The 55925-nt window shown below is 70.8% G+C and carries 52 protein-coding genes, 1 tRNA gene and 1 pseudogene (1 of these 54 running past the window's edge); 23 read left to right on the forward strand and 31 right to left on the reverse strand.

Annotated features, from left to right (window positions below; genetic code table 11):
- The first annotated feature begins 163 nt into the window (after positions 1-163).
- A pseudogene (locus tag ACIRFH_RS17495) lies at positions 164-1179 on the forward strand (IS5 family transposase).
- A gap of 19 nt (positions 1180-1198) precedes the next feature.
- Here the strand turns inward: ACIRFH_RS17495 and ACIRFH_RS17500 are convergent.
- The 10 genes from ACIRFH_RS17500 to ACIRFH_RS17545 form a co-directional block, all read right to left on the reverse strand.
- On the reverse strand, positions 1199-2233 hold the full coding sequence (locus ACIRFH_RS17500) for a glycosyltransferase (RefSeq protein ID WP_403521436.1): 1035 nt from the start codon (positions 2231-2233) through the stop codon (positions 1199-1201).
- 7 nt (positions 2234-2240) lie between these two features.
- Complete coding sequence (locus tag ACIRFH_RS17505; RefSeq protein ID WP_403521438.1) at positions 2241-2855, reverse strand: hypothetical protein; 615 nt, start codon at positions 2853-2855, stop codon at positions 2241-2243.
- Positions 2852-3730 (reverse strand): PIG-L deacetylase family protein, encoded by an 879-nt coding sequence (locus tag ACIRFH_RS17510; RefSeq protein ID WP_403521440.1) that lies wholly within the window; start codon positions 3728-3730, stop codon positions 2852-2854. The genes ACIRFH_RS17505 and ACIRFH_RS17510 overlap by 4 nt, the downstream gene beginning before the upstream one ends.
- Positions 3731-3744: 14 nt before the next feature.
- Complete coding sequence (locus ACIRFH_RS17515) at positions 3745-4476, reverse strand: glycosyltransferase (RefSeq protein ID WP_403521442.1); 732 nt, start codon at positions 4474-4476, stop codon at positions 3745-3747.
- A complete protein-coding gene (locus ACIRFH_RS17520; protein ID WP_403521444.1) occupies positions 4473-5354 on the reverse strand; it encodes a phosphotransferase family protein in 882 nt (293 codons plus the stop codon). The genes ACIRFH_RS17515 and ACIRFH_RS17520 overlap by 4 nt, the downstream gene beginning before the upstream one ends.
- Positions 5351-6238 carry a glycosyltransferase family 8 protein gene (locus tag ACIRFH_RS17525; protein WP_403521446.1) on the reverse strand — a complete coding sequence of 296 codons (888 nt, stop codon included), beginning with the start codon at positions 6236-6238 and terminating at the stop codon, positions 5351-5353. Before ACIRFH_RS17525 ends, ACIRFH_RS17520 begins: the two co-directional genes overlap by 4 nt.
- Positions 6239-6364: 126 nt before the next feature.
- The gene (locus tag ACIRFH_RS17530) at positions 6365-6571 is read right to left on the reverse strand and encodes a hypothetical protein (protein ID WP_019983969.1); all 207 of its coding nucleotides are present in this window, start codon (positions 6569-6571) and stop codon (positions 6365-6367) included.
- Positions 6568-7011, reverse strand: coding sequence for a hypothetical protein (locus ACIRFH_RS17535; RefSeq protein ID WP_403521448.1), 444 nt, complete (start codon positions 7009-7011; stop codon positions 6568-6570). Before ACIRFH_RS17535 ends, ACIRFH_RS17530 begins: the two co-directional genes overlap by 4 nt.
- A 188-nt stretch (positions 7012-7199) precedes the next feature.
- Positions 7200-8402 (reverse strand): helix-turn-helix domain-containing protein, encoded by a 1203-nt coding sequence (locus ACIRFH_RS17540; protein ID WP_403521450.1) that lies wholly within the window; start codon positions 8400-8402, stop codon positions 7200-7202.
- 100 nt (positions 8403-8502) lie between these two features.
- Positions 8503-9171: an HAD-IA family hydrolase gene (locus ACIRFH_RS17545; RefSeq protein WP_403521452.1), complete on the reverse strand. Its 669-nt coding sequence runs from the start codon at positions 9169-9171 to the stop codon at positions 8503-8505.
- Between the two features lie 288 nt (positions 9172-9459).
- On the opposite strand from ACIRFH_RS17545, the gene ACIRFH_RS17550 reads away from it, so the two are divergent.
- The gene (locus ACIRFH_RS17550; protein ID WP_403521454.1) at positions 9460-10149 is read left to right on the forward strand and encodes a YdcF family protein; all 690 of its coding nucleotides are present in this window, start codon (positions 9460-9462) and stop codon (positions 10147-10149) included.
- On the opposite strand, the gene ACIRFH_RS17555 is transcribed toward ACIRFH_RS17550, so the two are convergent.
- From ACIRFH_RS17555 to ACIRFH_RS17570, 4 genes are all read right to left on the reverse strand, one after another.
- Positions 10139-11908, reverse strand: a complete 1770-nt coding sequence (locus ACIRFH_RS17555; RefSeq protein WP_403521456.1) for a relaxase/mobilization nuclease domain-containing protein — start codon at positions 11906-11908, stop codon at positions 10139-10141. The genes ACIRFH_RS17550 and ACIRFH_RS17555 overlap by 11 nt on opposite strands.
- Before the next feature lie 58 nt (positions 11909-11966).
- Entirely contained in the window at positions 11967-12362 is a 396-nt protein-coding gene (locus ACIRFH_RS17560) for a plasmid mobilization protein (protein WP_403521458.1), read from the reverse strand.
- Positions 12363-13336: 974 nt separating this feature from the next.
- Positions 13337-14032, reverse strand: a complete 696-nt coding sequence (locus tag ACIRFH_RS17565; RefSeq protein WP_403521692.1) for an ATP-binding protein — start codon at positions 14030-14032, stop codon at positions 13337-13339.
- A complete protein-coding gene (locus ACIRFH_RS17570; RefSeq protein ID WP_403521460.1) occupies positions 14029-14937 on the reverse strand; it encodes a hypothetical protein in 909 nt (302 codons plus the stop codon). The genes ACIRFH_RS17565 and ACIRFH_RS17570 overlap by 4 nt, the downstream gene beginning before the upstream one ends.
- A 501-nt stretch (positions 14938-15438) precedes the next feature.
- Between ACIRFH_RS17570 and ACIRFH_RS17575 the strand changes: the two genes are divergently transcribed.
- From ACIRFH_RS17575 to ACIRFH_RS17585, 3 genes are all read left to right on the forward strand, one after another.
- Positions 15439-15696, forward strand: a complete 258-nt coding sequence (locus ACIRFH_RS17575; RefSeq protein ID WP_387880084.1) for a helix-turn-helix domain-containing protein — start codon at positions 15439-15441, stop codon at positions 15694-15696.
- Between the two features lie 70 nt (positions 15697-15766).
- Positions 15767-16144, forward strand: coding sequence for a helix-turn-helix domain-containing protein (locus ACIRFH_RS17580; protein ID WP_403521694.1), 378 nt, complete (start codon positions 15767-15769; stop codon positions 16142-16144).
- A gap of 39 nt (positions 16145-16183) precedes the next feature.
- On the forward strand, positions 16184-17704 hold the full coding sequence (locus ACIRFH_RS17585) for a LacI family DNA-binding transcriptional regulator (RefSeq protein WP_403521462.1): 1521 nt from the start codon (positions 16184-16186) through the stop codon (positions 17702-17704).
- Positions 17705-18030: 326 nt separating this feature from the next.
- Here ACIRFH_RS17585 and ACIRFH_RS17590 read toward each other — a convergent pair whose 3' ends face one another.
- Entirely contained in the window at positions 18031-18537 is a 507-nt protein-coding gene (locus ACIRFH_RS17590) for a hypothetical protein (RefSeq protein WP_403521464.1), read from the reverse strand.
- A 471-nt stretch (positions 18538-19008) separates the two neighbouring features.
- A complete protein-coding gene (locus ACIRFH_RS17595; protein ID WP_403521466.1) occupies positions 19009-20034 on the reverse strand; it encodes a hypothetical protein in 1026 nt (341 codons plus the stop codon).
- 368 nt (positions 20035-20402) lie between these two features.
- On the opposite strand from ACIRFH_RS17595, the gene ACIRFH_RS17600 reads away from it, so the two are divergent.
- Positions 20403-20774: a helix-turn-helix domain-containing protein gene (locus tag ACIRFH_RS17600; RefSeq protein WP_403521468.1), complete on the forward strand. Its 372-nt coding sequence runs from the start codon at positions 20403-20405 to the stop codon at positions 20772-20774.
- A gap of 11 nt (positions 20775-20785) precedes the next feature.
- Positions 20786-21340 (forward strand): ImmA/IrrE family metallo-endopeptidase, encoded by a 555-nt coding sequence (locus tag ACIRFH_RS17605; RefSeq protein ID WP_403521470.1) that lies wholly within the window; start codon positions 20786-20788, stop codon positions 21338-21340.
- Positions 21341-21605: 265 nt separating this feature from the next.
- Here the strand turns inward: ACIRFH_RS17605 and ACIRFH_RS17610 are convergent.
- The 3 genes from ACIRFH_RS17610 to ACIRFH_RS17620 all read right to left on the reverse strand — a co-directional run bounded on the left by ACIRFH_RS17610 (position 21606) and on the right by ACIRFH_RS17620 (position 23460).
- Positions 21606-21679: transfer RNA gene (locus ACIRFH_RS17610), tRNA-Pro, on the reverse strand.
- 67 nt (positions 21680-21746) lie between these two features.
- Complete coding sequence (locus ACIRFH_RS17615) at positions 21747-22460, reverse strand: Pr6Pr family membrane protein (RefSeq protein ID WP_403521472.1); 714 nt, start codon at positions 22458-22460, stop codon at positions 21747-21749.
- Between the two features lie 64 nt (positions 22461-22524).
- Positions 22525-23460, reverse strand: coding sequence for a metallophosphoesterase (locus ACIRFH_RS17620; protein ID WP_403521474.1), 936 nt, complete (start codon positions 23458-23460; stop codon positions 22525-22527).
- A gap of 109 nt (positions 23461-23569) precedes the next feature.
- Between ACIRFH_RS17620 and ACIRFH_RS17625 the strand changes: the two genes are divergently transcribed.
- Positions 23570-24034, forward strand: coding sequence for a GatB/YqeY domain-containing protein (locus tag ACIRFH_RS17625; RefSeq protein WP_189229972.1), 465 nt, complete (start codon positions 23570-23572; stop codon positions 24032-24034).
- A 74-nt stretch (positions 24035-24108) separates the two neighbouring features.
- Here the strand turns inward: ACIRFH_RS17625 and ACIRFH_RS17630 are convergent, their stop codons facing one another.
- Complete coding sequence (locus ACIRFH_RS17630) at positions 24109-26412, reverse strand: transglycosylase domain-containing protein (protein WP_403521476.1); 2304 nt, start codon at positions 26410-26412, stop codon at positions 24109-24111.
- Between the two features lie 460 nt (positions 26413-26872).
- Here ACIRFH_RS17630 and wblA point away from each other — a divergent pair, with 460 nt between their 5' ends.
- On the forward strand, positions 26873-27211 hold the full coding sequence (gene wblA, locus ACIRFH_RS17635) for a transcriptional regulator WblA (protein WP_188185285.1): 339 nt from the start codon (positions 26873-26875) through the stop codon (positions 27209-27211).
- Positions 27212-27325: 114 nt separating this feature from the next.
- Here the strand turns inward: wblA and ACIRFH_RS17640 are convergent, their stop codons facing one another.
- Both ACIRFH_RS17640 and ACIRFH_RS17645 read right to left on the reverse strand, forming a co-directional pair.
- Entirely contained in the window at positions 27326-28720 is a 1395-nt protein-coding gene (locus tag ACIRFH_RS17640; RefSeq protein WP_403521478.1) for an ArsA family ATPase, read from the reverse strand.
- Complete coding sequence (locus tag ACIRFH_RS17645; protein WP_403521480.1) at positions 28717-29694, reverse strand: ArsA family ATPase; 978 nt, start codon at positions 29692-29694, stop codon at positions 28717-28719. Before ACIRFH_RS17645 ends, ACIRFH_RS17640 begins: the two co-directional genes overlap by 4 nt.
- Positions 29695-29800: 106 nt before the next feature.
- On the opposite strand from ACIRFH_RS17645, the gene ACIRFH_RS17650 reads away from it, so the two are divergent.
- The 5 genes from ACIRFH_RS17650 (at position 29801) to ACIRFH_RS17670 (ending at position 33704) form a co-directional block, all read left to right on the forward strand.
- Positions 29801-29962: a DUF4177 domain-containing protein gene (locus ACIRFH_RS17650; protein WP_003975360.1), complete on the forward strand. Its 162-nt coding sequence runs from the start codon at positions 29801-29803 to the stop codon at positions 29960-29962.
- Positions 29959-30426, forward strand: a complete 468-nt coding sequence (locus tag ACIRFH_RS17655) for a RidA family protein (protein ID WP_403521482.1) — start codon at positions 29959-29961, stop codon at positions 30424-30426. Before ACIRFH_RS17650 ends, ACIRFH_RS17655 begins: the two co-directional genes overlap by 4 nt.
- Before the next feature lie 418 nt (positions 30427-30844).
- Positions 30845-31855, forward strand: coding sequence for an alpha/beta fold hydrolase (locus ACIRFH_RS17660; RefSeq protein WP_403521484.1), 1011 nt, complete (start codon positions 30845-30847; stop codon positions 31853-31855).
- 59 nt (positions 31856-31914) lie between these two features.
- Positions 31915-32859 (forward strand): NUDIX hydrolase, encoded by a 945-nt coding sequence (locus ACIRFH_RS17665; RefSeq protein ID WP_403521486.1) that lies wholly within the window; start codon positions 31915-31917, stop codon positions 32857-32859.
- Positions 32856-33704, forward strand: a complete 849-nt coding sequence (locus ACIRFH_RS17670) for an MBL fold metallo-hydrolase (protein ID WP_403521488.1) — start codon at positions 32856-32858, stop codon at positions 33702-33704. The genes ACIRFH_RS17665 and ACIRFH_RS17670 overlap by 4 nt, the downstream gene beginning before the upstream one ends.
- A gap of 5 nt (positions 33705-33709) precedes the next feature.
- Here the strand turns inward: ACIRFH_RS17670 and ACIRFH_RS17675 are convergent, their stop codons facing one another.
- Entirely contained in the window at positions 33710-34384 is a 675-nt protein-coding gene (locus tag ACIRFH_RS17675; RefSeq protein ID WP_356203042.1) for a Crp/Fnr family transcriptional regulator, read from the reverse strand.
- A gap of 369 nt (positions 34385-34753) precedes the next feature.
- Here ACIRFH_RS17675 and nth point away from each other — a divergent pair, with 369 nt between their 5' ends.
- From nth to ACIRFH_RS17690, 3 genes are read left to right on the forward strand one after another with little or no spacing between them, the layout of a single operon-like run.
- On the forward strand, positions 34754-35863 hold the full coding sequence (nth, locus tag ACIRFH_RS17680; RefSeq protein ID WP_403521490.1) for an endonuclease III: 1110 nt from the start codon (positions 34754-34756) through the stop codon (positions 35861-35863).
- A 52-nt stretch (positions 35864-35915) separates the two neighbouring features.
- Positions 35916-36623: an NUDIX hydrolase gene (locus tag ACIRFH_RS17685; RefSeq protein WP_403521696.1), complete on the forward strand. Its 708-nt coding sequence runs from the start codon at positions 35916-35918 to the stop codon at positions 36621-36623.
- A 47-nt stretch (positions 36624-36670) separates the two neighbouring features.
- The gene (locus ACIRFH_RS17690; protein WP_403521492.1) at positions 36671-37870 is read left to right on the forward strand and encodes a MarP family serine protease; all 1200 of its coding nucleotides are present in this window, start codon (positions 36671-36673) and stop codon (positions 37868-37870) included.
- Between the two features lie 36 nt (positions 37871-37906).
- Here ACIRFH_RS17690 and ACIRFH_RS17695 read toward each other — a convergent pair whose 3' ends face one another.
- From ACIRFH_RS17695 to ACIRFH_RS17720, 6 genes are all read right to left on the reverse strand, one after another.
- Positions 37907-38089, reverse strand: coding sequence for a hypothetical protein (locus tag ACIRFH_RS17695; protein ID WP_403521494.1), 183 nt, complete (start codon positions 38087-38089; stop codon positions 37907-37909).
- 127 nt (positions 38090-38216) lie between these two features.
- Positions 38217-39167 (reverse strand): alpha/beta fold hydrolase, encoded by a 951-nt coding sequence (locus ACIRFH_RS17700; protein ID WP_403521496.1) that lies wholly within the window; start codon positions 39165-39167, stop codon positions 38217-38219.
- Positions 39164-39652: a phage holin family protein gene (locus ACIRFH_RS17705; protein ID WP_403521498.1), complete on the reverse strand. Its 489-nt coding sequence runs from the start codon at positions 39650-39652 to the stop codon at positions 39164-39166. Before ACIRFH_RS17705 ends, ACIRFH_RS17700 begins: the two co-directional genes overlap by 4 nt.
- A 102-nt stretch (positions 39653-39754) precedes the next feature.
- Complete coding sequence (gene nhaA, locus ACIRFH_RS17710) at positions 39755-41179, reverse strand: Na+/H+ antiporter NhaA (protein ID WP_403521500.1); 1425 nt, start codon at positions 41177-41179, stop codon at positions 39755-39757.
- 325 nt (positions 41180-41504) lie between these two features.
- Positions 41505-43460: an acetate--CoA ligase gene (gene acs, locus ACIRFH_RS17715; protein ID WP_403521502.1), complete on the reverse strand. Its 1956-nt coding sequence runs from the start codon at positions 43458-43460 to the stop codon at positions 41505-41507.
- Positions 43461-43690: 230 nt separating this feature from the next.
- Positions 43691-46207, reverse strand: coding sequence for a bifunctional SulP family inorganic anion transporter/carbonic anhydrase (locus tag ACIRFH_RS17720; RefSeq protein WP_403521504.1), 2517 nt, complete (start codon positions 46205-46207; stop codon positions 43691-43693).
- Between the two features lie 363 nt (positions 46208-46570).
- Between ACIRFH_RS17720 and ACIRFH_RS17725 the strand changes: the two genes are divergently transcribed.
- A complete protein-coding gene (locus ACIRFH_RS17725) occupies positions 46571-47854 on the forward strand; it encodes a hypothetical protein (protein WP_403521506.1) in 1284 nt (427 codons plus the stop codon).
- Positions 47855-47894: 40 nt separating this feature from the next.
- On the opposite strand, the gene ACIRFH_RS17730 is transcribed toward ACIRFH_RS17725, so the two are convergent.
- Positions 47895-48875 carry an ATP-binding protein gene (locus ACIRFH_RS17730; RefSeq protein ID WP_403521508.1) on the reverse strand — a complete coding sequence of 327 codons (981 nt, stop codon included), beginning with the start codon at positions 48873-48875 and terminating at the stop codon, positions 47895-47897.
- A gap of 111 nt (positions 48876-48986) precedes the next feature.
- On the opposite strand from ACIRFH_RS17730, the gene ACIRFH_RS17735 reads away from it, so the two are divergent.
- On the forward strand, positions 48987-49811 hold the full coding sequence (locus ACIRFH_RS17735) for an oxidoreductase (RefSeq protein WP_403521510.1): 825 nt from the start codon (positions 48987-48989) through the stop codon (positions 49809-49811).
- A 334-nt stretch (positions 49812-50145) separates the two neighbouring features.
- On the opposite strand, the gene ACIRFH_RS17740 is transcribed toward ACIRFH_RS17735, so the two are convergent.
- Complete coding sequence (locus ACIRFH_RS17740) at positions 50146-50979, reverse strand: HAD family hydrolase (protein WP_403521512.1); 834 nt, start codon at positions 50977-50979, stop codon at positions 50146-50148.
- Positions 50980-51647: 668 nt separating this feature from the next.
- Here ACIRFH_RS17740 and ssd point away from each other — a divergent pair.
- The 4 genes from ssd to ACIRFH_RS17760 all read left to right on the forward strand — a co-directional run.
- Positions 51648-52775: a septum site-determining protein Ssd gene (gene ssd / locus ACIRFH_RS17745; RefSeq protein WP_403521514.1), complete on the forward strand. Its 1128-nt coding sequence runs from the start codon at positions 51648-51650 to the stop codon at positions 52773-52775.
- 620 nt (positions 52776-53395) lie between these two features.
- Positions 53396-54577, forward strand: a complete 1182-nt coding sequence (locus ACIRFH_RS17750; protein ID WP_403521698.1) for a TadA family conjugal transfer-associated ATPase — start codon at positions 53396-53398, stop codon at positions 54575-54577.
- Positions 54564-55433 (forward strand): type II secretion system F family protein, encoded by an 870-nt coding sequence (locus ACIRFH_RS17755; RefSeq protein WP_403521516.1) that lies wholly within the window; start codon positions 54564-54566, stop codon positions 55431-55433. Before ACIRFH_RS17750 ends, ACIRFH_RS17755 begins: the two co-directional genes overlap by 14 nt.
- A protein-coding gene (locus ACIRFH_RS17760; RefSeq protein WP_403521518.1) for a type II secretion system F family protein crosses the window boundary here: on the forward strand, positions 55430-55925 show its 5' portion. It continues 299 nt past the right edge of the window; 496 of the gene's 795 nt are visible here — the first part of the coding sequence; its start codon is at positions 55430-55432; its stop codon lies off the right edge, out of view. Before ACIRFH_RS17755 ends, ACIRFH_RS17760 begins: the two co-directional genes overlap by 4 nt.

The following is a 55925-nucleotide window of genomic DNA, read 5'->3' on the forward strand; positions in this document are numbered from 1 at the left end:
CTCCCCGGCCCATTCCCCCATCACCACACCAAAGAGTCTGGCCCTGCCGCTCACGCGGCAGGGCCAGAACCCCAAGATCTTCATGAGTCTTCTAGGGGCTGTTTGAAGTTTGGATCTTTTCGAGGCTCGGTGATCGGTCGGTCCGGGCTGGTAGTACTCGCATGTGGCGCGTTTCGATGTGACGGATGCTGAGTGGGAGTTGATCGAGGGATGTCTGCCGGTGGCGGCGACGGGTCCGCTGCCTCGGCGGGTGCGGGACCAGTTCAACGGCGTGCTGTGGAGGTTTCGCACCGGCAGTGGCTGGCGTGATGTCCCGGAGCGCTACGGCCCCTGGTCCACGGTGTACTCGCGGTTCAGAGCCTGGTCGAAGGCCGGGGTGTTCCAGGCGCTGATGGACGGTCTGATCGCCGAGGCTGCTGCGCGCGGGCAGGTCGGGCTGGAACTGGTCAGTGTGGACTCCACGGTCGTGCGGGCCCATCACGAATCGGCAGGTCTGGCGGTCGCCGGGGAGACCCTGGACGCTCTCGAACAGGCACTGACCGAGGAAAAGGGGGTTCCGCTGCCGGAACAGGGACCGGTCCTGCGGGTGATGCGCCGCCGCCGGTACCCGGCGCGGGCGACTCGCAGGAGGACCGGGAGCGGTCCGCGGCACGGCGCCGTCGCCGGGCACGGGCGAAGGCGGCCGGGCTCGGCAGGTCCAGAGGCGGGCTGAGCAGCAAGGTCCACGCAGCGGTCGACGCGGCGGGACTGCCGCTGGTGCTCGTGGTGACCCCGGGCCAGGCGGCGGACTGCCCGCAGTTCCAGGTGGTGCTCGGCCGGGTACGCGTCGCAGGACCCAGGGGCCGCCCGCGCACCCGTCCCGGGGCGGTGGCCGCCGACAAGGCCTACTCGTCCAAGGCCAACCGCGCCTACCTGCGCAGACGCGGCATCACCGCAGTGATCCCGGAAAAGGACGACCAGGCTGCCAATCGCCGGAAGAAGGGCTCGGCCGGCGGCCGGCCACCAGCCTTCGACGCGCACCGCTACAAGCAGCGCAATACTGTGGAGCGCTGCTTCCAGAAGATCAAGACCTGGCGCGGGCTCGCCACCCGCTACGACAAGTCACCCGAGAGCTACGAGGCAGGACTTCACCTCCGGGGATCGCTCATGTGGCTGAAGCACCTCACCTCAACCGCATGATCCGAACCCCAAACACCCCCTAGATCCCGAGGCGTTCGAGGTCCGGCAGACGGGGGCGGGTGAAGGCGGTCGCACGTTGCCGGGCCTGTTCGCCCAGGGTGTGGTGGTCGGCGGTGCGGATGGTCTCCGCCCACCCTTCCGCGCCGGCCGCGGTGGGAAGAACGATGCCTGCGTTGCCTATGGCTTCGGGGATGCCGCCCCGGTCGGTGCCGATGCTCGGGGTCCCGTGCAGTGCGGCTTCGATGATCACGCGGGGGAAGGCGTCCTCCACCGTGGACGGCACGAGCAGGAGGCGGTGGCTGCGGTAGAGGGGGCTCATGTCGTAGACCCGCGGCACCCAGGTGACGTTGGGGTAGCCGGCGAACTCCTCCGCGGTGTTCCACCAGCCTTCCACCAGGGTGAAGCGCTGTTCGGGCATGCGGCGGATGAGCTGGTGCAGCAGCTCGGAGCCTTTCGCCGGGATGGGATTGACCATGAGCACGGCCCTGGTCCGCTCGCTGCGGTGTTGCTCCGGCTTCGGTGGGGTGAAGGACGGATACAGGACGGACAGCCGGGTGCCATCGGTCCGGGGCGCCCGTCGGATGACGAACTCGGACACGGCCAGTCCATGGTGCGGACGACCGTCGAGGACGCCCAGTCCCGTCCTGGACACCGAGTGCAGGATGCCTGCGACGAGAGAGGTGGGCCGGGCTCGGGCGGCAATGTCGGCCGCACCTTCCTGGGAAGTGAACACCACGTCCGGCCGCACGTGGGACAGCACGTTCCGCAGGGCTGACGTGATCCGCTGCTGCGGTACTGCTATGCAGTCCACTCCATTCCACCTGTAGCGCAGATCCTCCTCGGTCTCCTCGTACTCGGTGTCGTTTGCGCCGAGGTAGGTCCGCATCTGGATGACCTGTGTGGACTGGTCCCAGGGTGCTTGGTGGGAGCCGAGGTAGACGGTGTGCCATCCGGCTGCCGCGAGTTCCTCGGCGAGGAGTTGCTGGGTGATCTCCGCACCGCCGATGAGGAACGGAGGCGGGGTACGCCGCCAGGCGAAGAGGGCTGTGGGCATCGGTCGGTCACCTGGTCCAGTACGTGACGAGGGCCTCCACCGCGTGCGCGACCGCGTCCGGGCCGGTGTCGGCGGGGATGACGGTCACCTCCCGTGACACGGGCGGCTGCGCCGCGGAGACGAAATAGTCCCGCGCGTGTGCCAGGAACGTCGGCTCGTGGAGGAAGTACCCGGACTCGGCCGCCGTGTGCCCGGCCGCCTTGCGGCGCAGGGCCAGCTCCTCGGTCGGCACGTCCAGGTAGAGGGTGTGGTGGGGGCGCAGGAACGGCAGCTCCTGGAGGCGGTCGCGCAGGCGGTGGTGGACGTCGTAGCCGAACAGGGCGTCGAGCGCGTGGGCGTGGGCCAGGAGGGTGTCCACCGAGCGGTCCAGGAGTACGACGGGCTTGGCGCTGACAAGCGCCCGGCGCACGCGAGTGCCTTCGATGGCCATGAACGTCTCGAACGCGGCGATCTGTTCGGCGGCGGACGCGGTCAGGACGGGCGGGATGTCGGTGCGACGGGCGATGTGCTGGACGTAGCAGTCCGAGACGAAGGCCCGCTTCTCGATGCCGCGCGTGCGCAGGTGGTGAATCGCGGTGGACTTGCCGGCGTACGAGGGCCCTTCGAGCGCGATGATCTTCACGGCGACTCCGTCCGGTAGAAGCGCTCGGCAAAGGCTCCCGTGCGGCTCAGGAGGCCGTCCGCTGTCGTCCACGCGTACCGGATCGGCCGGTACATCTTGCGGACCGGGTGCATCTGCGAGCCGTGCATGTGCAGCACCGTGACCTTGTCGAGCACGACGTCGGTGATGTCGGTCGGCTCGGCTACCAGGGCGTGGCCAGCGCGTGCTCGGAAGAGGTGTTGGTCGCAGCCGGCCAGGGCGTAGGTGGGCCAGAAGGCGAGGTCTTCCCAGAACCAGCGGCATCCGAGTCGTACTGCTGCCCTGTGTACGAGGAGGTGGTCGGGGTGGCGGGTAACGGCGGCCGGGGCAAGGAGTTCGGCGTCGGGATGGGCTTCGGCGATCTCTCGGAGCTCGTCCGTGATCCGGTCCAGGCGTTGTGGATCGAAGGGTCGGTACGGGGGTGCTGCGTCCTGGTGGCCGAGGGCGATCCGATCGGCGACGAAGGCAGCCAGCGCGGCAGCGCCTTCTCGGCTGCGCAGGTCGGATACGGCGGCTTCGGTGACGTAAGTGTTTTCCAGGGCCGGGTGGACGCTGGTGGAGCGGGTGAACACCGTGGCCACGGTGAGTGGCCGGAGATGGGCCAGGAAGGTGCCGGAGGCGGACAGGGCGAAGTCGTCGTGGTGGGGTTCGATGGCGAGCACCGGGCGGCCGGCTGGGCACCGTTTCTCGATGAAGTAGAGATCTCCGCTGTGTGGGGCCCTGAGTGCGATCACCCGGTGGTCGTGAGCCCGGTGGCGCTCGGCCAAGTGCTTGGTCCACCGCTGGTGGGCGTGCATGAGGTCGTCGGGGAAGGTGTAGATCCCTTCCGCGTCCGGCACGGGCAGCGTCATGGTCATGGTGGGCTCCGGGATCATCGGACGGTGCTCTGGTACCAGTGGCGCCACATGCGAGCGGAGCTGAGCCGCAACCGTGCGGTGACGGGGTTCTGCCACCACAGCATCCGGAGGCTGGACCACTGGTCGTAGCGGCGGGTGGAGGGGCGTACGCGCAGCTCGTCGAGGATCACGACCGGGGCGTTCACGCTGCGGCCGTGGGTTGCCAGGCGGTGGAAGAACTCCACGTCCTCGCTCATGAACAGGTCGTCGCGGTATCCGCCGATCTCCTGGAAGGCGACCGCGGTGGCGAACTGGGCGACGCCTTGGGCGCCGCCGCGCGTGTCTCGGTGGTGGTCCCAGTACGCGCAGAGCAGCCGTGCGCCGAGCCGCTTGGGGGTGTACAGGGGCGGGATGGCGCCACCGACAGCGCCGCCGTCCATGGCGGTGGCCGCGGCAGTGATCGCCTCCATGGGCAGGGCGACGTCGGCGTCCGTGAAGAACAGCCTGCGACCGTGGGCGGCAGCCGCTCCGGTGTTGCGGACCCGGCCGATGTTGCGGACGGTCTCGCTGATCACTCGGACGCCGAAGGAGGCAGCCATGTCGGTGGTGGCGTCGGTGGAGGCGTTGTCCACCACGATCACCTCTCCTCGCTCGCCGCTCGTCTCCTGCCACCGTTCGAGGGAGGCGAGGACAGTGGGGAGGTAACGGGGCAGGTATGCCGCTTCATTGTGGGCTGGAATGACCACCGTCAGTCCAGTGCTGGTCATCGGGGAGTCCCTTCCCTTCGGGGCGTACGGAAGAGGTGCGGTGTCTGGCGGGCCAGGTCGTCCAGGCGGCCCGACCACAGGGAGCGGCTCGAACCAGGCGAGGCGTGGACCCAGCAGCGGACGGTGTGGAGGACCACCCAGGCCGACAGCCGTGAATCGTCCAGGGGATGCCGGTAGGCGCCGATCAGCGTGCGCCGGTCCCACGGCGTGTGCGCCGCGGTCATGACGAGGGCGTGAGCGACGTCCGCCTCCCGTCGGCCCGGCGCGGCATCCGTGAAGTCGACCAGGTAGCGCCTGCCGCGCGGGTCGGAGAGTACGACGTTGTCGAAGTGGATGTCGCCGTGGCACCACACGCTGGGTGCCCGGTCCGGTGTGCCGGCGATGATGGCGAGGGCGGGGCCGATCCGGCTCAGCAGCTCGGGTGGGCAACGGCTCACCAGGGAGGAGACCGAGTCGAAGAACGGGCGGCGCGGCACCACGTGCTCGACCGGTGCCCCGTGCAGACGCCCGAGGAGGCAGCCGAGGTCCCGGAGAGCCTGGGCATGCGGAATGTGGCCGGACCGCACGAAGGCCCCCAGCGTCTGCCCACCGAGGTCACGGGTGATGAGCGCGGTGGCCCCCTCTCCGGAGATCACACCGCTGCCGAGCACCTGCGGGACCGGTACAACGAAGCCAGCAGCGCGGATGGCGGTGGCCTCGGTCAGCGCGTTGCGGCGGGCGGTGTGGTCGTACAGCTTCACGATCACGCTCCGACCGTCACGGAGGCCCGCCCGGAACACCGCCGTCCGGGAGCCCGACGACAGGCGCTCCGCGGTCCGGGCGGGCGCCCCGAGGAGAACGCTGCACGCATGCGAGACCACGGCGGGCGGCGTGGTCATCGAAGCCCCGCCGGCTCGGGATGGGCGGCGCCCAGCGCGCGGACATGCCGAAGGGTCCGCTTCAGCAGAGCGCGGTACTCCAGTACGTCGGCCGTACCCGGGCAGTCTGCCTGCCATGGCTTCTCCGGGCCCACGAAGTGGACGAGACGGGCGGCCGGGTCGGGCCGCAGAGGGCGGCTGACGACGCGACGTACCCAATCGCCACGTTCGAGATACCGACCCACCTCGAACCGGTTGTACGCGGCGCCGACCGGCCGCACGCGGCCGGTGCGGAGGAACCACAGGTTCAGGGCGTCCTGGTCGTTGTGGAGGATGTGCCGGCGGTGTCTGGCCAGGGCCTGCTCGATGCCACGGTGGACGCGCGGCAGATCACCGGTGTGAGTCCACAGAAGACCGGCGTTGTAGTAAGGGCGGTTTCTCAGATGCGGCCAGCGGTCCACGACGCCCGGCAGGGCGGGGCATCCGCCGACGGACGGGTTGAACTCGTCGCGTACGGCACCTACCTCGCCCGGGCGAAGAGCATGGAGCGGGGTGGTCAGGTCACCGCGGACCAGGACGTCGGCGTCCACGTAGACCAGGTAGGGGCGGCGGACGAAGGCGGGCGTGAACTCGAACCGCAGATACGTGGTGACGGTGATGTACGAGGTGTCCGCCATCCGCGCGGAGCGCAGTGGGGAACGGCGGGCCAGGGCGAATGAGCCGAAGCCGACTCGCTTGGCGAGGTGAGCCAGCAGCAGTGCCTGGGGTGGTCCGAGGTCGAAGCTGAGTAAGCGCACCGCCGCGGCCTTGCGGGCGCGAGGGCTGAGGCTGTCGGCCAGCGAGGCGATCGTGGCGAGGCCGGGGGTGAGGTAGTGCCGGTCGATGCAGATGCCGAATGCGTACACGGCGGGTCCACCTTCCGGGCGTGTCTGGGGGAGTGTTCTGGCGATGAGTGGTGAGTCGTGGGCGCGCATGCGATGTTGCTGGCCCGGTGGTGCCGGCTCCGCCATGGGCCTCATGGCGGCAGGGCATCAAGCGGTGCTCTCTCGGTGCACGCGTTCCTCGCGCGTCTCGATGACGTGGAGGCTGTCGGGCTCGTCCGTCTCCCACTGATTCGTCGTGCCGCCCGACACCGGACGCAGGACCCACACAGCACCCTGCTTGATGTCGGTGACGATGGCGTGGCGTCCGCCGGTGTCCTCGACCAGATCACCGACTCCTGCCCGTGCCCGGGTCACGAGGCGGCTCCCGGAGCGAGGTCTTGCCACAGCCACCAGCCCGAGGAGGCTTCGAGCAGAACGCGCCGGCGTTCCTGCCGTCCGGCGGTCTGGCGGGGTGGCGGGGACGTCGCCTCGGCGAGGAAACCGCCTCGGTCACGGATGAGCACACCGAGCGCGGCGAACTGCGCGGCATCGTCCGCGAGGTGGGAGATTCCGGCGACGATGATGCCGCGGACCAGGCCGGAGGACAGCGTGCTCGTGACAGCCGCCCAAGCCGGGCGGAGGTCCAACGGCACACATGGGTTGTCGTCGGACCAGGCGCCGGCCACGTGCCAGTGCCGGGCGTCGGCGTAGCGGCGTGCGCGGTGTTCGGCCTCGCGGACAGCGGCCGACTCGAACGCGCAGGAGTAGATGGCGACCGGCACGTGTCCGATGCCGCCGGGTGAGTATTTCGGCATGCGATCAGCGTGCTGCCCGCCCTGTCCGTGGGACAGGCACGGTCCATGGCGGTGCCAGGAACTCGTGACTCGATGGCCTGACACGACCCGTGTTGCTGCGCTCTCGTCCTCCAGCAGAAGTGCAACGGGACGTGACAGTCGGACTGGTGGCGGCCGTGGGAGCTGCTACGGCACGTGGCGGTGGCCGGTCAGCGTACGGCGAGGGGCACACCAGCCGCGCGGGCGAGCCCGCGGAGCCGCGCGACGGACACACCGGCGAGGCGGGAGATGATCACTCCGGGCAGCATCTGGTGCCGCACCCAGGCTGGCGCCATGCCACAAACCCTTTCCAGGGTGTCGGCAGCCTGGTCCCATCGGCGGCACTCCACGTGCGTCAAGGCGACGTCGAGACCGTACCGGGCCCGAGTGGCGAGGGGCACCGTGTCGTCCAGCCGGACCGTGTCCATGAGTCGCAGCGCACCGCCGGTGTCGCCGAGGGCGACGGCGATGCTCATGGCCTGCGTGCCGGCGTACAGAGGCCCGAACGGCTGGGCATGTCGGCCACGGGCATGTTCCACACCTAGGCGGGCGCCGACCGCGTGGGCCTGGGAGAGGTACTCCCGGGCGGTGTCCGGCGAGGAGCCACCCCGGGACGCGGCCACAGCCGCGTTCGTGACGAGCTGCCCGTACACCGACAACCGGTCCGGGTCGTGCTCGGACATCTTCGGCTCGATCCGGTCGGCCTGAGCCGCGGCGAGGGCGAAACCCTGTGCGGTCCGCCCGTCGCGGAGATTCACCCACGCCGTGGTGGCGGCCAGGTGGGCATCTCGCAGGTCGTCACCGGCCTGCACGGCGATCTGCCGGCCATAGGTGAGCGCCGCGTAGGCCAGGTCCCGTGAACCCCACACGTTCGCGGCCATCCCGGCGGTCTGGAAGACATCGGCCAGGACGCCGGCCGCGGCCTCCCGCTCGTCGGCGTCCGCCATGTCGTACCGGGCGCGAGCTTCGGGGAGCAAGGCACCGAGCAACGCGCCGAGTTCGGTGTAGCGCCCCGCCCAGTAGGCGGCGTCAGCGCGCCGGACGACATCACGGAGCTCTTCGACGGTGCCCGGCTCGGTGTCGGTGGGGATGCCGATGGCGGCATCGTGTGTGGCAGCGGACAGCGCCCGCAATGCCGCACGCTCGTCGCGGTCCATGGAGCGACGGGGTGCCTGCTGGCCGAGGAGCACGGCGATGTCGGTGCCGAGGGCGGAGGCGATGGACAGAAGCGACGGCAAGGAAGCGGTGCCACCCCGTTCCAACTTCCGTACGACGCCCACGGAGACGTTGGCTGCTTCCGCCAACCGCTCCTGGGTCATGCCCCCGCGCAGCGTCTTGAGCCGTTCAGCGGTGCTGTACTCGGACCATTGCATGCCAGCAGCTCCTCCCCGTTCGGCCAGGCACGGACCGTACCCACTGCTTTACGACCAGCAACAGCCACAGGCACGAGGGCAGTGGCGAGTTGGCTGGAAGTCACCGCTGGACGGAGAGCGCGGCGCTCACACCGAGCAGCCCTTCCAGTTCAGCCACTGTGGACGCTTCGTCCGTCGCGAGGACGGTGGTGATGCCCAGGGCCTCCGCCGGTGGGAGGTTCCGAGGGTGGTCGTCAACGAACACGCACGCCCGTCCAGGAAGCCCGAGGTGTTCCAGCGTCAGCTCGTAGATGGCAGGGTCGGGCTTCGCCATGCCGACCTGCTCGGAAATGACGTGCACGTCGAAGAGGTCCCAAACGCCGGCGTCCTCGTACGGGTTGAAGGGGTCCATGCCGAAGCTGTTCGACAAGAGAGCGAGACGGTATCCCGCATCCTTGGCGGCACGCGCGAGCGCGGCCATACGCCGCGCCGCGGGCACTGCGGACCAGGCCCGACCCATCAGGTTCTCCGGTGCGACATGGTCACCGAGAAGGGCCGCAGTGCGCTTGTTCCACTCCTCCTGGTCGATTTCGCCGACCTCCAGCGCCGCGTACAGCCGCCGGCCTTCAGGGTCATCGTTGAGCGTGGCACGCCACGCTTCCGGGCGAAGCCCCTCAGACTCGCACCAGGCTCGGTGCACGGACCGCGGATCGGCGGTCAACACCCCGGCGAAGTCGAGGATGAGCCCCTGCTTGACTGGCTGATCCGTGGCACCCATGGGTCGCGGCATGCTGGTTGCTTCCTCTCCCTTGCCCTTACAAAAAGCTACCGCGCACCGACGGAGTGGATACCTGCAAGCCTTGCGCTTCGTCCGGTGCCTGTCACTCTCCCCAGCGCTGTACTGCACTGCCTACGAATACGCGTCCCGAGGCATGGCGTTTGCGGTCCGCACCTTCGGTACCTGGGTGTCCCGGGATGATGGGCTCGCCGTCCTCGTTCAGGCGGCGCGGGTGACTTGGCGCTACGGGCTGGGCCACCATCTGCGCAACTTCGAGGGCATCCGGAAATGTCGGCAGGGATGAGCCAGGGAGTGCCAGTGCCGCAGCACGAGGAGCGCCAGATCACCGACGAGCAGTTCCACGACGCGACGCTGATCTGGAACTACCACCAGATGGGCCACGAACAGCGGCCCTGCTCGGCGGCGATCGGCTTGGGAAGCCACGATCTCGGAGTGGCGACCACGGCCGCCGATCTCTACCGCGTCGGCCTGTTCCCGGTCCTGGTCTTCAGCGGCGGCAACAGCCCCACGACCCGTGCCCGCTTCCCACGCGGCGAAGCCGTCCACTACCGCGAGCACGCGCTGAACCTGGGCGTGCCGGACGAGGTGATCCTGGTCGAGCCGAAGGCCGCGAACACCGGGCAGAACATCACCTTCTCGCGGGAGCTGCTGGCCGAGGCCGGCATCGCGGTCGAGTCGCTGCTGCTGATCTCCAAGCCGTACATGGAGCGGCGTTCGTACGCCACCTGCCGCGCGCTCTGGCCCGAGGTGGAGGTCGTGTGCGCTTCCGAGCCGCTGGAGCTGGACGACTACATCAAGTCCATCGGTGACGAGAAGCTGGTCGTGGACATGCTCGTAGGCGATCTGCAGCGGGTGATCGAGTACCCGAAGCTCGGCTTCGCCGTCGAGCAGGAGGTACCGGGGGATGTGTGTGACGCCTATGAGCGCCTCCTCGGCGCCGGCTTCGTCAGCCGTCTCATCAGCGCCTGAACTGCTGGGTGCCGGTTTGGTGGGCGGGCGCTGCGCGATCCACCAGCCGAACCCGTTCCCCTGGCTGGCCACGCAGCACCGCTGGGTTGGCCGGGCGTCCCGCCGTGTGGCTGCCAGCGTCCGCGTGGCTGCTGTCGGCGGCGGGTAGGCCGGCGGTGCGGCGCAGACGCCACACCAGTACGTCGCTGACGGACTGCGCCGTGTCGAGTTCCCGTCGTTCTGCGGCGCTGGTCAGGAGGGCTGCGGGGTCGTGGCCGGCGGCCTCGGCGTCGGTGATGGTGGCGGCGAGCGCGTACCAGCCGGGTTCGCTGAGGATCTGCTCGGCCAGCTCCGGCACGGCTTTGCGCAGCATGGCCGTGTGCCGTTGGAGGAGTGGTCGGCTCAGGCGCCGGCCGCGCTGGTAGAGGGCGCCGAGGGGTTGGGCAGCGGCGGCCTGGTATGCGGCGTGCAGGTGTTCGGCCGCCTGGCGGGTGGCGGCTGCCTGTTGGGCGTGGCCCTTCTTCGCGTGCCAGTGGGTGGCGGCGGTGACGAGGAAGAACAGCATGTCGATCACCATGGCGGTGGTCGCTCCGTCCTCCCCGCGGCCGAGGGCCGGTCCGCTGCGGACGAGGTCGCGGGCGGCTTGCCGTAGTGCCTGGTCATTCCCGTGCTGCGAGCGGATGTGGGAGCGTGTGGCGCGCTCGAACGCGAAGGCGGCTTCGCGTAGTTCGCGCCGGGTGTGGGCGGCTGAGGTGGCCGCGAGAGCGTCCAGGACCTCGCCCGCGGCAGCGATATGCGCGGCCACCGTCGCCTCTTCGTCGTGATCGATGACCAGGATCGTCTGCCATGCCGTCGTGGCCGCCCGACGTCGTGCTGCCGCCGGGCCACTGAGCGTCGTGTTCGTGGCCGGCTCCGACGGCTTGTCGCTGTGCTGGTCCGTGGTGGGGCCGGGCCAGCGTTTGCGGATGCGGGGCAGGGACAGATCGGGTGCCAGACGCGAGCCGGAGTAGAACACGGGCTCGCCGTCTTTGTTGCGGTCGAAGGGCAGGGCGACCTTGTAGCCGAGGAGATCGCCCGACGGCGCGATGCGCTTGTGGACGATCAGGCCGGCGGCGGCCAGCCGGTCGAAGAACTCCTCCTCGCCGACCGTGCCGGCCACCGCCCGCCGTACGGTCTCGCGTAGTTCCTCCCGGACGGTGCGCTCGCGGCCCTGCCGGTCGGCCTTGTGGCGTTCGGCGCTGGTGGGCCGCTGGGCGGCGGTGCCGTCGCCCTTGTTGAGGCGGCGCAGGCCAAGCTCGACCTCCAGGGTGCGGGCCTGGGCCTGGACGCGGGCGGCGTCTCGGCCGAGGTCGGGCTTGTAGCCGTCCTCGCGGACGAGGGTGGCGACGATGTGGATGTGGTCGTCGGCATGCCGGACGGCCACCCACCGGCAGCCCGCGTCCTGGTCGGGGTCGTCGATGCCGGCGGCGGCGACCATCCGGCGGGCCACCTCGCCCCACTCCTCGTCGGTCAGGAGCCGGTCCTCGGCGGCGTTGCGGACGGACAGGTGCCACACGTGCTTTCGCGGCCGTTCAGCCTGGTCGAGGGCGTCGACGGGCTGGTCCAGGAGCTGCTGGAGCTGCTTGAGGGTGGCGGAGGGGTCGCGGCCGGGGTCGGGTGCGTTGTGGTCCCAGGAGGCGACCAGGTGCGGGTCGTCGTGTTCTTCGTGCTTGCCGGGACCGTACAGGTAGGCCAGGAGGCCGATGGTGCGCTGCCCGCGCTTCTGTATCCGGGGGATCATCTGCTGTCCGAGGTCGTTGCTTGGGGTGGTGGGGGCGGGGCGTCGTCCGGGTGCCGGGTCAGCGCTGTTCCAGCAGCCGGTCGGTGGCTGCCTGTACGCGGCTCACGGCGCGCTGGACCGCCGCGACGACCGTGTCGAGTTCGGCGGGGTGAGCACCGGTGTTGAGGGCGCGGGCGATCTGGTTGAGGTTGTTGCCGACCTGCCCGAGGTGCCGGCGCGCGGCGAACAGTTCGGTGACCAGCTCACGGTGGCCGGCGATGGCGGCGGCGGTGCTGTCGAGGTCCTGGGCGGCGGCGAGGCCGCTGCGGGCGAGGAAGGCGGGCAGGCTCATACGGGTCGCGCGAGCGGCGGCGGCGAGCTGGGTCTTCTCGTCATCGTTCAGGCGGACGCTGCATACGTAGTCGCGCTTGTGCGCGGTCGGTTTCGGCGAGCGCTTACGCGAGGTCTTCTTCATAGCGCGGGGCTTGCGCGGTGACGGCTTCTCCTCCGGCTGCGATCCGCCCTCGGTCGCTGCCTGACGGTCCAGCGCCTCCTGGTGCCGGCCCGCTCCCGCCACCCCCGGGGCGGGCTCCGGCCAGGACGCCTTCCCCGGCGGGGAAGAGTGTCTTGGCCGATAACTTGCTCCGCCTGGGGCCAGGGTGGTGGCGTCCCGACGGGGGCTGGGGGGCGATTCGTGGTTTGCCTGGTGCACGGAAGTCTCTCTCGGCCAGCTGAGGCATGGCCTGTCGTGTGGTGTTGTGTGACTCGCGGGGAGGGAGGGCCCGGACGGCTGGGAGGTGGGGGTGGGGCTGTTCTCGGACCGAGCCGAGAGTGGGACCGGTCCCCACTACTTCTGGGCGCTGACGTGCGGGGACCGGGCATGGGTCATCGGCGGATGCCGGTCCCGGAAGTGCGGGGACCGGCGGCCGCGGTCCCCGCATCCGATTAGCCCGTTGGGTCCCGGTCCCCGGGTTCGGTCCCGGTCCCCGGTCCCCTGGGATCGGTCCCCGGCCCCCGTCCACGGTCCCCTGGGGTTGGTCGCGGTCCCCGGTCTCCGTCCCGACGCTGACGTCGGTCCCGTCGCACTCCACTTTTCATGCAGACATAGGCCGCGTGACCTGCTGCTTCGCCGGGACCGGTCCCCGGGACCGATGGGTGCGCTGGGGACCGGTCCCCGGTCCCCGATCGAATTCCGGTCCCCGGTCCCCAAATTCGGTCCCCGGTCCCCAGGTGCGGTCCCCGAGTCGGGCCTCGGTCCCCGACGGGTTGTCGTTGCGTTGGTCCCCGGATGGTCCCCACAGCTTGGGGACCGGTCCCTGCCCTCGGTCCCCGCCTCCTCGGTCCCCGGAGTCGGTCATGTGCCCCCGCGTTCGGTCCCGGCACCACTGCGGTCCCCGGATGAAAGCCCCTTGGAAGTCCGCCCCCCGTGGCCGGCGGGCCGCTGCCGGTTCAGGTGGGCCGGTGGCGTCGTCGGTCGGGGCCGTCGAGGATGACGCGTTCGGTCATCTCGGCGAGGCGGGAGGCGACGCGGTCGCCGAGGGTGGTGCGGAGTTCGGCGGTGGGGAGGTTGGTGGTGATGAGGGTGGGGAGCATGTGCTCGTACCGGTGGTTGATGAGCCGGTAGGTCAGTTCCTCGGTCCATTCGCTGGTCCTGGCCGCGCCGAGGTCGTCCAGGAGCAGCAGCGGGCTGCGTGCCAGGGTCTGCAGGTCGCGTTCGGTGTCGTGGCCGGCGCGGGGGCGCAGGCGGGCGTGGAGGTCGGCGGTGGTGGTGGCTTCCCAGCGCAGGCGGACCCCGCGGGCGAGGAGGGTGCGGATGGCGCCGTACGCCTGGTGGGTCTTGCCGGTGCCGGTGGGGCCGGCGATCAGCAGCGACGGGCCTTCGGCGATACCGGGTCCGCCGGGGCCGGGGCGTCCGGCTCGGGCGATCTCGTCGGCCCAGGCGGTGATCTGCGGGTGGCCGGCCAAGGCGCGGCGGTAGCGGGCGGGGATGCGGGCGTCGGTCAGTTCCAGGGCGGTGACCGGCTCGGCCGGGGATTCCCCGGCAGTCGCTGCGGCGGGGTCGATGCCCCGCCTGGCCAGGATGCCGTTGAGGCGGGCGGCGATGGGGCCGACCTGCTGGGATTCGCGGGTGAGGGTGGCGGTCAGAGCTGGTCTCCATAGGCGGCGGCGACATCGGCGGGGTTCGTCCACGACCTGTGGACAACCTGCCTGGCGGGGGTGGCGTTCATGGCCTCGTGCACGAGGCTCGGCAAGGTGCGGGGGTGCAGGCCCTTGGCGCGGTGCAGCGCGAGGCCGGCCCGGACGTGTGCGGGGTCGATCCCCTCGTCGAGCAGCTTGCGTACCTCGCGACCGAGATGGTCCAGGACGTCCTTGGGCGGGCGGTGGGTGCAGGCGGCGGCGTATTGGGCGATGAGGTGCTTGGCCGAGACGGTGTCGGGCGCGGGGGCGCTTGCGCCCCCCGAAGGGGTACTTCCTAGGTCCATGTTCCTAGGTCCTAGATCCGGACCCTGAGGACTCACTGACTGCTCCGTGAGCGGGTCGTGAGCCTTCACGGAAGGCTTCGTGGAACCGTTCTGACCTGCGCTTTCGCTGTCGTCTCCGGTATTCACGGCCGTCTCCTGCTGCTGGCGGGAGCCCTCACGGAGGGTTCCGTGAGGTAGCGGTGCGGCCTCGGTGAGGCCGGCTCGTGCGGCGCCGCCGACGGTGTCGTGGTGGGGGCATGCGGGGAGCCGGCTCTTGCTGGGCCGGTTGATCTTCTGGTGCTGGTGCCAGGTGACGACGTGCAGGTAGCGCTTGTCGTCCGGGCCGGTGTAGCGGCAGATGAGGCCGGCGTCGGCGAGCTGGGCGAGGTCCTTCTCGACGTCGGCGGGGGTGTGTTCGGGGCGCAGGACCCACAGCTGCCCGGCGATGATCGCGGCGTGGTCGCGGTGGCGGCCCTGGTCGTCGGCCTGGGTGAGCAGACCGAAGAAGGTGCGCTCGGCGGTCAGGGAGACGGCGGCCAGGGACTCGGAGACGAAGGCTTCGGGCTTGATGGTGCGGATTCGTGCCAAGAGCGGGGCGGTCCTCACTCGGTGGCCAGGGGGCGGGCACCCATGGCTCACCGTCGACGGGGGCGGTGGGGGCGTCAGGAGTGGGGGAGTTGCCGACCGGCTGCCGCGCGGCTCGCTGAGCCGACCACGGCTTTTCCGGGGCTGTCGTCAACATAGCCACACCCAGTGCGGACAAGTCCAGCCCCAAACGGCCAGATCTCTGACGGCAGAAAGGCGGTCGGAAAACAGGTCGGAGAGGGCGGTGGGAAAACGGTAGGGCACGATCGGCCGCTGACCAAATAGTTGCCCCGAAACCCGAGCCAGAAGGATCACATCGGCAAACCGTTGACGTCTGCGGGCGGCGAAGCTACAACACAACACCCCACGTCAGACACGCTGTCGACGGTGCTCGACACGCGGGCTGACGAGAGGGACGTACCCCCGCGTGCCGTGTGCGCGGGGCGCAACATAGCCGACGATCGCCGGTTAACCAAACCGGCGAGTGCACGCTACAACGGAGCCATGGCAGCACGTTCACTGGAAATCGGCCCAGCCGGAATAAGGGCCGCCCGGAACATCGAAATTCTCCGCACCGAGCGCGGGCTCCCGCAGCGGGAGCTTGCCGCTCGTGTCACCGCTCTCGGCCGGCCGATGTCCAACACGATGCTGTCCCGCATCGAACGCGCCCAGCGCCGCTGCGACATCGACGATCTCGCCGCGATAGCCGAAGCCCTGCACGTCTCCCCACTCGCTCTGCTGCAGGACTCAAACAGCACCTGAGGCCACCTCGCAGCAAGGACGACCGAGCATCCCCCCCCGTAAGGACACACCCTTCTTGCCTCCACTCTCGATCCCCCCTGCCCTCGTGGGCCTTCCACACCGAACAGAAGGCGAAGCTGCCCAGCCCCGCCTCTACCGTCCCGAAGAGATCGCCGAGACGCTCGGCTGCTCGGCTTGGTGGGTCAAGGACCGGGCGCGTCGGCGCTTGATACCGCACACACGAGTCGGCCGCGCCTACCGCTTCACCGCCGAACACCTTGCCGAGATCATCCGAATGCACGAGGAACCAGCCCCCCTGCGACACGACCGGCCATCAACGCAGACCCCTCCGTACAGCCCGGTCGGTAGGTCGGCACCTGCCACTTCACGGGCAGGGCTTACCACCTCGCCCGCCCCACGTCTTCGGGCCCGACCGCCCCGCAGGTCCCAGTACGGCACTGCCGTCTGACAACACCCGGTACACCACAGATAGGAGGTAACCCGAGGCGTGGGCTACGCCGAGAAGCGCGGCAGCTACTGGCGCGGCAGATACAAGATCAGCAAGGGCGAGTACGGCACGGTCGCCGACCCGACGGGCACGGTGATCAAGTTCGCGACCAAGAGGGAGGCCAAACAGGCCGCGGACGAGGAAGAGGCCAAGGTTCGGCGCGGCACCTGGCGCGACCCGTCGGCCGGCCAGGAGACATTCGGGGAGTACGCCAACCGTTGGTACGAGGCCCAGGATCTGGCCGCTTCGACCATGCAGAACTACCGGCGTCACATCGAGCAGCATCTGCTCCCCGTATTCGCGGACAAGGCCCTCGCCGGCATCCTCCGCTCGGATGTCGACACCTGGGAGAAACAGGAGAAGGCCGCGTACGCGGCATCCAGCGTCAAGACGTGGCGCTCGACGCTCCACCTCATCCTGGAAGACGCCGTGGATGAGGGCCTCATCGCCTCCAACCCCGCCGCAAAGCGGCGCGGGCGTGGCAAACGCGCCGGCCGCTCGCGCGACCGTGGCCCCGAAAAGGTCATCACCGATCCGCTGGGCCTGCTGCTCATCGCAGAGCGGGCGGCGCTGCTGTCCGGCCGTGACGACGAGTTCGTCGCAGTCGTCCTCAAGGGCTACACAGGGATGCGGTGGGGCGAGATCGTCGGACTGGAGACCCGGTACGCCCGGCCTGGAGCCATACGCGTGGAGCATCAGTTGTACGAGCTGGACTCGGGCGAACTGGTCCGTTGCCCGCCCAAGGACGACAGCTACCGCACCATCGACGCGATGGACTGGCTGTCGGCCCTGGTCGCCGACCACATCGCCCGTACGAAGCCCACACCGTGTCTGTGCCACGGCAAGCGGTACGTCTTCCGCGGGCAGGGCACCGCCCGCACCGGAGGGCACCAGGGTGCCAAGCTCGTTGATGTGGCCCGCCGCTCGGGAGTCTCCACCGGCACGGTCTCCAACGTCCTGAACCACCCGGAGCGCGTCAGGGAAGACACCCGTACACGAGTGGAACTCGCCATCGCGGAGCTGAACTTCGTGCGCGGAGGCGCACCGACAGAGAATGCCGCGCACTGGCGTCGCAACGGCTTCGCCACGTGGCTGTTCACGCCGGCCACCTCCGGCTGGTACCCGAAGAAGGCGCCCCAGGAGGCCCGTCTCGTGCCGCTGCTCGGTGTCCCGTGGCCAGGTGTGCCGGTCCGTGGCCGCAACGCCCAGGACCGTGCCGACTCCTGCTGGACCCCGATCGCCAGGGGCCTCACCCCCCACGGCCTGCGCCACTCGCACCGCACGCACATGGAGGACCTCGGAACGGAGAAGGTCCTCATGGACGAGCGCATGGGCCACATCGACGGCTCAGTGTCGGCGCGCTACGCCCACGTCACCCCCGGCATGCGCCGCCGCCTCATGGCCGGCCTGACCCAGCAGTGGGAGGCGTCGCTCGACGCCCGCCGGAAGATGCATCCGAGGTCGCCGGTCGCTGTCCTGGACCGGCTCCTGCGAGCGCGCGACGTCGTGACTGTCGCATGATGGGGAGGCAGCGGGGCGTAGTTTCTCCCGAGGTAGGCCGATTCCTCGCTGCTCGTCGGACGGTGACTAAGCCCCTGTCACCCTTTGCGATTAGGCCCTCAAGCTCTTGAGTACCCCACGTTGAGCTTCACCGCACGAGGCATAGGACTGGCCGTTGTTCCTGAACGTCGATGAGCGGAAAGGCATCTCCGGTCACGGCCGATGGGTCAGAGATCGGCAGAGGCCACTCTGTGGCTCGACCTTGGCTCGATGCGTACGCCATTTCTCCTTCCTTGTAAATGGCCGGGGTCGTAGTTTCAGTCAACGGAATCGACTCGCGGACGCTCTTAGAGGTGTCGGCGCATCATCGCGATGCAGGTGGCTCGCGCGGCGATTGATCGGTCCCGCGGATATGGCATTCCGAGGTTCATCCCGCTGTCGGTGGTGATGGGGGGTTGCTGCCAGGCGAGACTCATCTGCGCGCCAGCCTCCGCTCGGGCCGTGGCAACGAGGTCTGAGTAGGGTCCCGCAACGGCCGACGCCTCGATCTGGAGCCACGCTTGATGGAAGGCCATCCGGGCTAGCAGCCCGCTGACCTCGTCCGTGAGCCGTTGCCTCACGGAGGAGGAGGACTCGGGACGGCGCCGTATGCGGTACGGCATCTCCAGATACTCCTCGACCGTGGTCAGCGCTTCTGCGAACGTCTTGGCCCGGCGTTCTCTGCGTACGGCCCGTTGGTTGAAGGTGTACGTGAGGTAGGCGCCTAAGAGTGCAATGCACGGGACGATCAGAGCGGCCGTCTGGGCCCAGGTCCAGCCGCTGTCCGTCGTCTGTGCCGCCGTGATGACCTGCACACGTTGCTCCCCTGCATGCCGTGAGGGGCGTCCTCCACCACCCACTGGCCACCTTGCTCACCGCCGGTGAGGCGCCAGTAGTGTTCGAGGAACAAGTGTGTGCGGACTATCTCGATGAGGTCCAGCAGCCCTTTAGAACTCGTCCAACGTCGTTCGACCGGATCGAGCGGGTACCAGAGGCAGAGGGCGTCGTCATGCGAGTACCGGTGCTTCGACGGGGCTCCGGGTTTGGCGTGGACCCGTGGGAAGTCTTGGGCCAATTGGCCGTAGGTCGGGTAGGGCGGAACCGCATGGAAGCGGATCCGCACGTCGATTGGGTTTGGCTCGCCTATGACATCGAGCCCGACGAGTTCGTACGTCAGTGAGTCACGGCGGTACGTGTGGCGGAGAGCATCACCGAAGTGTCGCCGTGCGTCACGTTCGAGCGGGGCCCACCAGGCAGGTTGGGTTGCGTACCAAAGGGGCACGGGCTCAGTCTCCCCAGGCCCGGGTCGGCGTTACGAGCCCGGTGGCGAGCCCGAGACCGGAGGCGGCCGGCCCACCTGACCGGACCGTTCGCGCGAGACGGTCGGCTTCTTCTTCCGTGGCGTCAGGCTTTGTGACAAGTTCCGGGAGAACTTGGTGCAGGGCGTGCTGGGCCAAGACTGGCCGCCCTTCCTTCTCATGCGTGATCGCGAGGTCGATGTACTTCCGGGCAGTACAGAGCCTCTTGTGTACGTCGGCACGCGGCATGTTGAGAGGAATCGGGCCCGCTACTCCGGCCGGGTCGGGCGTCGGGCCCTTGTTGATCTCGTCCGCAGCGTAGGTGAAGAAGACCTGCAGGGCGTTGATCAGCGGCATGGGCTCATCGAGGCAGCTGAGGCACAGGGCCTTGATGTTCCAGGAGCACATGGGCTTGCTGTGGGTGCCGTTCCAGTGTTTCAGGAGCCGGACCGTACGTGCGAAGACGACCTTTGTGTCCTCGATGGCCTGCAGCACCATTCGGGTGTGGGCCATTGGATGGGCGCGGTCCCACTGGGCCGCGATCTTCGTGTTCGGGATGTACAGTCCGCGTCCCGATGGGTGTGGGATCGCGGTCATGACATCCGCAGTGAAGTCGGCCTGGCCTGGTGTGACCGGGTCGCCGAAGCGTACGAGGACGGCGCGGCGGCGGCCCTCGACTTCGATGGTGAGCTTGGGGAACTCGTCGTCGAGGCTCTCGTGGATCGCGTCTCGGGCGACCTCCATCAGGGTCATGGCGCTCTTCTTGTTGGGGCCGTAGGGCTCGGCATCCTTCTTCGTTAGCACGACGCCGAGGTCGACGTCGGTCAGGGGGGTGTTGGCGTCACCGTGCGCAACGCTGCCGTTGAAGTAGGCGGTGGAGCCGGGGAAGGCCCGGCGTACGGACGTGGCGAGAAGTCTGCGACGACGCTTGGCCTCGGCGAGTTCCTCGTCGGTCACCTGGATCTTGCGGCGTCCTTCGGCGAGGAGTTGCGCAAGAGACTCTTTTCGAACCATCGGTACCTCCTGGATAGCTGGTGGGCACGAAACTTCGGCCTTCCACTAGCGCGTGACGCCTACTTCTCCCGGCGGACACCCTTGAAGGGTGTGCCGCCTGCTTTTCCATCCATGAAGCGGCCGTCCTCGCCTCGCTTCGTCCACGCCCCAGTCCGGGGGTTGAGGACTTGGCTGCGTCGGGAGACGCTGCCGCGACGGAAGCCCTTGCCGGTGTTCGTAGCCATGTGACCGTCACCCTTCGAGATCGAGACCGGCGATTGCAAAGTCGGAATCAATACCGATCTTGCAATTAGGAGGGTACGGGGATCGCTTCGACTTTCGCAAGTGGTACCTGATGTGCAATCATCTGCCTGGGAGAGGAGGAGATCGTGAGCGAGCGGATTGCGGCAGGGCGGTTTGACGCGGTCGCGTTTCACGCGGCCCTGGATCGCACGCGTCAGGAACGCGGCCTTCTCTGGAAGGACGTAGCTCAGCGAGCTGGTGTAAGCGCTTCGACGTTGACGCGGCTGGCTCAGGGGCGGCGGCCCGACGTGGATGGGCTCGCGGCTCTTGTCACATGGGCCAATCTCAGCGCGGATGATTTTGTTCGCCGAACCGACGAGCCGCGCAGCCAGGACACGTTGACCAAGGTAGCTACGCATCTGCGGGGTGATCGCAACCTCACGCCGGAGGCCGCGGAAGCCCTCGAAGCCCTGATCACCGTCGCCTACAACCAGTTGGTGAACGATCGGCCGGAGTAGGGGAGCTCCCTATGTCGTTGCGTCATGGCTTCAAGGCCGAAGCCAACCGTCTAGCGGTGCAGATGCGGAGGGAGCTGGGGCTTCATCCTGTGTCACCTCTCGCACCCGCCCGACTCGCCGAACACTTGGCGATCCCGGTCAAGACGTTCAGCTCCGCGATAGCCCATGACGCGCGGATCGGTCTACTCCTCACCGGTGAACGGGAAGCCGTGAGCGCTCTTACCGTACATGCGGGGGCACGGCGAGAGATCTGGGTGAACGACTCCCACGATCCGGGGCGGCAAAACAGCTCAGCCCATCACGAAATCGCGCATGCACTCTTGATGCACCCGCCGGGGCCTGCGCTCGACCCCCGCGGTTGTAGGCACTGGGACGGGGAGATCGAAGAGGAGGCCAACTGGCTGGCCGGCAGCCTCCTCATCACCAACGAGGCGGCGTGGTCCATTGTCAGGCGCGGCACCAGCCCTGAGGAAGCGATGCTCCAGTACGGAGTCAGCAGGCAAATGTTGACATGGCGCATGAACATGAGTGGTGCGCGCGGGCGACGTATCCAATCGGCAAGTTGAATGGATCAGCGCTGGCCCTTTGGGCTGCGCACAAGCCCTACGTGCTCACTGCGAGCCACTCCCGCGACAGGTTGTCCGGAGCGCTCAGTTCGCAGTCGTGCACATGAGAGTGATGCAGTGACTTGGTGATCAGGCTCGTGTGGCTGCGGCCGCTTGGGAGGCCCTGACCAAGATCTTCTCCCAGGTTTCTCCCAAACGATCTCCGGAAACCCGTCAGGGGCCTGATCCACTAGGTGGATCAGGCCCCTGACCTGGTACTACGGCGTCGGGGTGGCGGGATTTGAACCCACGACCTCTTCGTCCCGAACGAAGCGCGCTACCAAGCTGCGCCACACCCCGATTGTCGCTGCTCGTCGCGGCGACGTCGTTTACTTTAGCCCACCCGCGCCCGGAGGCGAAATCCGGTTTACCAGCGGCGGCGGAGCGGGTCCGGGCGGAAGTGGTCCAGGGCGACGAGGAGGGCGGCCAGGGCGTAGACGGCGAGGCCCAGGAGGAGGGCGTTGCCGAGGACGCCCTTGTAGCCGTGCTGGTCGACGTCGAGGAAGGGGTAGAGGTAGCGGCCCTCGGTGCCGGGCAGGAGGAGTTCGCCGCGGGCCAGGGAGAAGCCCAGGTAGGCCAGGGGGTAGAGGAGCCACGCGGGGGCCTGGCGCAGGTGCAGGCGGCCGGGGGTGGTCAGCAGGAGCCAGTCCAGGACCGCGGCGGCCGGTGCAGCCGTGCACATGAGGTGGACGGCGGCCGACGGGCTCGCCGCGTCGCCCGGGAGCAGGTGGTGCACCAGGCCGGCGGCGACGGCGTAGAGCAGCGCCGCACCCGTCAGGGCGCCGGACAGCGGACGCCGGGCGGACCAGGCGCGGCGGGCCGAGGCGAGCGCGACCAGTGCCAGCAGGACGCTGCTCTGGACCGCGAAGTGGCTCAGGGACCGGAGGGCCGGGCCGCCGAGGGCCAGCTCGAGCGCCGCGCCGGTCAGCGCCAGCAGCGCGGTGAGTAGCCGGAAGGCGGCGGCCGACGGGCGTCGGACCTGGGGCAGGACCGCGCTCGCCGGGACCGGGGAGGGCAGGAGCCCGGGCGGGCGCGGTATGGCGGGCAGGTCCGGGATGTCCCTGGGTATCGGAGCTGTCATGGCCTCACGCTAGGGAGACCGGACATATCGGACCATACGGGATGGGCCGAGTGGGTTACCCCGGTTACCTCCGCTGCTCGCGCCCCACCAGGGTCAGCAGCGTCGCCTCCGGCGGGCAGGCGAAGCGGACCGGCGTGTAGCGGTTGGTGCCGCAGCCCGCCGACACGTGGAGGTAGGCCGTACGGCCCGCGGACGTGTGCGTGGACAGGCCCTTCACGCGGTCCGTGTCCAGGTCGCAGTTGGTGACCAGCGCGCCGTAGAAGGGGATGCACAGTTGGCCGCCGTGGGTGTGGCCGGCGAGGATCAGGGGGTAGCCGTCCGCCGTGAAGGAGTCGAGGACGCGCAGGTAGGGCGCGTGGACGACGCCCATCGAGAAGTCCGCCGCGCCCGACGGGCCGCCCGCCACCTCCGCGTACCGGTCCCGCTTGATGTGCGGGTCGTCGAGACCGGTCAGCTCGATCGACACGCCCTCGACCTTCAGCGTGCCGCGCGTGTTCGTGAGGTTCTGCCAGCCCGCCGCGTCGAAACCGTCCCGCAGGTCCTCCCACGGGTTGTGGACGGCGCCGACGGCGGCCGGGTTGCCGTTGAGGCCGTGGCGTCCCTGGACCTTCTCGACCAGGTACCGGGCGGGGTTGCGGAGCTTGGGGCCGTAGTAGTCGTTGGAGCCGAAGACGTACGCGCCCGGGAACTCCATCAGCGGGCCCAGCGCGTCCAGCGTCTCCGGGACGCCCTCGGGGTCGGACAGGTTGTCACCGGTGTTGATCACGAAGTCGGGGCGCAGCCCGGCCAGCGAGCGCAGCCAGCGCTGCTTCTTGCGCTGGCCGCCGACCATGTGGATGTCGGAGACCTGGAGCACGCGCAGAGGGCGCATCCCGGAGGGCAGGACGGGGACCGTCACCCGTCGGAGGCGGAAGGAACGGGCTTCAAAGCCCGCCGCGTAGGCCAGACCGGCGGCGCCGACCGCCGTGATTCCCAGGGGTACTCCGTATCGCGCGCGCATACGTCCATCGTGTCAGAAGCGGTGGCCGGAGCCGACCGCGCGGGGACGCATCAGGGGGCCCGGCAAATCAGCAGGCGTTCTTCCCGCCGCACCTGCGACAATCGCACCCATGACCACGCTCAAGTCGAAGCTGCACGACGACCTCAACGCCGCGATCAAGGAGCGCGACGAGCTCCGCTCCTCCACGCTCCGGCTGACGCTCGCCGCGATCACCAAGGAGGAGGTCGCGGGGAAGGAGAAGCGGGAGCTCTCCGACGACGAGGTGCAGAAGGTGATCACCCGCGAGGCGAAGAAGCGCCGCGAGGCCGCCGACGCCTTCGCCCAGGGCGGCCGCCCCGAGCAGGCCGAGCGGGAGAAGGCGGAGGGCGAGGTGCTCGCCGCGTACCTGCCCAAGCAGCTGTCGGACGACGAGCTGAACGCGATCGTCGCCCAGGCCGTCGAGGAGGCGAAGGCGGCCGGTGCCGAGGGGCCGCGGGCCATGGGCGCCGTCATGAAGATCGTGAACCCGAAGGTGGCCGGGCAGGCCGAGGGCGGCCGGGTCGCCGCCGCGGTCAAGAAGCTGCTGGCCGGCTGAGCCGGCCCCACGCGCGCCGACGGCCCCCTTCCCGGTGAGGAAGGGGGCCGTCGGCGCGAGCGGGTGCGGGCGGTTCAGTCGCGCCGGCCGCCGGGGCCGTTGCCGCCGTTGCCCTGGCCCTGGAAGAGATCCCCCCACGCTCCTCCCGGGAAGCCGCCGTCGCCGCCGTTGCCCCAGCCGTCGCCGTCGTCGCCGCCGCCGTCGTTGTTCCCGTCGTCGCCGTTGTCCCCGTCGTTCCGGCCGCCGGGGCCGTTGCCGCCGTCGCCCTTGTCCTTGTTTTTGTCCTTGTCCTTGTCCGTGCCCTTGTCGGCGTCGGGGATGTTGACGAGGGAGAAGCCGGGGGCGGGCTTGCCCTCCAGCGCGCCCGACATCATGCCCTTCCAGATCGGGCCCGGGACCGCGCCGCCGAAGACCTTGTCGTACGGGACGCCGCCGATGGTGATGTCGACCATCCGCCGCTCGTGCTTCGGGTCACCGACCCACACGGCGCCGGCGAGGTTGGGCGTGTAGCCCACGAACCACGCCGCGAAACGCTCGTCCGTCGTACCGGTCTTGCCCGCGCTCGGTCGGCTGTCGAGGCCGGCCTCCTTACCCGTACCGTCCTCGACGACGCCCTTGAGGAGCGTGGTGACGGTGTCGGCCGTGGTCTCGGACATCGCGCGCGAGCACGTGGACTTCGGGACCGGGAGCGACTTGCTCTTGTTGCCGATCCGCTGGCTGATCGACTCGATGGCGACCGGCGTGCAGTACATGCCGCGCGAGGCGAAGGTCGCGTACGCGCTCGCCATGGTCAGCGGGGTCACCTCGGTGACGCCGAGGGCGATGGACGGGGTCTGCTCCAGCTTCTTGCCGTTGGCGCGCTGGACGCCCATCTTCTCCGCCATCTGCGTCACCGGGCAGATACCGATGTCGCTGATCATCTGCACGTAGTAGGTGTTGACCGACTTGGCGGTCGCTTCCTTCATGTCGTACGGGCCGACCTCGGACTCGTTCTCGTTGGTCAGCTCGACGTTCTTCTCGTTCCACCTCTTGCCGTCGCAGGCCGCGACCGGGGTCGGGTAGTCCATCTTGTACGGCGAGGAGTACTGCTTCGTCGCCGGCATCCCGCCCTCGAGGGCCGCCGCGGCCACGATCGGCTTGAACGTCGAGCCCGGCTGGAAGCCCGCGCCGCCGCCCATGGCCTGGTTCACCGACAGGTTGAGCGTCGTCTCGTACTGCTTGGCGTCGACGCCGTACGGACGTGACTGGCCCATCGCGACGATCTTGCCGGTGCCGGGCTGGACGATGGTCGCGGCGGTCGCCACGTCGTCGCTCGTGTGGACGTGGTCCTTGATCGACTGCTGGACCGACTTCTGGGCCTGCGGGTCGAGGGTCGTACGGATGGTCAGGCCGCCCTGGTTCCAGACCTTGGCCCGGGCCTCCTTGGTCTTGCCGAAGACCGGGTCGTTCAGGAACACGGCGCGCACGTAGTCGCAGAAGAAGCTCGCGCCCTTCACGGCCGTGATGCAGCCGTTCTTGGGCCGGCTGACCTTCAGCCCGAGCGGCGCCTTCTGCGCCTTGTCCGCCTCCGCCCGCGAGATGTCGCCGACCTCGGCCATGCGCGCCAGCACCACGTTGCGCCGCTTGGTGGCCTCGGCCTCGTCGTTGACCGGGTCGTAGCGGGTCGGCGACTGGACGAGGCCGGCCAGGAGGGCGGCCTCCTGGAGGTTGAGGTCCTTGGCGTTCTTGGAGAAGTAGCGCTTGGCGGCCGCCTCGACCCCGTAGGCCTGCTGGCCGAAGAAGGTGATGTTGAGGTAGTTCTCGAGGATCTTCTGCTTGCCCAGCTCCTCCTCGACCTGGATCGCGAACTTCAGCTCGCGGATCTTGCGGCCGATGGTCTGCTGGGTGGCCTGGGCGACCTTCGTCGGGTCGTCACCGGCCTCCTCGACGAAGACGTTCTTGACGTACTGCTGCGTGAGCGTGGACGCGCCCTCGGACACCCCGCCGTTGCGGGCGTTGTTGTTGAGCGCGCGCAGCACGCCCTTCAGATCGACCGCGCCGTGCTGGTAGAAGCGCGAGTCCTCGATGGCGACGATCGCCTTCTGCATGTAGGGCGAGATGTCCTTCAGGCCCACCACCGTGCGGTCGCGCGAGTAGACGGAGGCGATGGTGCCGCCCTCGGCGTCGAGGATGGTGGTGCGCTGGCTCAGCGGGGGAGTCTTCAGGTTGGCCGGGAGTTCGTCGAAACTCTCCACCGAACCCTTGGCGGCCAGCCCCAGCGCGCCCACCGCCGGCAGCGCGATGCCGGCCAGGACGGCTCCCGCGAGCACACTGACACCGAGGAACTTGGCGGCCTGCTGCGTTGGCGACAGACCACCGCCCGAGCGCTTCTTTGGCATGGGGGCAGCCTACGTTCTCATTCGCCGGACACGCGTATATGCCTTGGCCTAAGCTGCACTCGACTGTCACAGCGGTGAGGCCACGTATCAATACGTCCGGCGACCCCGAATCGTTCCGGACCCGCTCGACTTTCTTCCGAGAGGCCCCGCCGGGGGCGCGTTGGTGTGTGCGAGCGCGTGCCCACGGCTCGGGGGATGCGTGTCCGGATCCACCTTGTGTGTCACGTGGTGTCCGTTGTGGCGCACCAGAGATGACCCGGATGCCGGGATCGTCGCGCATGTCGTCGGCTCACTCCCCCGGGTGATCTGCCGCTTACGCATAGTCCGTTCGGGCCATTCAAGATTGGGCCCGAAGGGGGTGTTGCGCTGTGCCCGCCTTCCGTAACGTCCTCAACTGGCGGCGGTGAATATGCCGCTGCCGCCGTGGGGGAGCCTCGATTCGGGAGAGGACGGCGCCGGTATGGGCTGGGTAACCGACTGGAGTGCGCAGGCCGCCTGCCGCACTACTGATCCGGACGAACTGTTCGTTCAAGGAGCAGCGCAGAACAGGGCCAAGGCGGTGTGCACCGGATGTCCGGTGCGGACCGAGTGCCTGGCCGATGCGCTCGACAACCGCGTCGAGTTCGGCGTGTGGGGAGGCATGACGGAGCGGGAGCGCCGCGCACTGCTGCGCCGGCGGCCCACCGTGACCTCCTGGCGCCGACTGCTGGAGACGGCGCGGACGGAGTACGAACGAGGGGCCGGCATCGTGCCCCTCGACGACGACGAGGTCTACGAGAACTACGCGGCCGTGGGCTGAGGCGGCCGGGGGTGCTCCTCGGAAGCGGACGCCCCGGTCAGGTCGGGCACTTGGTCGGACACCTGGACGGAGACCTGTTCAGGGGTCGGGTCGGCGGTCGGGACGGCGGTCGGATCAGGCCCCGGGCTCGGGCAGCTCGGGCCGGCCCGTCGCGAGACGGTCCCCGATGTACCGCAGCCCCGCCAGGTCGTGCACGTCGCCGGGCAGCGCGGCCACTTCGGTGACCGCGACCTCGGGGTGACGCGCGGTGAAGCGGTCACGCGTGCGCTGCTCGCGGGCGAGCAGGTGCATCCGCTCGGCGTGGAGCCTCAGCAGGCCCGCGGCGAGCTGGTCCACGGATCGCTCCGGCGCGTCCGGATCCTCGGGGGTGTCCTTCGACCGGTCGGCATCGGAGGTGGCTCCGGTGGGTGTTCCGGCGTGCGTTCCCGCAGGGGCCTCGGCGGGGTCCTCGGTGTCGGGAGTATCTGAACTGCCATACGTTTCGGGAGAGTTACGAACTTCAGCTTTCCCGTCGTCCTGATCCACAATGCGGGAGTCCTCAAGATTTTCCGCGGCGGCGAGCGCCCGCTCGGCCGACAGCCCGTCGGCGCCGCTGCCGTGGACGCGGTTGAGCACCAGACCGGCGAGCGGCATGTCCTCGGCCGCCAGCCGCTCCACGAAGTACGCGGCCTCGCGCAGCGCGTCCCGCTCCGGCGCCGCGACCACCAGGAACGCCGTCCCCGGCGCCTGGAGCAGCTTGTACGTGGCGTCCGCGCGGGTACGGAACCCGCCGAACATCGAGTCCATCGCGGCCACGAACGTCTGGACGTCCTTCAGGAACTGCCCGCCGAGCACCTTCCCGAGGACACCGGTCATCATCGACATGCCGACGTTGAGGAACTTCATGCCGGCCCGGCCGCCGACCTTCGCCGGGGCCAGCAGAACGCGGATCAGCTTGCCGTCCAGGAAGGACCCGAGTCGTTTGGGCGCGTCCAGGAAGTCCAGCGCCGAGCGGGACGGCGGCGTGTCGACGACGATGAGGTCCCACTCGTCCCGCGCCCGCAGCTGCCCCAGCTTCTCCATCGCCATGTACTCCTGCGTGCCCGCGAAGCCCGCCGAGAGCGACTGGTAGAAGGGGTTGCGCAGGATCGCCGCCGCCCGCTCGGGGTCCGCGTGCGCCTCGACGATCTCGTCGAAGGTGCGCTTCATGTCGAGCATCATGGCGTGCAGCTCGCCGCCCGCCGAGTCGTCGACGCCCTTCACCCGGCGCGGGGTGTTGTCGAGCGAGTCGATGCCCATGGACTGGGCGAGCCGCCGGGCCGGGTCGATGGTGAGGACGACCACCTTGCGGCCCCGCTCGGCCGCGCGCAGCCCGAGGGCCGCCGCGGTGGTCGTCTTGCCGACGCCGCCCGAGCCGCAGCACACCACGATGCGCGTCCTCGGATTCTCCAGCAGTGGATCGATGTCCAGCACACGCGCGGCGGAGAGACGACGGCCGCTCTCCCCGCGCCGGTCCGGTTCCGGACTCATGCGATCCCCTGCTTCCGCAGCTCGGTGGCCAGTTCGTACAGGCCCGCCAGATCCATTCCCTCGGCGAGCAGTGGCAGTTCGTGCAACGGCAGGTCCAGTGCGCCCAGGGCCGCCCGCTGCTCCTGCTCCAGCGCGTACCGCTCCGCGTACTCGTGGGCCTGCGCCAGCAGCGGGTCCACCAGCCGCTCGGCGTGCCCGCCCCGCCGCGCCCCGCCGAGCCCGGCCCCGGACAGGGACCGTGCGAGCGCCGTGCGCGGTGTGGTGCGTACGAGTTCCAGATCGGTCGCGTCCAGCAGCGCGGGCCGGACCATGTTGACGACGACCCGCCCCACCGGCAGCCGGGCCGCGCGCAGCTCGGCGATGCCGTCCGCGGTCTCCTGGACCGGCATCTCCTCCAGCAGCGTCACCAGGTGCACGGCCGTCTCCCGCGACTTCAGCACCCGCATCACGGCCTGCGCCTGATTGTGTATCGGGCCGACCTTGGCGAGCCCGGCGACCTCGTCGTTCACGTTGAGGAAGCGCGTGATGCGCCCGGTGGGGGGCGCGTCCATGACGACGTAGTCGTACGCGAAGCGCCCGCTCCTGTCCTTGCGCCGCACCGCCTCGCAGGCCTTTCCGGTCAGCAGGACGTCCCTGACCCCGGGCGCGATGGTGGTCGCGAAGTCGATCGCGCCGAGTTTCTTCAGGGCCCGTCCGGCGCTGCCCAGTTTGTAGAACATCTGGAGGTAGTCCAGAAGGGCCAGTTCGGGGTCGATGGCGAGGGCGTACACCTCCCCGCCCCCGGGAGCGACGGCGATCTTCCGCTCCTCATAAGGCAGCGCCTCCGTTTCGAAGAGCTGCGCGATGCCCTGGCGACCCTCGACCTCGACGAGAAGCGCGCGCTTCCCCTCGGTGGCCAGGGCCAGCGCGAGGGCCGCGGCCACCGTGGTCTTGCCGGTTCCGCCCTTGCCGCTGACGACCTGGAGCCTGCTCACGTATTCGAGCGTAACCAGTCCGCCCGCGGAGTACTCCGGAGGCTGGGGAGAACGTGGCATCGGTCGGCCGTCGAGGGCGCCCCGGGCAGCGGCTAGAGTCGGCCGCATGACCAAGTGGGAATACGCAACCGTGCCGCTGCTCGTCCACGCCACGAAGCAGATCCTGGACACCTGGGGCGAGGACGGCTGGGAGCTCGTCCAGGTCGTGCCCGGGCCGAACAACCCCGAGCAGCTCGTGGCCTACCTGAAGCGGGAGAAGCAGGCGTGAGCGCCGTCGAGGAGAAGCTGGCCGAGCTCGGCCTGACACTGCCCGAGGTCGTCCCGCCGCTGGCCGCCTACCAGCCGGCCGTGCAGACCGGCCGGTACGTGTACACCTCCGGCCAGCTGCCGATGGTGGACGGCAAGCTCTCCGTCACCGGCAAGGTGGGCGGCGAGGTCACGCCGGAGGAGGCCAAGGACCTGGCCCGCCTCTGCGCGCTGAACGCCCTGGCCGCGGTGAAGTCCGTCGCCGGTGACCTCGACCGCGTCGCGCGCGTCGTCAAGGTCGTCGGCTTCGTCGCCTCCGCGGCCGACTTCACCGGCCAGCCGGCCGTGGTCAACGGTGCCAGCGAGCTGCTCGGCGCGGTCCTCGGCGACAAGGGCGTGCACGCCCGCAGCGCCGTCGGCGTGGCGGTCCTGCCGCTGGACGCGCCGGTGGAGGTCGAGATCCAGGTCGAGCTCGACCAGGCGTGACGGGCCGCGGCGGACGCGCCGGCAGCACGGTTCGGCGGAACGCCGGGGTGTGAGGCCGGGGCCTGCCGCCCCCGGATACCCGGCGCCGACCGGCTGTCGCGCCGGCTGCCGTTCCGTACGGGCCCGGTTCCCGTTCCGTACGGGCCCGGTTCCCGTTCCGTACGGGCCCGGTTCCCGTTCCGTACGGGCCCGGCTCGTCTCCCGGGCCACTCGAAGGCTCCGCCGACCGGGCGCCGTCGGTCCGCCTCGACCGGCCGGCCAGGCCCCGCCGTTTTGCCGAACCGGCAACAAGCCTGGCCCCCGCCCGAGCCGTCCTCGCAGGATGGGCGCCGGTGCCCCCGTGCGGCGCGGGAACCGGCGTCCGCCGGGCCCGGGGCCCGCCATCGGCGCCGTACCGACCGACGTGTCCGGAGGAACCATGCCGCAGCCGCCCGTGACCGATCAGCTCCCCGTCCACCGTCTCGTGCCGTCACCGGCGGGCCGGACCCACCTGGTGGAGCAGGGCGACGGGCCCCTGGTCCTGCTCGTCCACGGCTTCCCGGAGTCCTGGTACTCCTGGCGCCGCCAGCTGCCCGCCCTGGCAGCCGCGGGCTTCCGCGCCGTCGCGATCGACGTACGCGGCTACGGGCGCTCCTCGCGCCCCGACGCGGTGGACGCGTACCGGATGCTCGACCTGGTGGCGGACAACGTCGCCGTGGTCGAGGCCCTGGGCGAGCGCTCCGCGGTGATCGTCGGCCACGACTGGGGCGCGACGATCGCCGCGCACTCCGCGCTGCTGCGGCCCGACGTGTTCCGCGCGGTCGGCCTGCTGAGCGTGCCGTACACCCCGCCCGGCGGGCCGAGGCCCAGCGAGGTCTTCGCCGGCATGAGCGACCCCGCCGGCCCCTTCGCCGGGCAGGAGTTCTACGTCTCCTACTTCCAGGAGCCCGGCCGGGCGGAGGCGGAGATCGAGCCCGACGTACGCGGCTGGCTCGCCGGCTTCTACGCCGCCCTGTCCGCCGACACCATGCCGGGCCCCGCGGCACCCGACCCGCACTTCGTCGCGACCGGCGGCAGGCTGCGCGACCGCTTCCCGGCCGACGGCCGGCTGCCGGCCTGGCTCACCGAGGAGGACCTGGACGTCTACGCCGGCGAGTTCGAACGCACCGGCCTGACCGGCGCCCTCAACCGCTACCGGAACATGGACCGCGACTGGGCCGACCTGGCGGCACACCAGGGCGCCCCGGTCACCCAGCCGTCCCTGTTCCTCGGCGGCGCCCTGGACGCCTCCACCACCTGGCTGTCCGACGCGATCGCCGCGTATCCCACGACCCTGCCCGGCCTGACCGCCTCGCACCTCATCGACGGCTGCGGCCACTGGCTCCAGCAGGAGCGTCCCGAGGAGACGAACCGGCTGCTCACCGACTGGCTGGCCGCCCTCCCCGGCTGACGCCCGCCCGGCCCCGGGAACCACTCGAACATCCGCCCGTCACCGGATAGCCTCCGGCCATGGCGAATGGGCAGTGGTACCCCCCGGAGTGGCCGGACCGCATCCGCGCGCTGGCGGACGGCACGCTCACCCCCGTCACCCCGCGGCGCGCGGCCACCGTCATGCTCCTGAAGGACACCGGCGCCGGACCCGCCGTCCACATGCTGCGCCGCCGCGCCTCGATGGCGTTCGCCGGGGGCGCGTACGCGTACCCCGGCGGCGGCGTCGACCCGCGCGACGACGACCGCGACATCGGCTGGGCGGGCCCCACGCGCGCGTGGTGGGCGGACCGGCTCGGCGTCGACGAGGCGGGCGCCCAGGCGATCGTCTGCGCGGCCGTACGGGAGACGTACGAGGAGGCGGGCGTCCTGCTCGCCGGCCCCGCCCCCGGCTCGGTGGTGGGTGACACGACGGGCGCGGACTGGGAGGCCGACCGGGCCGCCCTGGTCGCCCGGGACCTGTCGTTCGCGGAGTTCCTGGACCGCAGGGGCCTCGTCCTGCGCTCCGACCTGCTGGGCGCCTGGGCCCGCTGGATCACCCCGGAGTTCGAGGCCCGGCGCTACGACACGTGGTTCTTCGTGGCCGCCCTCCCCGAGGGCCAGCGCACGCGCAACGCCTCCACGGAGGCCGACCGGACGGTGTGGATCACCCCGGCCGACGCGGCGGCCGGGTACGACAAGGGCGAGCTGCTGATGATGCCGCCGACCATCGCGACCCTGCGCGCGCTCGCGGAGTGCGGTACGGCGGCCGAGGCGCTCGCGTCGGCGCCGGGCCGCGACATGACGCCCGTACTGGCCCGGGCCCGGCTGGTCGAGGGCGAGATCGTGCTCTCCTGGCCGGGGTACGACGAGTTCACCAAGCACGTTCCGAGCGCGGCGCCGGCGACACCGGCCGGCCCGACGCCTTCCGGCCCGACGCCTTCCGGCCCGACGCCTTCCGACCCGACTGGGGGAGCCCCCGCATGACGGACGCAGCAGCACTGCCCGGCCAGCCGCGCGGCGGGGTCCTCTCGGGGCCCGCCACCGCACGCGCGGTGAACGTGCTCGCGCCCAATGCCTCCGCGATGACGCTGGACGGCACGAACACCTGGATCCTCGCCGAGCCCGACTCCGACCTGGCCGTCGTGGTCGACCCGGGTCCGCTGGACGACACGCATCTGCGCCACGTCGTCGCCACCGCCGAGCGGGCGGGCAAGCGCGTCGCCCTCACCCTGCTGACGCACGGTCACCCGGACCACGCGGAGGGCGCCGCGCGGTTCGCCGAGCTGACGCGCACGAACGTGCGGGCACTGGACCCGGCGCTGCGCCTGGGCGACGAGGGGCTGGCCGCGGGCGACGTGATCACGGTCGGCGGCCTGGAGCTGAGGGTCGTGCCGACCCCGGGGCACACCGCGGACTCCCTGTCCTTCCATCTCCCGGCCGACCGGGCGGTCCTGACGGGCGACACCGTCCTGGGCCGCGGTACGACGATGGTGGCCCACCCCGACGGCCGTCTCGGCGACTACCTGGACTCGCTGCGCAGGCTCAGGTCGCTCACGGCCGACGACGGGGTGCACACGGTGCTGCCCGGCCACGGACCGGTCCTGGACGACGCCCAGGGGGCGGTCGAGTTCTACCTCGCCCACCGGGCCCACCGCCTCGCCCAGGTCGAGACGGCGGTGGAGGACGGCTGCCGGACGCCGGACGAGGTCGTCGCCCGCGTGTACGCGGACGTCGACCGTTCACTGTGGCCGGCGGCGGAGCTGTCGGTGCGGGCGCAGCTGGAGTACCTGGGCGAGCACGGGCTCATCCAGCCGCCCGACGGGCTCTAGGCCCGTCAGCGGGAGCGCTTGGCGAGCCGCTCCACGTCCAGCAGGATCACGGCGCGGGCCTCCAGCCGCAGCCAACCGCGCTGGGCGAAGTCGGCGAGGGCCTTGTTGACCGTCTCGCGGGACGCGCCGACCAGCTGGGCCAGCTCCTCCTGCGTCAGGTCGTGCACGACGTGGATGCCCTCCTCGGACTGCACGCCGAAGCGGCGGGAGAGGTCCAGCAGGGCGCGGGCGACGCGGCCGGGGACGTCCGAGAAGACCAGGTCCGACATGGCGTCGTTGGTCTTGCGCAGTCGGCGCGCGACGGCGCGCAGCAGCGCGGTGGCGACCTCCGGGCGGACGTTCAGCCAGGGCTGGAGGTCGCTGTGGCCGAGGGCGAGCAGCTTGACCTCGGTCAGCGCGGTGGCGGTCGCCGTGCGCGGGCCCGGGTCGAAGAGCGACAGCTCGCCGATCAGCTCGCTCGGTCCGACCACGGCCAGCATGTTCTCGCGGCCGTCGGGGGACGTGCGGTGGAGCTTGACCTTGCCCTCCGTGACCACGTAGAGGCGGTCTCCGGGGTCCCCCTCGTGGAACAGCGAGTCACCGCGGGCGAGGGTCACCTCACTCATGGAGGCGCGGAGCTCGGCGGATTGCTCGTCGTCGAGCGCCGCGAAGAGCGGGTTGCGCCGCAGAACGTCGTCCACGAGTTCTCTCCTTGTCGACCGGCTCAGAGGATCTTGTTCCCCCGGTGTACCAGGGGTCCGTGGTGCCCATTTTGCCGGACAGTCCAAACAGTGTGATCTGTCACAAGGATGCCGCACACATGTCCTGGGGTACGCGGCAGGGGTCCAATTGGACGCCGATCTTCAGGGCCCGGGGCGGATGCCGGTGTCGGGCCGTAGGCTGGCCGGGTGTCCAAATCGCCGGTGAGAGCACAGGCCTAGGGAGCTGCGCGGGTGGTTGTACGTCGCGATTCCGCTGTGGGCGAACAGGGCCCCGAGGGCGGTAGGAAAACGGCGAAAACGGCAAAGGTGGCGGCACCTGCCAAGCGAGTGACCGCGGGGAAGGGTGCCTTGAAGAACACGGAGGGGGCCCCGGCCGTGCCCGGGAAGGCTGCGCCCGCGAAGAAGACGGGCCCGGCGGGGAAGACGGGCCGAGCGGAGAAGGCAGCGTCGGCCAAGAAGGCGGCCCCGGCGAAGAAGGCCGTGTCGGCCAAGAAGGCGGCCCCTGCCGGGAAGCAGGCCTCCGCCAAGAAGACGGCAGCAGCCAAGAAGACGGCCCCCGCCAAGAAGCAGGCGCCGCTCAAGCGGCAGGCGCCCGCCAGGAAGCCCGCCGTCGTCCCGGCGAAGGGCGCCGCCGCGGTCGAGGGCGTGGCCCCCGCGAAGACCATCGCCCCGAAGTCCCCACGGGGCGAGTCGCGCACCGCCCTGGTCCGCCGCGCCCGCCGTATCGACCGTGAGCTCGCCGAGGTGTATCCGTACGCCCACCCGGAACTGGACTTCGAGAACACCTTCCAGCTCCTGGTGGCCACGGTGCTCTCCGCCCAGACCACCGACCTGCGCGTCAACCAGACGACGCCCGCCCTCTTCGCCAGGTACCCCACCCCCGAGGACCTGGCCGCCGCCGACCCGGAGGAGGTCGAGGAGATCCTCCGCCCCTGCGGGTTCTTCCGGGCCAAGACCAGGTCCGTCATAGGGCTGTCCAAGGCGCTCACGGAGGACTTCGGCGGCGAGGTCCCCGGACGTCTCGAGGACCTCGTCAAACTGCCCGGCGTCGGCCGCAAGACCGCCTTCGTCGTTCTCGGCAACGCCTTCGGCCGCCCCGGCATCACCGTGGACACGCACTTCCAGCGCCTGGTGCGCCGCTGGCGGTGGACCGAGGAGACCGACCCGGACAAGATCGAGGCCGCCGTCGGCGCGCTGTTCCCCAGGAGTGAGTGGACCGATCTGTCCCATCACGTGATCTGGCACGGCCGCCGCATCTGCCACGCCCGCAAGCCCGCCTGCGGGGCCTGCCCCATCGCCCCGCTCTGCCCGGCGTACGGCGAGGGCGAGACGGACCCCGAGAAGGCGAAGAAGCTGCTGAAGTACGAGAAGGGCGGTATGCCCGGCCAGCGGCTCAAGCCCCCGCAGGCCTACCTGGACGCGGGCGGCACACCGGCGCCGCCCCTGGGGGCCGGATGACGGAACGTTCTCGGGGGCCTCGGGCGTTGGACACGGCAGGACGGGGGTGGCGATGACACGGGCGGGCAACACTCAGGGCGTGGCGCTCAGCGAGGTGGGCCTGCCCGGCTGGCTGGAGCCGGTGGCGCGGGCCGCGCGGACGGTGCGGCCCGGACAGCTGAGCCGTTTCCTCCCCCCGGCCGACGGCGCCGGACGGCAGTCGGCCGTGCTGATCCTGTTCGGCGAGGGCAGGGCCGAGAGCGAGGGCGGCCGCGGCCCCGAGCTGCTGCTCATGGAGCGGGCCGGCTCCCTGCGCTCGCACGCGGGCCAGCCCTCGTTCCCCGGCGGTTCCCTCGACCCGGAGGACGGTGACCCGCAGGGGGAGGGCCCGCTGCGGGCCGCCCTGCGCGAGGCGGAGGAGGAGACCGGGCTCGACCCGGCCGGTGTGCAGCTCTTCGGTGCCCTGCCCAAGCTGTACATCCCGGTCAGCGGCTTCGTCGTCACGCCGGTGCTCGGCTGGTGGCGCGAGCCCAGCCCGGTCGGTGTCGTCGATCCGAACGAGACGGCGCGGGTCTTCACGGTCCCCGTGGCGGATCTCACGGATCCGGCCAACCGGGTCACCGCCGTCCACCCCCGCGGCCACCGCGGACCGGCGTTCCTGGTCGAATCGACCCTGGTGTGGGGCTTCACCGCCGGGATCATCGACCGGCTGCTGCACTTCGCGGGCTGGGAGCGGCCCTGGGACAGGGACAAGCAGGTCCCGCTGGACTGGCGGTCATGACAGGGTGACCGGTGTGAGCGTAGGACGACGAGGCGAGGCCTGAATCAGTGAACGTGCTGGACATCCTGCTGCTGCTGGCCGCCGTCTGGTTCGCGATCGTCGGCTACCGCCAGGGTTTCGTGGTCGGCATCCTGTCCGTGATCGGCTTCCTCGGCGGCGGCCTCGTCGCCGTCTACCTGCTCCCGGTCGCCTGGGACGCCCTGACGGACAACGCGGAGGTGAGTACGACCGCCGCCGTCGTCGCGGTCGTCGTCGTCATCGTCTGCGCCTCCGTCGGCCAGGCCCTGACCACGCACCTGGGCAACAAGCTGCGCCGGCACATCACGTGGTCCCCGGCCCGCGCCCTGGACGCCACCGGCGGCGCCCTGGTCAACGTCGTCGCCATGCTCCTCGTCGCCTGGCTCATCGGCTCCGCCCTCGCCGGCACCACGCTGCCGACGCTCGGCAAGGAGGTCCGCAGTTCCAAGGTGCTGCTGGGCGTCTCCCGGGCGCTGCCCGCGCAGGCGGACACCTGGTTCGCGGACTTCTCCTCCGTCCTCGCGCAGAACGGCTTCCCGCAGGTCTTCAGCCCGTTCTCCAACGAGCCGATCACCGACGTCCAGCCGCCCGACCCGGCGCTCGCGGGCAGTCCCGTCGCGACCCGGGCCAAGCGTTCCATCGTCAAGGTGGTGGGCACGGCCACCGGTTGCGGCAAGGTCCTGGAGGGTTCCGGCTTCGTCTTCGCCGACCGCCGCGTGATGACCAACGCCCATGTGGTGGGCGGCGTCGACGAACCCACCGTGCAGGTGGGCGGCGAGGGGCGGAAGTACGACGCGACGGTCGTCCTCTACGACTGGCACCGCGACATCGCCGTGCTCGACGTACCGGAACTGCGGGCGCCCGCGCTGCGGTTCACGGACGAGGACGCCGGCAGGGACGACGACGCCATCGTCGCGGGCTTCCCGGAGAACGGGGCGTACGACGTGCGTGCCGCGCGGGTGCGCGGGCGCATCAAGGCCAGCGGCCCGGACATCTACCACCGCGGCACGGTGAACCGCGACGTCTACTCGCTCTTCGCGACCGTCCGTCAGGGCAACTCCGGCGGACCGCTGCTGACGCCCGAGGGCGAGGTCTACGGCGTGGTCTTCGCCAAGTCCCTCGACGACCCGGACACCGGCTACGTGCTCACCGTGGACGAGATCCGCGACGACATCACCGAGGGCCGCGCCGCGAACCAGCAGGTGGACAGCGACAGCTGCGCGCTCTAGAAGAGCCCCGCTCCGCGGACGCGGTCCGCGGGGTGCTCAGCCGCGCGGGTGACGCAGGCGCACGGAGACCCAGCGGGCCCGGCGGCGCAGAATGCGCGGAATGCCCACCGGGGGATCCACCACCGCCAGTTGCGGGGTGCTGCCGCGTCGGTGGGTGCTCGCGCCGCTCGTGGAGCGGCCGTCGCGTGCTACGTCACTGTAGTCGTGCGTCCAGCCCATACCCGGACGTGTGCCCCCGCCCCAAGGTCGATAACCGCGCCCGAGGCCCCCAATTGGCCTATGCGCCGGGCAAGTGGCCGTTCATAGGACAAGCGTTCCGGTTCGGGTACCGAGTGCGTCCGTCCGGTCACCGATCGGGTTCGGGATCCTTCAGCCAGTTGATCAGTTCGGTGGAGAAAGCGACCGGATCCTCTTCGTGCGGGAAGTGCCCGAGCCCGTCGAACAACCGCCAGCGGTACGGCGCTTCGACGTACTGCCCGGATCCCGCCGCGCTCCGCGTCCGCATCACCGGGTCCAGCGAGCCGTGCAGATGCAGCGTCGGTACGCGCACCGGCCGCTTCATGCGGCGGTAGAACTGGATGCCGTCGGGACGGGCCAGGGAGCGGACCAGCCAGCGGTACGGCTCGACGGAGCAGTGGGCCGTGGACGGGACGCACATGGCCCGGCGGTAGACCTCCACCGCCTCATCGTCCGGCGGCCGCGGTCCCGACCAGTCCTGGATCAGTCGGCCGACCAGCGCGCCGTCGTCCGCGGTCAGCTGCCGCTCCGGGATCCAGGGGCGCTGGAAGCCCCAGACGTACGAGCCCGCCCGGGTCTGCCGGACGTCCCCGAGCATGGCCGAGCGCCAGCGCCGGGGATGCGGCATCGACGACACCGCGAGCCGCCGCACGAGCTTGGGCCGCATCGCCGCGGCCGTCCACGCCAGGTAGCCGCCCAGGTCGTGGCCGACCAGCGCGGCGTCCGGCTCGCCGAGCGAGCGGATCACACCGGTGATGTCCAGGGCGAGGCCCGCGGGGTCGTAGCCGCGCGGCGTGCGGTCGCTGCCGCCGACGCCGCGCAGGTCCATCGCGACCGCGCGGAAACCGGCGTCGGCCAGCGCCGTCAGCTGGTGCCGCCAGGTCCACCAGAACTGCGGGAAGCCGTGCAGCAGCAGCACCAGCGGCCCGTCGCCGAGTTCGGCGATGTGGAAGCGGGCGCCGTTGGCGGCGACGTCCCGGTGGGTCACGTCCCGCCCGCCGGGGATGCCGAGCCGTACGACCGAGGTGGGTTGCGCCGATGGAGTGGCGGGGTCCGTCATGAGGACGAGCGTGCCACAGCCTCGATGGCCTCGGGGGACCGGTCGGCCGGGAGTTCCGGGCGCGGGTGCGGCTTGGCGTTCTGCAGGACACCCGCCGACTGCTTCACCGAGGCGGCGACCTTCTGCGGGCCGCGGCCCTTCTTGGCCTTCTTGGCGAAGGCGACGCCGATCAGCGCGAGGAGGCCGGCGATCAGGACGTTCGCCGCGAAGGACAGCAGGAAGCAGACCGCGAGGTTCCAGCCGCTCCAGGTCCGGATCCCGTAGGCCAGGGCGAAGTTCAGCATCGGCAGTGAGAACACCAGGAGCAGGCCCGCCAGCGAGAAGGCGCCGCCGCTGGTCGCCCCGCGCTTCACGTCCTGCCTCAGCTGCGCCTTGGCCAGCGCGATCTCGTCGTGCACCAGCGCCGACAATTCGGTGGTCGCCGAGGCGAACAGCTGGCCGATGCTGCGTTCGGTGCCGACCGGGCTGCCGTCGGGTGCGCTCATCGCGGTCTCCCTCTTCTGCTGGCTTGCTGCGTACGGTTCCGTGGCGGTCGTCGACTTCTGTCCGACTGCGATCGGTCCCGTCTTTTGTACCGTCTCGTCAGATCATGCCGGACGGTCGCCCTCCTCGCCTGCCCCGCCCGGCACTTCGGCAAGCCGTGCCGCCTCCTTCTCCTCGGCGATCCGCCGGTGTTCGGCGGCCTTCCGCTCGTAGATGGCGGCCAGGCGCAGGTGGTACGCCGGGTCGTCCTCCTCGTAGATGTCGGGTACGCCGCTGAGGTCCTCGTCGCGTTCCTCGTGCTCGATCATGCGCCGGTACTTGGCGTTCCGGATCTTCAGCAGCACGGTCGCCAGGGTCGCCGCGACGAGCGATCCGGTCAGGACGGCGGCCTTGACCTCGTCGGTCATGGTCGCGTCGCCCTCGAAGGCCAGCTCGCCGATGAGCAGGGAGACGGTGAACCCGATGCCGGCCAGGGTCGCCACGGCGAACACGTCGGCCCAGGCGAGGTCGTCGCTGAGCGAGGCCCGGGTGAAGCGCGCGGTGAGCCAGGTGCCGCCGAAGATGCCGAGCGTCTTGCCGATGACGAGACCGAGGACGACGCCGAGGGTCTCCGGCCTGGTGAACACGTCGGCCAGCGCGCCGCCCGACAGGGTGACACCCGCGCTGAACAGCGCGAACAGCGGTACCGCGAGGCCCGCCGACAGCGGGCGCACCAGGTGTTCGATGTGCTGGCCGGGGGAGTGGTCCTCGCCCTCGCGTGTGTGGCAGCGCAGCATCAGGCCCATGGCGACGCCCGCGATGGTGGCGTGGACACCGCTGTTGTACATCAGGCCCCAGACGACGAGGCCGAGCGGGACGTACACGTACCAGCCGCGTACGCCCTTGCGGAGCAGCAGCCAGAAGGCGGCGAGGCCGACGGCCGCGCCGCCGAGCGCGGCGAAGTTCAGGCCGTCGGTGAAGAAGACCGCGATGATCAGGATGGCGAAGAGGTCGTCGACGACGGCGAGCGTCAGCAGGAAGGCGCGCAGGGCGCTGGGCAGGGACGTGCCGATGACGGCGAGCACGGCGAGCGCGAAGGCGATGTCGGTCGCGGTGGGCACGGCCCAGCCGGCCAGGGAGCCGCCGCCCACGGTGCCGGTGAGCGTGTAGACGACGGCCGGTACGGCCATGCCGCACAGGGCCGCCACCACGGGCAGCGCGGCGGCCTTCGGGTCCTTGAGGTCGCCGGCGACCAGCTCGCGCTTGAGCTCGATCCCGGCGACGAAGAAGAAGACGGCCAGCAGTCCGTCGGCCGCCCAGTGCTCGACGGACAGGTTCAGGCCGAGGGCCCCGGGGCCGAGGTGGAAGTGGCTGACGCTCTCGTAACTGTCGTGGAGAGCCGGGACGTTCGCCCAGATCAGTGCGGTGACGGCGGCGGCGAGCAGCAGGACTCCGCCGACGGTCTCGGTGCGCAGCGCGTCCGTGAGATAGGTCCGCTCCGGCAGGGACAGCCGGCCGAAGGCCTTGCGGGGGGTGCGGGGCGACGTCACGGGGGACCTCCGGTCGATGGGCAGCACGGAACACGTGCCGACCAGACTTCCCGGCTCACCATGACGATCTTGTTGTGGCTCTTACGCGTTCCTTAGCGTACCTAACGGGTAGCTCCGGCGCGAACGGGCTGAACGGTGCTCGCGCCGTGGGACGCCCCGTGCGAAGGGGCACCCGGCGGATCTTCCGCCGGGTGCCCCTCGGTCAGCTGGTTCAGTCCTGCGGATCGGTCCCGCGGATCGGTCCCACGGGGCGGTCACGCAGGGCGGTCACGCAGGTCGCTCCCGCAGGTCGGCCCCGCGATTCGTCCTGCGGGCCGGTCCGGGATCAGTCCTCGCTCGGTGATGCCGGGAGCTTGTCCTGGATCAGCTGCATCACACTGCTGTCGGTCAGGGTGGTGACATCACCCAGGGCGCGGTTCTCCGCCACGTCACGCAGCAGGCGGCGCATGATCTTGCCCGAGCGGGTCTTCGGCAGCTCGGCCACCGGCAGGATCCGCTTGGGCTTGGCGATCGGCCCGAGGGTGGCGCCGACGTGGCCTCGCAGCTCGGCGACCAGGTCGTCGCTCTCCGAGGCCGTACCGCGCAGGATCACGAACGCCACGATGGCCTGGCCGGTCGTCTCGTCCGCCGCGCCGACCACGGCCGCCTCGGCGACCGACGGGTGCGAGACGAGGGCCGACTCGACCTCGGTGGTGGAGATGTTGTGCCCGGACACGAGCATCACGTCGTCCACGCGGCCGAGCAGCCAGATGTCGCCGTCGTCGTCCTTCTTGGCGCCGTCCCCGGCGAAGTACTTGCCCTCGAACCGCGACCAGTACGTGTCGATGAACCGCTGGTCGTCGCCCCAGATGGTGCGCAGCATCGACGGCCACGGCTCGGTGAGGACCAGGTAGCCGCCCCCGCCGTTCGGCACCTCGTTCGCCTCGTCGTCGACGACGGTGGCGCTGATGCCGGGCAGCGGGCGCTGGGCGGAGCCCGGTTTGGCCTCGGTGACGCCGGGCAGCGGCGAGATCATCATGGCGCCGGTCTCGGTCTGCCACCAGGTGTCGACGACGGGGGTGGCGTCCGCGCCGATGGTCTTCCGGTACCAGATCCACGCCTCGGGGTTGATCGGCTCGCCGACCGAGCCGAGGACGCGCAGGGAGGACAGGTCGAACTTCGCGGGGATGTCGTCGCCCCACTTCATGAACGTCCGGATCGCGGTGGGCGCGGTGTAGAGGATCGTCACGCCGTACTTCTGCACGATCTCCCAGAAGCGGCCCTGGTGCGGGGTGTCCGGAGTGCCTTCGTACATCACCTGGGTCGCACCGTTGGCGAGCGGGCCGTAGACGATGTACGAGTGCCCGGTGACCCAGCCGACGTCGGCGGTGCACCAGTAGACATCGGTCTCCGGCTTGAGGTCGAAGACCGCCCAGTGCGTGTACGCCGTCTGGGTGAGGTAGCCGCCAGAAGTGTGCAGGATGCCCTTGGGCTTGCCCGTCGTGCCGGACGTGTACAGGATGAACAGCGGGTTCTCGGCGTCGAACGCCTCCGGCGTGTGCTCCGTGGACTGTCGGTCGACGGTCTCGTGCCACCACTTGTCGCGGGAGTCGTCCCAGGCGACGTCCTGGCCGGTGCGGCGGACGACGAGAACGTGCTCGACGGTGCCGGCGCGCTCGACCGCCTCGTCGACGGCGGGCTTGAGAGCGGAGGGCTTGCCGCGCCGGTAACCGCCGTCGGAGGTGATGACGACGCGGGCGTCGGCGTCCTGGATGCGGGTGGCGAGCGCGTCGGAGGAGAAGCCGCCGAAGACGACCGAGTGGGCGGCGCCGATCCGGGCGCAGGCCAGCATCGCGATCGCCGTCTCCGGGATCATCGGCATGTAGACGGCGACCCGGTCGCCCTTGCGCACACCCAGCTCCAGCAGGGCGTTCGCGGTCTTGGAGACCTCGTCCTTGAGCTGGGCGTAGGTGATGGCGCGGCTGTCGCCGGGCTCGCCCTCGAAGTGGATGGCGACGCGGTCGCCGTGCCCGGCCTCCACGTGCCGGTCGACGCAGTTGTAGGCGACGTTGAGCTTGCCGTCCTTGAACCACTTGGCGAACGGCGGGTTCGACCAGTCCAGGGTCTCGGTCGGCTCCTGCGCCCAGGACAGCCGGCGGGCCTGCTCGGCCCAGAAGCCGAGCCTGTCAGCCTTGGCCTGTTCGTACGCCTCCGCCGTGACGTTGGCGTTCGCGGCCAGGTCAGCGGGCGGCGTGAATCGTCGCTCCTCCTTCAAGAGGTTGGCCAAGGAGTCGTTGCTCACGACATCTCCCTTTCTCAGGGTTGTCCGTTGTGTCCCAGGCCACACCTCATCAGACCCGAGGGGCCGATGACAAGGGTCGACGGACAATTGGTTTAGACCTGTCGGTCAACCGCCATCCGTCGTCCGTTGTCTCCGTGGCCAGTGGTCATCCGTACCCACGGGCGCCGACGGCGTGGGGTTCAGCGTGTGTAACGCCTCTCACACTCCGCGCGCGTCGGCGCCCGTACGGCTCAGGCGGTCAGGTCGGTCTCCCGCACCAGCTCGAACCGCCCGGCCCCCTCCTCCTCGGTGAGCAGGTACGCCTGGGCCTCGCCCACGTGGAAGTACATGCCGTGCAGCTCCAGCTCCCCCCTGCCCAGCGCCCGGGACACCGATCCGTGGGCGCGCAGGTGCTCCAGTTGCTGGACCACGTTGGCCAGACAGAGCTGCTCGGCCGCGTCGACGGGCGCCCGCCCGGCCAACCGGATCCAGGAGCCCTCGTCCCCGGGCAGGCGTCGCAGGCTCGGCACCCCGTGCCGCAGCCACCGTTTGAGCGGCGTCTGCGCGCCCCCGGGCTCGGTGCTGAGCAACGCCTGCATGGCCCCGCACCCCGAGTGGCCGCACACCGTGATGGACCGCACCTTCAGCACGTCCACGGCGTACTCGATCGCGGCGGCGACCGAGTCGTCCCCGCTCTCCTCGCCGGGCAGCGGCACGAGATTGCCCACGTTGCGCACCACGAAGAGGTCGCCGGGACCGCTGGAGGTGATCATCGACGTGACCAGCCGGGAGTCGGCGCAGGCGAGGAACAGCTGGGAGGGCTGCTGTCCTTCGCGCGCCAGCCGGGCCAGCTCGCCACGCACCAGCGGGGCGGTGTTGCGGTGGAACGCGCTGATGCCGCGCGCCAGGTCGCGTCCGCTGGATCCGCTCGGTACGAGGGGGCTGCCGGTCCCGTCGGTTCCGCCGGTTCCGCGGTGGCTGCCGGGATCCGTCGGTTCTGTGGGCTCCGGTGTATCAGGAGCCCCGGCAGTCTTGGCGGTCCCCGTGGTCCCGCTGGTGTTGCCGGCCCCACGGGCCCCGTCGGTAAGGGACTGCCGTACACCGTCGGCCTGTTGGGTGACGTCGCGCGGGAACGCGGGTACCGCCTGGGGGCGTTCGCACTGGTGGTTGCGCCAGGGCGTCCATGGGCGGCAGCGGCAGCCGTCGGTATCGGCGGGCTCGGAGATGCGGAGGCCGGGACGGCGACCGGTGATCTCGACGGATCCGCCTTGCGAGGTGTGTGTCTTCTGCCAGTCCTGCAGCGTCTCGTACGCCGCGTGGTCCATGAACGAGCCGTCCAACTCCACGACGGCGTCCGCACCGTGGGGTACGTGATGCAGGACTCTGCTGAGCCGTGGCACCGCCAGGAACGTCAACTGGCCCCGGACTTGTACGTGGTGGACTCCTTCCGTCTCGACGTGGGTGATGCGGGTGCGGGTCAGCCGGTGCAGGGCGACCCCGACGGCCACGGCGATGCCCAGTGCGACGCCCTCCAGGACGCCGAGGAACACCACGCCGCAGGTGGTGACCGCGTAGACCAGTACCTCGCGGTGGCGGGTCACCGTGCGGATGTGGTTCAGGGACACCATCTTGAGGCCGACGGCCATGACCAGGGAGGCGAGCGATGCGAGCGGGATGAGTTCCAGGGCCGGGACCATCAGCAGTGCGGCGATCACTACGAGAACGCCGTGCAGCATCGTGGAGTTCCGGCTGACGGCACCCGCGTGCACATTGGCGGAACTGCGTACGGCCACCCCGGCGACGGGCAGGCCGCCGAGCGTTCCGGAGACGACGTTGGCGGCGCCCTGGCCGAGCAGTTCGCGGTCCAGGTCCGCCCGTTCGACGCGGCCGGTCGTACCCGGCCGGGCGGCGACGAGTTTGTCCACGGCGACCGCGCCGAGCAGGGACTGCACGCTGCACACGAGCGTGGTGGTGAGGACGGCGGCGACGAGGCCGAGCACCGGACCGTCGGGCAGCGTGGCCAGGGCATGGCTGCTCCAGGACGGCAGGTCGACCTTGGGCAGCCGGAGTCCGGCGAGGGCGGCGACCGCGGTGGCACCGGCGACGGCGACCAGGGCGCCGGGCACCTTGCCCAGGAGCTGCCCGGCGCGGCCGGGAAGGCGGGGCCAGAGCAGCAGCAGGGTCAGGGTCAGCACGCTCACCGCCAGGTCGGCGGGCTGCACGTTCGCCAACTGGGCGGGCAGTGCGCGCAGATTGTCGGGGACCGCGCTCTGCGGGGTGCCACCGAGGACGATGTGCACCTGCGCGACGGCGATGGTGATGCCGATGCCGGCGAGCATGCCGTGCACGATGGCGGGACTGACGGCGAGGGCGGTGCGGGCCACCCGCAGACAGCCCAGCCCCAGCTGGGCGAGCCCGGCGAGAACGGTGATGGCACAGGTCGTACGCCATCCGTAGCGCTGGATGAGGTCGGCGGTGACCACGGTGAGTCCCGCCGCCGGTCCGCTGACCTGGAGCGGACAGCCGCCGAGCCGGCCGGCGACGATCCCGCCCACCGCGGCGGCGACGAGGCCGGCCTGGAGAGGGGCGCCGGTGGCGAGGGCGATGCCCAGGGAAAGGGGCAGGGCGATCAGGAAGACCGCGATCGAGGCCGAGAGATCGGCGCCCTCGACGCGGAAGCGCCGGGGGCGCTCGGGCGGTGGGCTGTGGGGTGGGTGGACGTGCTTGGTCCGGGCCGAATCGGCGCGGGCGGGGACGCAGGCTGACATGTTTCCCGTCTCCTCCGGGGCTGTGCGGTCGCGGTCAGGGATGGTCCCCCGCGCTCGGCGGGGGCGGTTCGCGGCCGTGGGGCACGGCGTACAGCGGCGGGACGCTTGATCACTCTTCGAACACACCTATTGAGTGCGCTCGGTAAACGGATCGTAATTCAGAGTAAAGGGAGGGCATAGACTTTTCGCGCAAACGGAGTAATAGGCCGCTCTAGTGAGTGAATCGGTCTTTTCATCGGCTTGTCGTATTAATTCCTTCTGGGTCTCGTGCCACCTTGACGGCGCTGACGGCACATCCCGGTACAGCACCCGACATCGCCCTCGTCGGCGTTGGCCCGAGAGAAGGAAGAAGGTGGGCGGAACATGGCCGCCACCCACAGGATCGCCGTGCGCACCGTGATCGCCGCGGTCTGCGCCGCGTCGTTCGCCGGCTGCGCGCTCGGCACCAGCGACAACCATGCCGACCAAGGGGCGCACGGCCCGCAGAAGGAGAAGGGAGAAGCGGCGCCGGCGCCCAACAGCGCGGTACGGCTGATCGGTGACGGCTCGACGGCGTACACCGGCGCACAGCCGCATCTGCCCCGGCCCGAGCGTCTCAAGCCCGGCCAGAGGCCTCCCCAGTTCGTGGTGTTCTCGTGGGACGGGGCCGGTGAGGACAGCCAGAAACTGTTCTCCCACTTCCGGAAGGTGGCCAAGGAGAACAACGCCACCATGACGTACTTCCTGAGCGGCGTGTACATGCTGCCGGAGGAGAAGCAGGACCTGTACCAGCCGCCGCAGCACTCCCCGGGCCGGTCGGACATCGGCTTCAACGACGAGGAGGGCATCACCGACACCGTCACGCAGCTGCGGCAGGCGTGGCTGGAGGGCAACGAGATCGGTACCCACTTCAACGGTCACTTCTGCGGCGCCGGGGGCGGCGTCGGCGAGTGGTCCGTCGAGGAGTGGAAGAGCGAGATCGACCAGGCCAAGCAGTTCGTGAAGACCTGGAAGACCAACACCGGCCTGAAGGACGCCGCACCGCTGCCCTTCGACTACGACAAGGAGCTGATCGGCGCCCGCACCCCCTGCCTGGAGGGGCAGGAGAACTTCATGAGGGCCGCGAGCCAGATGGGCTTCCGCTACGACAGCAGCGGAGTGAACAACCAGGTCTGGCCCAAGAAGAAGTACGGGCTGTGGGACCTGTCGATGCAGCTCGTCCCGTTCCCCGGCCACACCTTCGAACAGCTCACCATGGACTACAACTTCATGGTCAACCAGTCGGGCACCGCCACCCAGGGCGACCCCGCCAAGCGCGAGTTCTGGGGCGACCAGATGCGCGACGGCCTGCTCCAGGGCTTCCAGCGGGCCTACGACGGCAACCGCGCGCCGCTGATCATCGGCAACCACTTCGAGTCCTGGAACGGCGGCGTCTACATGCGGGCCGTCGAGGAGGTCGTCGAGAAGGTGTGCACCAAGGAGGAGGTGCGCTGCGTCTCCTTCCGCCAGCTCGCGGACTGGCTGGACGCCCAGGACCCGAAGACGCTGAAGAAGCTGCGCACCCTGGGCGTCGGCGAGGCTCCCGAGAAGGGGTGGGCGTCCTTCCTGTCGGCCGCCCCCGCGCCGGCGCCGAAGGGCGTGCCCGGAGCGCCGGCGTCCAAGCGGTAAGCGGCACGGCGTCGACCGTCGCCGTGCCGTGCGGCGGTCGTCACACCGGGGCGACGACCTCCTCGCCGAGGACGAACCCGGGGTCGACCTGCGCGGCGAGGTCGGCCCCGGTCCGTTCGTCGCCCCAGCTCCGGGCGTTCTTCAGATGGAAGTGCACCATCTGCCGCGTGTAACGCCCCCAGTCCCGCAGTTCGTACGTCGCGTCCGCGGCCGTGTGCAACGCCCGCAGCGCCCGGCGGTTGGCGTCCTCCAGGAACTCGAACCGCGGAGGGCGGCCCTTCTCCATGGCGCGCACCCAGTCCGAGTGCCCGACGGTGGTCAGCAGGTCCTCCCCGACCTCGTCACGCAGGAAGTCGAGGTCGTCCTGCCCCTGCACCTTGTTGCCGACGACCTTCAGGATGACGCCGAAGTCGCGGGCGTACTCCTTGTACTGGCGATAGACGGAGACCCCCTTCCGGGTCGGCTCGGCGACGAGGAACGTGATGTCGAAGCGGGTGAACATGCCGGAGGCGAACGAGTCCGAACCCGCCGTCATGTCGACCACGACGTATTCGTCACGGCCGTCGACCAGGTGGTTCAGGCACAGCTCCACCGCTCCGGTCTTGGAGTGGTAGCAGGCGACTCCCAGGTCGGCTTCGGTGAAGGACCCGGTGACCATCAGACGGACGGTGTCACCGTCGAGTTCCACCGGCCGGGCGCAGGCCTCGTAGACCGGGTTGTCCTCGCGCACCCGCAGCAGCCGCGAGCCCTCGCCGGGCGGCGTCGTCTTGATCATCGTCTCGGCGGAGGCGATGCGCGGATTGGTCCCGCGCAGGTGGTTCTTGATCAGCGGAAGATGGTCGCCCATCGCCGGCAGCCCGGCCGCGACCGTCTCGTCGAGGCCCAGTGCGGCCCCCAGGTGCTGGTTGATGTCGGCGTCGATCGCGACGACGGGTGCGCCGGTGGTGGCGAGGTGGCGGATGAACAGGGAGGACAGAGTGGTCTTGCCGCTGCCGCCCTTCCCGACGAAAGCAATTTTCATGTTCACTAAGAGTAGTGGGGCTATGACCGTGAGTGGCGCGGGAGGCCGGAGGTGCGTGAAGAAGACCACTCATTCGTGGGGTGCGGCGTCGGGGTGCGTAGGGTCGTACCCATGAGTACGACAGGCGCGACCGCCGATCCGCTCGCGGCCCTGGGCTCGCTGCCCGGTGTGGCCGAGACCGTGGAGTCCGTACGCAAGGCCGTGGACCGGGTCTACGGTCACCGGATCATGCGGCGACGCAGCAACGAGATCACGTCCGAGGCGGCGCTGCGCGGCGCCCGGGGTTCGGCGGCGCTGTCCGGCGCGGACTGGGCGCTGGAGGAGGTGCGCCGCCGGACCGACTTCAGCGGCGACGACGAGGCGCGCACGGTGGGTGCGGCCCTGCGGCTGACCGCCGAGGCGGGCCAGCTGCTGTCCATCTGGCGTCAGTCCCCGCTGCGGGTGCTGGCCCGGCTGCACCTGGTGGCGGCCGCGGACAAGGCCGATCAGGTGGGACGGCCGCGCCAGGAGGGCGAGCCGGTGGACGAACCGCTCGTCGAACTGCCGCTGCCGGGCGCAGCCGAGGCGCACGGCCGCCTGGACGGCCTGGCCGAGCTGGTCATCGCGGGGGGCTCCGCGCCGGCGCTGGTCACCGCCGCCGTCGTGCACGGCGAGCTGCTGGCCCTGCGCCCCTTCGCCTCGCACAACGGCCTGGTCGCGCGTGCGGCCGAGCGGATCGTCCTGGTCGGCAGCGGTCTGGACCCGAAGTCGGTCTGCGCCGCCGAGGTCGGACACGCCGAGCTGGGGCGCGCGGCCTACCTGGCGGCACTCGACGGCTACGTCTCCGGCACACCCGAGGGCATGGCCGCCTGGATCGCGCACTGCGGCCGAGCGGTGGAGCTGGGCGCCCGCGAGTCGACGGCCGTCTGCGAGGCGCTCCAGCGCGGAGCGGCGTGAACCGGCGCCTGTGGCGCAACAAAATGCGGCGGTACGAATTCTCGTACCGCCGCTGGCATGTTCACCGAGTTACCAAGCGTCCTCGATATATGCCCATCAGGTCGGGACTTTGCCCGTCACCTGGTGCGGCTGGCCCGTAATCGACGGGTCGACGTCGCGTGGGTGCCCGGTGTTCATGCTCGGTCCGTGGGGCCAAAAGCGTTCTCAGGCGATCCTTTCGGATGTCCTTGGTCTCGCGGGCCGTTGATTCCTTTGTACTCCTGACCGGGAGTAAGTGGAAGCCCCTGCCGCACTTCTTTACTTCCACGGTCAAACACGGGTGAAAGGGGCAAGATCAGGCTGCTGCCGTCCGGCGTCGGCTCGCGTACCAGACGAGGCCCGCGGTGGCCGCCGCGGCACCTATCGCGGCGGCGGCGACGAGGGCCGGGCGCGGCGGTACGGCGAAGCCGGGGATCCGCTGCTTGAGCCGTACGGGCCGGTGGAACTCGAGAACCGGCCAGTCGCGCGCGAGTGCCTCCCGCCGCAGGGCGCGGTCCGGGTTGACGGCGTGCGGATGGCCGACGGATTCCAGCATCGGCAGATCGGTCGCCGAGTCGCTGTACGCGTAGCAGCGGGCGAGGTCGTACCCCTCGGACGCCGCCAGTTCGCGGATCGCCTCGGCCTTGGTCGGGCCGTACGCGTAGTACTCCACCTCCCCGGTGAAGCAGCCGTCGTCGCCCACGACCATGCGGGTCGCCACCACCCGGTCCGCCCCCAGCAGCTCACCGATCGGTTCGACGACCTCGGCGCCCGACGTGGAGACGATGACGACGTCACGGCCGGCTGTGTGGTGCTCCTCGATCAGGGAGGCGGCCTCGTCGTAGATGATCGGGTCGATCAGGTCGTGCAGGGTCTCGGCGACGAGCTCCTTGACCAATTGGACGTTCCAGCCGCGGCAGAGTGCGGACAGGTACTCGCGCATCCGCTCCATCTGGTCGTGGTCGGCGCCACCCGCGAGGAAGACGAACTGGGCATAGGCGGTACGCAGGACGGCCCTGCGGTTGATCAGCCCGCCTTGGTAGAACGACTTGCTGAAGGTGAGGGTGCTCGACTTCGCAATGACCGTCTTGTCCAGATCGAAGAAGGCCGCGGTGCGGGGCCAGGAGTGGTTTTCCACGACCCCGAGCATAGGCGCAGCCCATTCGGCGTAAGGTGGGGCGTGTGGGTTTGCCTGAGAAGGCTCTCGGGTACACCATGGAAGTCACGGATCGTTCGCGACCGTGCTAACCCGGTCCGACTCCTCCCCCCCCGAGTCGGCCGTGGAGACGACCCCCGCTCTCCCCCCCGGCGGGGGTCGTCGCATGTCCGGGTGGGTTTTCCTTCCTGTCGGTGGCGCGAGTGATGTGTCCGGGTGTCGTGCGACGGTCTTATTGTCATGCTCATGATTAATAACGGTGCGTAGTTGTCGGACTGCTCTGCGGAAGTCACGCGCTGGGTGCGGCAGACGGCTCCGGACTCACCGGGACGGGTGACGGCGATAACCGCAGTCGCCGAGTTGTCCACAGTTATCGACCAAGATCCACATCATTTCGCGGATCGCTGCACCGTGATTCCACGCGTTCGGGCCGCGCCCGCTCCTGGGCGGGTCGTCCGCCGGACGCATATGGCCGGTTTCCGGTTCTTCACGCGGCTCGCGGTCGCGCGGTCGCGCGGTCGCCCGGCCTCGGGGTCACGGGGCCGCGGGCCTCGCGAGCGACGCCGAGCAGCGAAGCGACGAAGCGGGACGCGGCGACGTGACGACGCAGGACACAACGACCAGGACACAACGACCAGGACACAACGAAGGGGGACGCAGCCATGACCGGGACCGTCACATACGATCCGCCGCCCGCCGCCGGTGGGCGGCAGAGCGGCCCACTGATCGTCACCGAGGACACCGAACTCCTCGACGACCTGCTGCGCCTGTGCGCGGCAGCGGGCGCCACGCCCGAGGTGCACCACTCGGTGCCCGCGAAGCCCACGGCGTCCGGGCAGCCCGGCAGCTGGGAGGCGGCACCGCTCGTCCTGGTGGGCGACGACGCCGCACGGCGCGTACGCGGGGCCGCGCGCAGACGAGGCGTGGTGCTGGTGGGCCGCGACCAGGACGACTCCGGCGTCTGGCAGAGGGCCGTCGAGATCGGCGCCGACCATGTCCTGATGCTGCCCGACGGAGAGCAGTGGTTGGTCGACCGCATCGCCGACGTCGCCGAGGGCGTCGGCCGGCCCGCCCTCACCGTGGGGGTCATCGGAGGCCGGGGCGGTGCCGGAGCGTCCACGCTGGCCTGCGCGCTCGCCGTCACCTCCGCCCGCCAGGGACTGCGCAGCCTGCTGGTGGACGCCGACCCCCTGGGTGGCGGACTCGACGTCCTGCTCGGCGGCGAGACGGCCGAGGGGCTGAGGTGGCCCGCGTTCGCGGCCTCGCGCGGACGGGTCGGCGGGGGCGCACTGGAGGAGTCGCTGCCCGAACTGCACTCGTTGCGCGTGCTCAGCTGGGACCGGGGGGACTGCGTCGCCGTGCCGGCCCAGGCCGTACGGGCGGTGCTCGCCGCGGCGCGGCGCAGGGGCGGCACGGTCGTCGTCGACCTGCCGCGCCGGATCGACGACGGGGTCGCGGAGGTCCTCGCCCAGGTCGACGTCGGACTGCTCGTCGTCCCGGCCGAACTGCGCGCCGTCGCGGCGGCCGGGCGGATCGCCTCCGCGGTCGGCATGGTCCTGCGCGACCTGCGGGTCGCGGTACGGGGCCCGTACGCGCCGGGGCTCGACGACCGCGAGGTGGCCCGGTTGCTCGGGCTGCCCCTGGTCGGTGAGGTGCCCGTCGAGTCCGGGCTGTTGCGGGCGACCGAGGGCAAGCGGCCACCGGGCGCCGCCGGACGAGGGCCCCTGGCGCGCTTCTGCCGGGAGTTCTGGGAGCGGGCGCTGACGGCGGAGACGGGCGGTGCGGCATGAGGACGCGGGTGGATCCCGGCACCGCGTCGGGTGGAGGTGTGCGGGCCGGTGCGATGGACGGCACGGAGTGGCCGGCCACGGGGACGGCTCGCGGTTCGCTCGGGCGGTCTTCGGGGGCGACGGGCCCGGTGGGGCAGCCCGTGGGGGCGGAGCCCGGACAGTTCGCCGGGGCGGGCCCCGGGGCGGCGTACGGACAGCCCACCGGGGTGGTTCCTGTGGCGGTGTACGGACGGCGCACGGAAGCGGGCCGTCGGAGGGCGTCCAGGGCTTCCACGCGGCCCGCTTGGGCGGCCACGGGGGCGGTTCCCGGGGAGTCGGCGGGACGGGCCGTCGGGTCGTGTGCGAGGGCGGTGACCGGGACGGCCGCGGGTGTTCCTTCCGAACCGTCTGCCGGGAAGGCCGCGCGGGTGACCGCCGCGTCTGCCCAGGGAGAGGTCCCAGGGGCTCCGAGGGCTTTCCCGGGCCAGGTTTCCCCAGGGACGCCGGGCCAGGCTCCCGCGACGGCTCCGGGGCGGGTCTCCGTGGCCGCACCGGGCCGGGCGACGGAGGTCGTGCCGGGCCGGGCTCCCGCGGTAGCTCCAGGGGGCGGTGCCGGGACGGCCGCGGGGTCCGTCTCCGGGCTGCTCGACGGTGTGCGGCGGTGGCTCGCCGAGAGTGGGGCGGAGCCGACTCCCGCGCGCGTGGCCCAGGCCCTGCGGGAGCAGGGGAGGGTGCTGGGGGACGCCGAGGTCCTCGGTGCCGCGGAGCAGTTGCGGTCGGAGCTCGTCGGCAGCGGACCGTTGGAGCCGCTGCTCGCCGACCCGTCGGTGACCGACGTACTGGTGTCCGCCCCGGACAGGGTCTGGGTGGACCGGGGCGGCGGCCTGGAGCTCACGCCGGTCGCCTTCACGGACGCCGGAGCGGTGCGGCGGCTCGCGCAGCGCCTCGCCGCCGTCGCCGGGCGCCGGCTCGACGACGCCCGGCCGTGGGTGGACGCCCGGCTGCCCGACGGCACTCGGCTGCACGCCGTGCTGCCCCCGGTCGCGGTCGGCTGCACGTGCCTGTCGCTGCGGGTGGTACGACCGCGCGCGTTCACGCTCGACGAGCTGGTGGCGGCCGGCACCGTACCGCCCGGAGGGGACAGGGTGCTGCGGTCGCTCCTGCGGGCCCGGCTGTCCTTCCTCGTCAGCGGCGGCACCGGCAGCGGCAAGACGACGCTGCTGAGCGCACTGCTCGGGCTGGTCGGGCCCGGCGAACGGATCGTGCTCGCCGAGGACTCGGCGGAGTTGCGGCCGGACCATCCGCACGCCGTCCGCCTGGAGACCAGACCCGCCAACCAGGAGGGCGCGGGCCTGGTCACTCTGGAGGACCTGGTGCGGCAGGCCCTGCGGATGCGGCCGGACCGGCTGGTCGTCGGTGAGGTGCGAGGACCCGAAGTGGTCCACCTGCTCGCCGCGTTGAACACCGGCCACGCCGGGTGCGGGACCGTGCACGCCAACGCCGCCGCCGATGTACCCGCCCGGCTGGAGGCGCTCGGCACCGCCGCCGGGCTGGGCCGGGCGGCCCTGCACAGCCAGCTGGCGGCGGCCTTGTCGGTCGTCCTGCATCTGGAACGGGACCGGGCGGGGCGGCGACGGATCACCGAGGTGCACGTACTGGAACGGGACCCGTCGGGCCTGGTGCGGACGGTTCCGGCGCTGCGGTGGGGCGCGGAGTCGTTCGTCGCCGGGCGCGGGTGGGAGCGACTGCGGCAGCTGCTGCGCGGTGAAGGACTCGGGGCGCGGCCCGTGGAAGGGAGGCGGACAGCTGATGGGAACGGGTGAACTGACGACGGCCGCCGCCCTGGCGTGTCTGGGAGCGGGGACGTGGCTGACGGCCGGGTGGCACTCGGGGGCACGGCGCGCGCGAGTGCTGCTCGCGGACGGCGGGGCCGCCGGGACCAGGGCGCCCACGGTGCGCCGGGCGGCGGACGTGCTGAGGCAGGTTCGCGGTCGGTTGCGGGGCGAGTGGTGGTCCTTGGCGGCCGGGCTGGTACTGGCGGTACTGGGCGCCTCGGTGGTCCCGGTCGTCGCGGGGGCGGCCGGAGTTCCGGTGCTGCGACGGGTACGGCTGGCCGGCCGGGAACGGCGGGACCGGGAGCGGCGACAGGACGCGGTGATCGCGCTGTGCGGAGCGCTCGCCGGGGAGGTCCGGGCGGGACGGCAGCCGGGCGAGGCACTGCTGTGCGCCGCCCACGACTCCGGAGGGCTCGGCGACGGGCGGGCGGGGGTGGTGGCGGCGGCCAGGTTCGGCGGGGACGTCCCGGCCGCGCTCGCCGCGGCGGCACGCCGACCGGGCGCCGAAGGGCTGCGGGGCCTCGCGGCCTGCTGGCGGGTGGCCGTCGACCAGGGAGCCGGGCTCGCGGCGGGACTCGAGCGGCTGGAGGGCGCACTGCGCGCCGAACGGGACCAGCGGGCCGACCTGCGCGCCCAGTTGTCGGGAGCCCGTGCCACGGCGGTGATGCTCGCCGGCCTGCCGGCGCTGGGCCTCCTGCTCGGCGTCGCCCTCGGCTCCGACCCGCTGCACGTGCTGCTGCACACCGGAGGAGGACTGGGCTGTCTGGTGGCCGGCGCGGTGCTGGAGGGCCTCGGTGTGTGGTGGGTGACCCGGATCGTGCGGGGCGCGGAGGCGGCGGCGTGAACGGGGATGTCGCTCACAGGCTGGAGGCGGGACTGGGGGCGGCGCTGGTCGTCGGGTGGCTGGTGGGCCGGGCCGGAGCCGTGCGGCGGGAGCGGGCGGTGCGCAAGCGGCTCGCGGCGCTGCTGGCCCTGGAACCGGCCCGTGTCGGCCCACGGCCCGGCGAGGCGCTGGACGCCGCGCGCAGATGGCTGCCCCTGGTGGGGGCGGCGGGCGCCGGATGGGCCCTGGTGGGTGGCGTCGTCGGCACCGTGGCGGGACTGACCGCGGCGGCGGTGCTGTGGCGCCGGCTGGCAAGGCGGTCGGCCGTCGGGACGGCCGCACAGGAGACCGCCGCCGTGGAGGCCGCGCGACAACTGCCCTTGGCCGCAGACCTGCTGGCGGCGTGTGTCGCGGCGGGCGCCGGGCCGGTGATCGCGGCCCAGGCCGTGGGCGACGCCCTCGGTGGGCCCGTGGGGAACGCGCTGTCGCGCGGTGCCGCGGAAGTCCGGCTCG

The organism is Streptomyces sp. NPDC093586 (genome assembly GCF_044764905.1).
Lineage (GTDB): Bacteria > Actinomycetota > Actinomycetes > Streptomycetales > Streptomycetaceae > Streptomyces.

Coding starts and splice junctions, on each gene's coding strand:
- ACIRFH_RS17660 (WP_403521484.1), top strand. CDS start 30,845: ATGCCGCAGCCGCCCGTGACCGATCAGCTCCCCGTCCACCGTCTCGTG.
- ACIRFH_RS17730 (WP_403521508.1), bottom strand. CDS start 48,875: ATGAAAATTGCTTTCGTCGGGAAGGGCGGCAGCGGCAAGACCACTCTG.
- ACIRFH_RS17545 (WP_403521452.1), bottom strand. CDS start 9,171: ATGCCGCGACCCATGGGTGCCACGGATCAGCCAGTCAAGCAGGGGCTC.
- ACIRFH_RS17735 (WP_403521510.1), top strand. CDS start 48,987: ATGAGTACGACAGGCGCGACCGCCGATCCGCTCGCGGCCCTGGGCTCG.
- ACIRFH_RS17670 (WP_403521488.1), top strand. CDS start 32,856: ATGACGGACGCAGCAGCACTGCCCGGCCAGCCGCGCGGCGGGGTCCTC.
- ACIRFH_RS17740 (WP_403521512.1), bottom strand. CDS start 50,979: ATGCTCGGGGTCGTGGAAAACCACTCCTGGCCCCGCACCGCGGCCTTC.
- ACIRFH_RS17520 (WP_403521444.1), bottom strand. CDS start 5,354: ATGACCACGCCGCCCGCCGTGGTCTCGCATGCGTGCAGCGTTCTCCTC.
- ACIRFH_RS17625 (WP_189229972.1), top strand. CDS start 23,570: ATGACCACGCTCAAGTCGAAGCTGCACGACGACCTCAACGCCGCGATC.
- ACIRFH_RS17700 (WP_403521496.1), bottom strand. CDS start 39,167: ATGACGGACCCCGCCACTCCATCGGCGCAACCCACCTCGGTCGTACGG.
- ACIRFH_RS17695 (WP_403521494.1), bottom strand. CDS start 38,089: ATGGGCTGGACGCACGACTACAGTGACGTAGCACGCGACGGCCGCTCC.
- ACIRFH_RS17575 (WP_387880084.1), top strand. CDS start 15,439: ATGGCAGCACGTTCACTGGAAATCGGCCCAGCCGGAATAAGGGCCGCC.
- ACIRFH_RS17620 (WP_403521474.1), bottom strand. CDS start 23,460: ATGCGCGCGCGATACGGAGTACCCCTGGGAATCACGGCGGTCGGCGCC.
- ACIRFH_RS17555 (WP_403521456.1), bottom strand. CDS start 11,908: ATGATCCCCCGGATACAGAAGCGCGGGCAGCGCACCATCGGCCTCCTG.
- ACIRFH_RS17550 (WP_403521454.1), top strand. CDS start 9,460: ATGAGCCAGGGAGTGCCAGTGCCGCAGCACGAGGAGCGCCAGATCACC.
- ACIRFH_RS17500 (WP_403521436.1), bottom strand. CDS start 2,233: ATGCCCACAGCCCTCTTCGCCTGGCGGCGTACCCCGCCTCCGTTCCTC.
- ACIRFH_RS17615 (WP_403521472.1), bottom strand. CDS start 22,460: ATGACAGCTCCGATACCCAGGGACATCCCGGACCTGCCCGCCATACCG.
- ACIRFH_RS17705 (WP_403521498.1), bottom strand. CDS start 39,652: ATGAGCGCACCCGACGGCAGCCCGGTCGGCACCGAACGCAGCATCGGC.
- ACIRFH_RS17540 (WP_403521450.1), bottom strand. CDS start 8,402: ATGCAATGGTCCGAGTACAGCACCGCTGAACGGCTCAAGACGCTGCGC.
- ACIRFH_RS17605 (WP_403521470.1), top strand. CDS start 20,786: ATGTCGTTGCGTCATGGCTTCAAGGCCGAAGCCAACCGTCTAGCGGTG.
- ACIRFH_RS17725 (WP_403521506.1), top strand. CDS start 46,571: ATGGCCGCCACCCACAGGATCGCCGTGCGCACCGTGATCGCCGCGGTC.
- ACIRFH_RS17650 (WP_003975360.1), top strand. CDS start 29,801: ATGACCAAGTGGGAATACGCAACCGTGCCGCTGCTCGTCCACGCCACG.
- ACIRFH_RS17685 (WP_403521696.1), top strand. CDS start 35,916: ATGACACGGGCGGGCAACACTCAGGGCGTGGCGCTCAGCGAGGTGGGC.
- ACIRFH_RS17515 (WP_403521442.1), bottom strand. CDS start 4,476: ATGACCAGCACTGGACTGACGGTGGTCATTCCAGCCCACAATGAAGCG.
- ACIRFH_RS17665 (WP_403521486.1), top strand. CDS start 31,915: ATGGCGAATGGGCAGTGGTACCCCCCGGAGTGGCCGGACCGCATCCGC.
- ssd (WP_403521514.1), top strand. CDS start 51,648: ATGACCGGGACCGTCACATACGATCCGCCGCCCGCCGCCGGTGGGCGG.
- ACIRFH_RS17630 (WP_403521476.1), bottom strand. CDS start 26,412: ATGCCAAAGAAGCGCTCGGGCGGTGGTCTGTCGCCAACGCAGCAGGCC.
- ACIRFH_RS17595 (WP_403521466.1), bottom strand. CDS start 20,034: ATGGTTCGAAAAGAGTCTCTTGCGCAACTCCTCGCCGAAGGACGCCGC.
- ACIRFH_RS17510 (WP_403521440.1), bottom strand. CDS start 3,730: ATGACCATGACGCTGCCCGTGCCGGACGCGGAAGGGATCTACACCTTC.
- wblA (WP_188185285.1), top strand. CDS start 26,873: ATGGGCTGGGTAACCGACTGGAGTGCGCAGGCCGCCTGCCGCACTACT.
- ACIRFH_RS17755 (WP_403521516.1), top strand. CDS start 54,564: ATGGGAACGGGTGAACTGACGACGGCCGCCGCCCTGGCGTGTCTGGGA.
- ACIRFH_RS17560 (WP_403521458.1), bottom strand. CDS start 12,362: ATGAAGAAGACCTCGCGTAAGCGCTCGCCGAAACCGACCGCGCACAAG.
- ACIRFH_RS17535 (WP_403521448.1), bottom strand. CDS start 7,011: ATGCCGAAATACTCACCCGGCGGCATCGGACACGTGCCGGTCGCCATC.
- ACIRFH_RS17640 (WP_403521478.1), bottom strand. CDS start 28,720: ATGAGTCCGGAACCGGACCGGCGCGGGGAGAGCGGCCGTCGTCTCTCC.
- ACIRFH_RS17720 (WP_403521504.1), bottom strand. CDS start 46,207: ATGTCAGCCTGCGTCCCCGCCCGCGCCGATTCGGCCCGGACCAAGCAC.